This is a genomic window from Frankia sp. R43 (assembly GCF_001306465.1).
In the GTDB taxonomy this organism is placed as follows: domain Bacteria; phylum Actinomycetota; class Actinomycetes; order Frankiales; family Frankiaceae; genus Parafrankia; species Parafrankia irregularis.
In genome coordinates this window covers 634387-692057 of the sequence record NZ_LFCW01000006.1, presented here as the reverse complement: position 1 = coordinate 692057, position 57671 = coordinate 634387, and the positions used below count along the sequence as shown (strand labels likewise).

49 protein-coding genes and 1 tRNA gene are annotated in these 57671 nt (G+C 71.0%); 23 read left to right on the top strand and 27 right to left on the bottom strand.

The genetic code is table 11. The annotated features are described in order from the left end of the window. Nucleotides 1-1120: 1120 nt before the first annotated feature. The 5 genes from ACG83_RS27290 to ACG83_RS27270 all read left to right on the top strand — a co-directional run bounded on the left by ACG83_RS27290 (nucleotide 1121) and on the right by ACG83_RS27270 (nucleotide 6909). Entirely contained in the window at nucleotides 1121-1402 is a 282-nt protein-coding gene (locus ACG83_RS27290; RefSeq protein WP_054569067.1) for a hypothetical protein, read from the top strand. After that, entirely contained in the window at nucleotides 1399-2721 is a 1323-nt protein-coding gene (locus tag ACG83_RS27285) for a glycosyltransferase family 2 protein (protein WP_054569066.1), read from the top strand. Before ACG83_RS27290 ends, ACG83_RS27285 begins: the two co-directional genes overlap by 4 nt. After that, entirely contained in the window at nucleotides 2718-3485 is a 768-nt protein-coding gene (locus tag ACG83_RS27280; RefSeq protein ID WP_235498204.1) for a family 16 glycoside hydrolase, read from the top strand. The genes ACG83_RS27285 and ACG83_RS27280 overlap by 4 nt, the downstream gene beginning before the upstream one ends. A gap of 122 nt (nucleotides 3486-3607) precedes the next feature. Then, nucleotides 3608-4933 (top strand): non-hydrolyzing UDP-N-acetylglucosamine 2-epimerase, encoded by a 1326-nt coding sequence (gene wecB, locus ACG83_RS27275; protein WP_054569065.1) that lies wholly within the window; start codon nucleotides 3608-3610, stop codon nucleotides 4931-4933. Then, on the top strand, nucleotides 4930-6909 hold the full coding sequence (locus ACG83_RS27270) for a DUF2334 domain-containing protein (protein ID WP_054569064.1): 1980 nt from the start codon (nucleotides 4930-4932) through the stop codon (nucleotides 6907-6909). Before wecB ends, ACG83_RS27270 begins: the two co-directional genes overlap by 4 nt. Before the next feature lie 127 nt (nucleotides 6910-7036). Here ACG83_RS27270 and ACG83_RS27265 read toward each other — a convergent pair whose 3' ends face one another. The 3 genes from ACG83_RS27265 to rlmB all read right to left on the bottom strand — a co-directional run bounded on the left by ACG83_RS27265 (nucleotide 7037) and on the right by rlmB (nucleotide 10663). Beyond that, on the bottom strand, nucleotides 7037-7786 hold the full coding sequence (locus tag ACG83_RS27265) for a hypothetical protein (protein WP_235498203.1): 750 nt from the start codon (nucleotides 7784-7786) through the stop codon (nucleotides 7037-7039). Between the two features lie 149 nt (nucleotides 7787-7935). After that, nucleotides 7936-9240 carry an EAL domain-containing protein gene (locus ACG83_RS27260; protein WP_255354780.1) on the bottom strand — a complete coding sequence of 435 codons (1305 nt, stop codon included), beginning with the start codon at nucleotides 9238-9240 and terminating at the stop codon, nucleotides 7936-7938. A gap of 346 nt (nucleotides 9241-9586) precedes the next feature. Then, nucleotides 9587-10663, bottom strand: a complete 1077-nt coding sequence (gene rlmB, locus ACG83_RS27255) for a 23S rRNA (guanosine(2251)-2'-O)-methyltransferase RlmB (RefSeq protein WP_054569062.1) — start codon at nucleotides 10661-10663, stop codon at nucleotides 9587-9589. A gap of 416 nt (nucleotides 10664-11079) precedes the next feature. On the opposite strand from rlmB, the gene ACG83_RS27250 reads away from it, so the two are divergent. The 4 genes from ACG83_RS27250 to ACG83_RS27235 all read left to right on the top strand — a co-directional run bounded on the left by ACG83_RS27250 (nucleotide 11080) and on the right by ACG83_RS27235 (nucleotide 15997). Continuing rightward, on the top strand, nucleotides 11080-12342 hold the full coding sequence (locus tag ACG83_RS27250) for a serine/threonine protein kinase (protein WP_235498202.1): 1263 nt from the start codon (nucleotides 11080-11082) through the stop codon (nucleotides 12340-12342). Nucleotides 12343-12562: 220 nt separating this feature from the next. Continuing rightward, the gene (locus tag ACG83_RS27245; protein ID WP_054569060.1) at nucleotides 12563-14128 is read left to right on the top strand and encodes a PP2C family serine/threonine-protein phosphatase; all 1566 of its coding nucleotides are present in this window, start codon (nucleotides 12563-12565) and stop codon (nucleotides 14126-14128) included. A 2-nt stretch (nucleotides 14129-14130) separates the two neighbouring features. Then, entirely contained in the window at nucleotides 14131-14379 is a 249-nt protein-coding gene (locus ACG83_RS27240) for a hypothetical protein (protein ID WP_158230793.1), read from the top strand. 4 nt (nucleotides 14380-14383) lie between these two features. Beyond that, the gene (locus tag ACG83_RS27235) at nucleotides 14384-15997 is read left to right on the top strand and encodes an FHA domain-containing protein (RefSeq protein WP_054569058.1); all 1614 of its coding nucleotides are present in this window, start codon (nucleotides 14384-14386) and stop codon (nucleotides 15995-15997) included. A gap of 201 nt (nucleotides 15998-16198) precedes the next feature. Here the strand turns inward: ACG83_RS27235 and cysS are convergent, their stop codons facing one another. The 5 genes from cysS to ACG83_RS27210 form a co-directional block, all read right to left on the bottom strand. Further along, a complete protein-coding gene (gene cysS, locus ACG83_RS27230; RefSeq protein WP_054569057.1) occupies nucleotides 16199-17680 on the bottom strand; it encodes a cysteine--tRNA ligase in 1482 nt (493 codons plus the stop codon). A 103-nt stretch (nucleotides 17681-17783) separates the two neighbouring features. Next, the gene (locus tag ACG83_RS27225) at nucleotides 17784-18176 is read right to left on the bottom strand and encodes a PPOX class F420-dependent oxidoreductase (RefSeq protein ID WP_006545250.1); all 393 of its coding nucleotides are present in this window, start codon (nucleotides 18174-18176) and stop codon (nucleotides 17784-17786) included. Between the two features lie 192 nt (nucleotides 18177-18368). Beyond that, nucleotides 18369-18851, bottom strand: a complete 483-nt coding sequence (ispF, locus tag ACG83_RS27220) for a 2-C-methyl-D-erythritol 2,4-cyclodiphosphate synthase (protein WP_054569056.1) — start codon at nucleotides 18849-18851, stop codon at nucleotides 18369-18371. Continuing rightward, nucleotides 18848-19537, bottom strand: a complete 690-nt coding sequence (ispD, locus tag ACG83_RS27215) for a 2-C-methyl-D-erythritol 4-phosphate cytidylyltransferase (protein WP_054569055.1) — start codon at nucleotides 19535-19537, stop codon at nucleotides 18848-18850. The genes ispF and ispD overlap by 4 nt, the downstream gene beginning before the upstream one ends. Nucleotides 19538-19744: 207 nt before the next feature. After that, complete coding sequence (locus ACG83_RS27210) at nucleotides 19745-20227, bottom strand: CarD family transcriptional regulator (protein WP_006545253.1); 483 nt, start codon at nucleotides 20225-20227, stop codon at nucleotides 19745-19747. Nucleotides 20228-21516: 1289 nt separating this feature from the next. Between ACG83_RS27210 and ACG83_RS27205 the strand changes: the two genes are divergently transcribed. The 3 genes from ACG83_RS27205 to disA all read left to right on the top strand — a co-directional run bounded on the left by ACG83_RS27205 (nucleotide 21517) and on the right by disA (nucleotide 25323). Then, nucleotides 21517-22275 carry a hypothetical protein gene (locus ACG83_RS27205; protein WP_054569054.1) on the top strand — a complete coding sequence of 253 codons (759 nt, stop codon included), beginning with the start codon at nucleotides 21517-21519 and terminating at the stop codon, nucleotides 22273-22275. Between the two features lie 349 nt (nucleotides 22276-22624). Then, the gene (gene radA / locus ACG83_RS27200) at nucleotides 22625-24097 is read left to right on the top strand and encodes a DNA repair protein RadA (RefSeq protein WP_054569184.1); all 1473 of its coding nucleotides are present in this window, start codon (nucleotides 22625-22627) and stop codon (nucleotides 24095-24097) included. 146 nt (nucleotides 24098-24243) lie between these two features. Continuing rightward, nucleotides 24244-25323 carry a DNA integrity scanning diadenylate cyclase DisA gene (gene disA, locus ACG83_RS27195; RefSeq protein ID WP_006540211.1) on the top strand — a complete coding sequence of 360 codons (1080 nt, stop codon included), beginning with the start codon at nucleotides 24244-24246 and terminating at the stop codon, nucleotides 25321-25323. On the opposite strand, the gene ACG83_RS45840 is transcribed toward disA, so the two are convergent. Both ACG83_RS45840 and ACG83_RS48085 read right to left on the bottom strand, forming a co-directional pair. Beyond that, a complete protein-coding gene (locus ACG83_RS45840; RefSeq protein ID WP_162604159.1) occupies nucleotides 25314-25586 on the bottom strand; it encodes a hypothetical protein in 273 nt (90 codons plus the stop codon). The genes disA and ACG83_RS45840 overlap by 10 nt on opposite strands. Beyond that, nucleotides 25499-25705: a helix-turn-helix domain-containing protein gene (locus ACG83_RS48085; RefSeq protein ID WP_369812917.1), complete on the bottom strand. Its 207-nt coding sequence runs from the start codon at nucleotides 25703-25705 to the stop codon at nucleotides 25499-25501. The genes ACG83_RS45840 and ACG83_RS48085 overlap by 88 nt, the downstream gene beginning before the upstream one ends. 29 nt (nucleotides 25706-25734) lie before the next feature. Between ACG83_RS48085 and ACG83_RS48080 the strand changes: the two genes are divergently transcribed. After that, the gene (locus ACG83_RS48080; RefSeq protein WP_083473586.1) at nucleotides 25735-26046 is read left to right on the top strand and encodes a transposase; all 312 of its coding nucleotides are present in this window, start codon (nucleotides 25735-25737) and stop codon (nucleotides 26044-26046) included. On the opposite strand, the gene ACG83_RS27190 is transcribed toward ACG83_RS48080, so the two are convergent. Both ACG83_RS27190 and ACG83_RS27185 read right to left on the bottom strand, forming a co-directional pair. After that, complete coding sequence (locus ACG83_RS27190; RefSeq protein WP_083473585.1) at nucleotides 25977-29018, bottom strand: FAD-binding and (Fe-S)-binding domain-containing protein; 3042 nt, start codon at nucleotides 29016-29018, stop codon at nucleotides 25977-25979. The two genes, ACG83_RS48080 and ACG83_RS27190, sit on opposite strands and share 70 nt — an antisense overlap. Nucleotides 29019-29104: 86 nt before the next feature. Next, nucleotides 29105-29821: an IclR family transcriptional regulator gene (locus ACG83_RS27185; RefSeq protein WP_054569053.1), complete on the bottom strand. Its 717-nt coding sequence runs from the start codon at nucleotides 29819-29821 to the stop codon at nucleotides 29105-29107. 100 nt (nucleotides 29822-29921) lie between these two features. Here ACG83_RS27185 and ACG83_RS27180 point away from each other — a divergent pair, with 100 nt between their 5' ends. The 4 genes from ACG83_RS27180 (at nucleotide 29922) to ACG83_RS27165 (ending at nucleotide 34002) form a co-directional block, all read left to right on the top strand. After that, nucleotides 29922-30806 (top strand): 2-keto-4-pentenoate hydratase, encoded by an 885-nt coding sequence (locus ACG83_RS27180; protein WP_235498200.1) that lies wholly within the window; start codon nucleotides 29922-29924, stop codon nucleotides 30804-30806. A gap of 140 nt (nucleotides 30807-30946) precedes the next feature. Beyond that, nucleotides 30947-31924: an acetaldehyde dehydrogenase (acetylating) gene (locus ACG83_RS27175; protein WP_054569052.1), complete on the top strand. Its 978-nt coding sequence runs from the start codon at nucleotides 30947-30949 to the stop codon at nucleotides 31922-31924. Further along, nucleotides 31921-33015, top strand: coding sequence for a 4-hydroxy-2-oxovalerate aldolase (gene dmpG, locus ACG83_RS27170; RefSeq protein WP_054569051.1), 1095 nt, complete (start codon nucleotides 31921-31923; stop codon nucleotides 33013-33015). Before ACG83_RS27175 ends, dmpG begins: the two co-directional genes overlap by 4 nt. Before the next feature lie 45 nt (nucleotides 33016-33060). Then, on the top strand, nucleotides 33061-34002 hold the full coding sequence (locus tag ACG83_RS27165; protein ID WP_054569050.1) for an A/G-specific adenine glycosylase: 942 nt from the start codon (nucleotides 33061-33063) through the stop codon (nucleotides 34000-34002). 73 nt (nucleotides 34003-34075) lie between these two features. Here ACG83_RS27165 and ACG83_RS27160 read toward each other — a convergent pair whose 3' ends face one another. The 5 genes from ACG83_RS27160 to pstS all read right to left on the bottom strand — a co-directional run bounded on the left by ACG83_RS27160 (nucleotide 34076) and on the right by pstS (nucleotide 39549). After that, complete coding sequence (locus ACG83_RS27160) at nucleotides 34076-34912, bottom strand: response regulator transcription factor (RefSeq protein WP_369812924.1); 837 nt, start codon at nucleotides 34910-34912, stop codon at nucleotides 34076-34078. Nucleotides 34913-35022: 110 nt separating this feature from the next. Then, nucleotides 35023-35799 carry a phosphate ABC transporter ATP-binding protein PstB gene (pstB, locus tag ACG83_RS27155; RefSeq protein ID WP_054569048.1) on the bottom strand — a complete coding sequence of 259 codons (777 nt, stop codon included), beginning with the start codon at nucleotides 35797-35799 and terminating at the stop codon, nucleotides 35023-35025. A 113-nt stretch (nucleotides 35800-35912) separates the two neighbouring features. Further along, on the bottom strand, nucleotides 35913-36974 hold the full coding sequence (pstA, locus tag ACG83_RS27150) for a phosphate ABC transporter permease PstA (protein ID WP_054569047.1): 1062 nt from the start codon (nucleotides 36972-36974) through the stop codon (nucleotides 35913-35915). Then, entirely contained in the window at nucleotides 36971-38242 is a 1272-nt protein-coding gene (gene pstC / locus ACG83_RS27145) for a phosphate ABC transporter permease subunit PstC (RefSeq protein ID WP_054569046.1), read from the bottom strand. Before pstC ends, pstA begins: the two co-directional genes overlap by 4 nt. A 191-nt stretch (nucleotides 38243-38433) precedes the next feature. Then, entirely contained in the window at nucleotides 38434-39549 is a 1116-nt protein-coding gene (gene pstS / locus ACG83_RS27140) for a phosphate ABC transporter substrate-binding protein PstS (protein ID WP_054569045.1), read from the bottom strand. A gap of 921 nt (nucleotides 39550-40470) precedes the next feature. On the opposite strand from pstS, the gene ACG83_RS27135 reads away from it, so the two are divergent. From ACG83_RS27135 to ACG83_RS27125, 3 genes are all read left to right on the top strand, one after another. Further along, entirely contained in the window at nucleotides 40471-40749 is a 279-nt protein-coding gene (locus ACG83_RS27135; protein ID WP_006540221.1) for a hypothetical protein, read from the top strand. Nucleotides 40750-40889: 140 nt separating this feature from the next. Then, a complete protein-coding gene (proS, locus tag ACG83_RS27130) occupies nucleotides 40890-42296 on the top strand; it encodes a proline--tRNA ligase (protein WP_054569181.1) in 1407 nt (468 codons plus the stop codon). 904 nt (nucleotides 42297-43200) lie between these two features. Then, nucleotides 43201-44634: an aldehyde dehydrogenase family protein gene (locus tag ACG83_RS27125; protein WP_054569044.1), complete on the top strand. Its 1434-nt coding sequence runs from the start codon at nucleotides 43201-43203 to the stop codon at nucleotides 44632-44634. Nucleotides 44635-44733: 99 nt separating this feature from the next. On the opposite strand, the gene ACG83_RS27120 is transcribed toward ACG83_RS27125, so the two are convergent. The 3 genes from ACG83_RS27120 to ACG83_RS27110 are packed head-to-tail and all read right to left on the bottom strand — an operon-like array spanning nucleotide 44734 to nucleotide 47356. After that, nucleotides 44734-45558 (bottom strand): enoyl-CoA hydratase, encoded by an 825-nt coding sequence (locus ACG83_RS27120; RefSeq protein ID WP_054569043.1) that lies wholly within the window; start codon nucleotides 45556-45558, stop codon nucleotides 44734-44736. A 20-nt stretch (nucleotides 45559-45578) separates the two neighbouring features. After that, complete coding sequence (locus tag ACG83_RS27115; RefSeq protein ID WP_054569042.1) at nucleotides 45579-46424, bottom strand: SDR family oxidoreductase; 846 nt, start codon at nucleotides 46422-46424, stop codon at nucleotides 45579-45581. Further along, on the bottom strand, nucleotides 46421-47356 hold the full coding sequence (locus ACG83_RS27110) for a zinc-binding dehydrogenase (protein ID WP_054569041.1): 936 nt from the start codon (nucleotides 47354-47356) through the stop codon (nucleotides 46421-46423). Before ACG83_RS27110 ends, ACG83_RS27115 begins: the two co-directional genes overlap by 4 nt. A gap of 230 nt (nucleotides 47357-47586) precedes the next feature. On the opposite strand from ACG83_RS27110, the gene ACG83_RS27105 reads away from it, so the two are divergent. Continuing rightward, complete coding sequence (locus ACG83_RS27105) at nucleotides 47587-48147, top strand: class IV adenylate cyclase (RefSeq protein ID WP_054569040.1); 561 nt, start codon at nucleotides 47587-47589, stop codon at nucleotides 48145-48147. Between the two features lie 93 nt (nucleotides 48148-48240). On the opposite strand, the gene ACG83_RS27100 is transcribed toward ACG83_RS27105, so the two are convergent. From ACG83_RS27100 to ACG83_RS27085, 4 genes are all read right to left on the bottom strand, one after another. After that, nucleotides 48241-48693 carry a DUF5615 family PIN-like protein gene (locus tag ACG83_RS27100; RefSeq protein ID WP_054569039.1) on the bottom strand — a complete coding sequence of 151 codons (453 nt, stop codon included), beginning with the start codon at nucleotides 48691-48693 and terminating at the stop codon, nucleotides 48241-48243. Next, nucleotides 48690-49352 carry a DUF433 domain-containing protein gene (locus ACG83_RS27095; RefSeq protein WP_054569038.1) on the bottom strand — a complete coding sequence of 221 codons (663 nt, stop codon included), beginning with the start codon at nucleotides 49350-49352 and terminating at the stop codon, nucleotides 48690-48692. The genes ACG83_RS27100 and ACG83_RS27095 overlap by 4 nt, the downstream gene beginning before the upstream one ends. Before the next feature lie 192 nt (nucleotides 49353-49544). Continuing rightward, nucleotides 49545-49621: transfer RNA gene (locus tag ACG83_RS27090), tRNA-Pro, on the bottom strand. Nucleotides 49622-49707: 86 nt separating this feature from the next. Then, nucleotides 49708-50685: a metallophosphoesterase gene (locus ACG83_RS27085; RefSeq protein WP_369812916.1), complete on the bottom strand. Its 978-nt coding sequence runs from the start codon at nucleotides 50683-50685 to the stop codon at nucleotides 49708-49710. A 114-nt stretch (nucleotides 50686-50799) separates the two neighbouring features. Here ACG83_RS27085 and ACG83_RS27080 point away from each other — a divergent pair, with 114 nt between their 5' ends. Further along, entirely contained in the window at nucleotides 50800-51258 is a 459-nt protein-coding gene (locus tag ACG83_RS27080; protein ID WP_054569036.1) for a GatB/YqeY domain-containing protein, read from the top strand. Between the two features lie 146 nt (nucleotides 51259-51404). Here ACG83_RS27080 and ACG83_RS27075 read toward each other — a convergent pair whose 3' ends face one another. Beyond that, on the bottom strand, nucleotides 51405-53831 hold the full coding sequence (locus ACG83_RS27075; protein WP_235498199.1) for a penicillin-binding protein: 2427 nt from the start codon (nucleotides 53829-53831) through the stop codon (nucleotides 51405-51407). Between the two features lie 609 nt (nucleotides 53832-54440). On the opposite strand from ACG83_RS27075, the gene ACG83_RS27070 reads away from it, so the two are divergent. Further along, entirely contained in the window at nucleotides 54441-54797 is a 357-nt protein-coding gene (locus tag ACG83_RS27070) for a WhiB family transcriptional regulator (protein WP_054569035.1), read from the top strand. A gap of 309 nt (nucleotides 54798-55106) precedes the next feature. On the opposite strand, the gene ACG83_RS27065 is transcribed toward ACG83_RS27070, so the two are convergent. Further along, nucleotides 55107-56252: an ArsA-related P-loop ATPase gene (locus ACG83_RS27065; protein WP_241840172.1), complete on the bottom strand. Its 1146-nt coding sequence runs from the start codon at nucleotides 56250-56252 to the stop codon at nucleotides 55107-55109. 353 nt (nucleotides 56253-56605) lie between these two features. Further along, complete coding sequence (locus tag ACG83_RS27060) at nucleotides 56606-57625, bottom strand: ArsA-related P-loop ATPase (RefSeq protein WP_116437464.1); 1020 nt, start codon at nucleotides 57623-57625, stop codon at nucleotides 56606-56608. Nucleotides 57626-57671 lie beyond the last annotated feature (46 nt).

The following is a 57671-nucleotide window of genomic DNA, read 5'->3' as shown; positions in this document are numbered from 1 at the left end:
AGGACCGACCGGGCCGACACCAGGAATACCCAGCAGAAGCACCCATCTAAAATTATCTATATTCATCAGATTTGAATCTCACGAGACCACATCGTGTCATGCGAGTGGTGCCGACAAGAAAAGTCGAGTACCTCCACCACTGCGGTCGCACAACGTGCAAGAATGAAGTCGAACACGCAAGGCACGGGGCGCCCTCCCGCCCTGATCCACTAAGGATTCAGCGAGACCGCAGGCCGTCGTCCACAGTCGACCGCCCTGCAGTCCCGGGGAGGCACGGCTCCATGGGGGGGAAGATCTGAGCAAGCAAAAGCCGACGGGCGGCAAAAATATCCCGGCGACGTCACGCCGGTCACGCCCGCAGGACCCGTCTGCGCCGCGGCGGCGCAGGTCAGAAGGGTCGCATCGCGTGGTGCGCAGGCCGCAGCCGCTCCATCGAGCCGGCCGCCTGGCGCCGCATCAGCCATCCTCGCCGCCCACACAGCCCGGCGATAACCGCCCGCCCCGGCGTTGCCTCCTGGCACGGCGATACCTCCTGCCAGAGAGCTCCGCGGGCGGGAGCCGATGTCAGGCACGGCAATCGTCATACCACGGACGAGATTATCGCGCCGAGCCACTGAATGCTGAGAGCCACCACCAGTCCAGGTCATCGGGCCGCGCATCCCTGGCGGCCACCCACACATCTTTCCGAGAACCGGGAACTGTGAGTCCTTTCCATCGTCGACTCGGGCCTGCGGCACACCTGATCATGCATCGTGAGACGGAAAAGGATCAGTGAGAACCTGATCGCACGCACGGCCACCTCAGCCCAGGTCTCCGTACCGGGCTAATCCTGCCGGCAACGCACGCTGGCCGCCGTCATCCGCGGCCCTGGGCCCGGCAGGTCCTTTTGCCGCGAAACCCAGGTCCGCCGGTTCCAGCCTGCTCCGCGGCAGTTGCTTCCGAGGTCTGTTCCAAGGCGCCCCGTCACGGCCTGCCGAGGAACAGCTCCGCCACGCCCATGCCATGGCTCGCCGAGCCACGGCATGGGACGCCGCTGGTCCGCGACCAACGGCCACCTCACCGCCGTGCCGCGGCCTGCCCAAACCCCGGCGCGGTGGGCCTGAACTCGCTCGGAGGATCCATGTACGTCACCCTGCCCCCAGGCGCGGCACTGGCCCGCCCGGGGCTTGGTCCCGTTCACCCGTTCCAGGCCGGAGCGGGTGACGCGGCTGTCCCGATCACCCACCAGGCGTCGACCGACCATGCGACCGCCGTGCTCGATCTGCTCTCGGGCCTGCTGACGGGCGTGGTGGGGCTGGGCTTCCTGCTGTACGCGTGCACAGGCCTGCTCGGAGTCCTGGTCGCCCTCCTGCTGCGGGTGGGTAGGCGGCCGTCCCGGCCTGGCCCCGACGCTGCCGCGTGAACCTGCTGGACCCCGACGGCGGCGGCGCCCGGCTGCTCGCCGCCGTCATGATCATCCTGGGCATGCTCTACCTCTGCGTGATGCTGGTGCTCGCCCGGGTCCATCGCGCCTGGACCGGAACGCCACCCGACGGCCTCTTCTTCGTCTTCGTGATGCCGTGCCTCAACGAGGAGGCCGTGATCGGGCCGAGCCTGGCACGGCTCCTGCAGTCCCCCGCCGCCAACCGGCGGGTCCTCGTCGTAGACGACGGCTCCGACGACCGGACGTCCCAGCTGGTGCTCGATGTGCCCGACGACAGGGTGTGGCTGCTGCGCCGCACGCCACCACATGCCCGCAAGGGAAAGGGCGCCGCGCTCAACGCGGCGATGGGGGATCTGGCGACCCGTGCGGAGATCCTCGCCCGCGACCCCAGCGATGTGATCATCGCCGTGGTCGACGCGGACGGGCGCCTCGACCCACACACGGTGGAGGCCGTCGCCCCGTACTTCGCCGACCCCCGAACCGCCGGGGTGCAGACCGGCGTCCGCATCAACAACCGGGGCACCAGCCTGCTGGCCCGGCTGCAGGACATGGAGTTCGTCATCTACACGGATGTCTTCCAGCGCGGCCGGGGCCAGCTCGACAACGTGGGCCTCGGTGGCAACGGCCAGTTCGTCCGGCTGTCGGCCCTGCGGTCGCTGGGAGGATCCCCGTGGTCGCACAGCCTCACCGAGGATCTCGATCTCGGCGTGCGCCTGCTGCTCGCCGGCTGGCGCAACCAGTTCTGCCCGCAGGCCGACGTCCATCAGCAGGGCGTCATCCGGCTGGGCCGGCTGCTTCGGCAACGTTCCCGCTGGTTCCAGGGCCATCTGCAGTCCTGGACGCTGATGCCCAGGGTGCTGCGCCAGGCGCGGGCGCGGGCCCTGCCGGACATGCTCTTCCATCTGTCCAGCCCGCTGCTGATCCTGCTGGCGTCGCTGCTGACCGCCGCCTTCGTGCTGAGCACGGTGGCGGTGCTCACGAGCTGGTTCGCCAGCGGCCCCGCGCCGGACGCGCGCTACTTCCTCGGTGCGTACCTGATGGCCGCGGGCCCGGCGTTGGTCTGCGGGCTGATCTACCGGTCACGTGAGCCGCTGACCGGTGTCGGCATGCTGCGGCTGGCCGGTTATGTGCACCTTTACATGCTGTATGCGCTGGTGTGGTTCGTGGCCGGCTGGTGGGCACTCGCCCGGGTCGTCGGTCGCCGCACCAGCTGGCACAAGACCGCCCGAACACCCGAGCCGCCCCGTGCCGACACCCGCACGCCGATGCCCGCAGCCTCGGACGGACACCGAGGGTGAGCAGTGGGCATCACCCCTACCAGCGGAATGATCGCGTTCTGGTCGGCCGGGCGGAGCGGCCAGCCAGGCACCGGCATCCTTTCCAGATCCTGCTCCTGCTGCTGCTGGGAGCCATCGCCGCGATGTCCGGGGTGTGGGCGATCATCCAGCTCAGCTCGGACGGACGCCCCACCCGCTGGCGGGACGGATCGGCGCACGGCCCCTGGCTGGCGATCTTCGACGGCTACGGGCACACGACCGCGCACGCGGCGGACGACGGCCTGGTCATCACGCTCTCCCCGCGGGCGGCGGAGGGTCCCGACCACACCCATGCCGGCCTCGTCGCCAGTGCCGAGACGTACCGCAACGTGCGCTTCTCCACGCAGGTCCGCACCATCCAGCAGCTGCGCCAGGACTCGCCGGCCCCCTGGGAGGTCGGCTGGGTGCTGTGGAACTACACCGACCCGCAGCACTTCTACGCCTTCGTGTTGAAACCGAACGGCTGGGAGCTCAGCAAGCAGGACCCCGCCTATCCCGGCGGTCAGCGGTTCCTGGCGAGCGGACCATCACCGCGCGGCACGCTGGGCAGCTGGCACACCGTCGACGTGGTCCACGCCGGGGACTCGATGGCGGTGTCGGTGGACGGCGTCCCGACCGTGCGGATGCAGGACACCGAGCGCCCGTATCTCGCCGGCTCGATCGGCCTGTACTGCGAGGACGCCGTCGTCGAGTTCCGCCGAACCGCCGCGCGCGAGCTACGGCCGCCCGACGGGCAGCCGTCCTGATTCGACCGGGTCGTCCGGCGGCCTCGAGCTGCCCGGCGCTCCGGTGCGACACCGCACCACCAGCCAGTCCCAGCAACCAACAGTCGACCCACCGATAGAAGATCAAGTATGGGAGGTTCATCGTGGCCGACCGCTCCACCGGTCACACGGTGCTGCTCGTATACGGCACGAGACCCGAGGCGATCAAGATGGCGCCAGTGGTCCACGAGCTTCGCCGAACCAGGTCGCTGCGTCCCGTGCTCGCCGTCACCGGGCAGCACCGGACGATGCTCGACCAGGTCAACAACCTGTTCGGGCTGGTCCCCGACTACGACCTGGAGATCCTTCAGCACCGGCAGTCCCTGTCCGGGGTGACCACCCGTGCGCTCGGCGGCCTTGAGGCCGTGATGGCCGAGGTGCGGCCGGATGCCGTCGTGGTCCAGGGCGACACGACCACGGCGTTCACCGGCGCACTCGCCGCCTTCTACCAGAGCGTGCCCGTCGTGCACCTCGAAGCCGGGCTGCGCACGGACGACCCGATGTCACCGTTCCCGGAGGAGATCAACCGGCGGCTGACCGCCCAGCTGGCGGAGCTTCACCTGGCACCGACCCCGTCGGCCCGGGCCAACCTGCTGGCGGAAGGTATCCGTCCCGAGTCGGTTCTCGTCACCGGCAACACGGTGATCGACGCCCTGCTGCACGTGGCGGCGGCGCCGCCGCCCGACGACCCTCTGCTCGCCGAGGTCCGCCACCTGGCCAGGCTCGACGAGCCCGCGGGGGTCGGCAGACGTCAGATGGTGCTCGTCACCGCGCACCGCCGCGAGTCCTGGGGCGAGCCGCTCGCCCAGGTGGGCGCGGCGCTGGCCCGGCTGGCCACCGAACGGCCCGAGCTGCTGGTCGTTCTGCCGGTCCACCGCAACCCGGCCGTCCGGGAAGCCGTGCTGCCGCCGATCGCGGGACTGCCCAACGTGCTGGTCGCGGACCCGGTCGACTACTCGGCGTTCACGCACCTCATGGCGGCGGCGACCGTGATCGTCACCGACAGCGGAGGGGTGCAGGAGGAGGCCCCCAGCCTCGGCAAGCCGGTGCTGGTCCTGCGGGAGAACACCGAGCGGCCGGAAGGTGTGCGCGCGGGCACCACCCGCCTCGTCGGCACCGACACGGAGCGGATCGTCGCCGCCGTCGGCCAGCTCCTGGACGATCCCGTCGCCTACGCGGCCATGGCGGAGGCGGTCAACCCGTACGGCGACGGGCAGGCCGCGAGCCGTGCCGTCGCGGCGATCGAGCACCGCCTGTGCGGAACACCGGCGCCCGACCCCTTCGTCCCCGGTGCCCGCGCCATCGACATTCCGCTGCGGATTCCCCGCCAACCGACGCATTCGGGGGTGATCACGCTGGGAACCAGCGCGGTACTGGCCGAGCAGACCGCCGCCGGCGCTTCGGCACGACTCGAGGAGGCCGGCGCGTGAGCCGCCTGACACAGCTTTTCGCCGGCAGCCGCGGCGCACGGAGCTCGGCCCGCACCAGCGCCCGCACCAGCACCCGCGCCCACACCGGCGCCCGCACTCACACCGGCACCCGCACCTGCGGGGAGCGAAGCTCGGCCGGGCGCCGGCGGCGTACCCGTGGGGCCGCGACCGCCGCCGCGGCGGGCCTGCTCGCGCTCACCGTGGGAGCCGGCACGGCCATCGCGGCACCCGCCGGCGGCAAGGGCGGATCACCGCATCCACCCCGCCACGCCCGGGCCGCGACCCCACAGGTACATCCGGGCGGCAAGGGGCTCAGCACGCTGCCCGCCCCGCCGGCGCCACCACGAACACCACCACCGCGCCGGGCCCCGCGCCCGGTGCCCCCCGGCCGCGGCGACGCCGCCATCGCCGGCACGGCGACCGGATCGTCAGGCACGCCGGCAACCGGGTCATCGGCCGCGGCGGCAACGGCGGCAGCAACGACAGCGGCAACGCCCCTGGCCGCGGCGGCGACGACCGGTCAGGGCACGCTGATCCTCTACGACACGACCGGCACCTGGGGATGGCTGGGCGAGCAGTACGCCATGCAGGCCGCGAACCTGGCATCGCGTTTCGGCACCTGGCAGGCCCGGCCCGTCAGGTCGTACACGGCCGGCCAGATGGCGCAGTACGCGGCTGTGATCTACATCGGATCGACCTACGACGAGCAGGTGCCCACGGCCTTCCTGACGGACGTCCTGGCCGGGACCAGGCCGGTGCTGTGGATGTACGACAACATCTGGCAGCTCACCGCACAGGCGCCGAACTTCGCGACGACCTACGGCTGGAACTGGTCCGGCTTCGACACCACGTCGATCGGAGCGGTCCGGTACAAGGGAACCGATCTGACCAGGCTCGCGACCAACGCCGCGGGAATCATGAACTACGGCACCGTCGACCCGGCCAAGGCGACGGTGGTGGCCGAGGCGGTGCGCGCGAACGGTACCCGCTTCCCCTGGGCACTTCGTTCGAACAACCTGACCTACATCGGTGAGATCCCGTTCGCCTACGCCGACATGACCGACCGCTATCTCGCCTTCGCCGACATCCTGTTCGACGCGCTGGCCCCGCAGACAGCCACCCGGCACCGGGCACTGGTACGCATCGAGGACGTCGGGCCCGACGCCGACCCGGCCGAGCTGCGCGCGATCGCCGACTATCTCTCCTCGGTGAACGTTCCGTTCTCGGTCGCCGTCTACCCGCGCTACGTCGACGCGAACGGCACCTACAACAACGGGGTGGCGCAGGACTACACCCTCGCGTCACGCCCGGACGTCGTCACCGCACTGCGCTACATGACCCAGCGCGGCGGAACTCTGATCATGCACGGCTGGACGCACCAGTTCTCGAACGTCGCCAATCCCTACTCCGGTGCGAGCGCCGACGACTTCGAGTTCTTCCGTGCCCACGTCGATGCCCAGGACAACGTGGTCTACGACGGCCCCGTACCCGGTGACAGCCAGAGCTGGGCCGCCGGCCGGATGGACGGGTCCGCGGCCGCGTTCACGGCCGCCGGGCTGTCGGTGCCGACGGTCTTCGAGTTCCCGCACTACGCGGCCTCCGCACCTGACTACGCCGCGGCGAAGGCGAAGTTCCCTCGCCGCTACGACCGCGGCCTGTACTTCCGCAACCAGCTGGCCGGCGGCACCATCGACCACACGAAGTTCGGCGGCCAGTTCTTCCCCTACCCGGTCACCGACGTCCACGGTTCGTTCATCATTCCGGAGAACATCGGCAACGTGGAGCCGGAGGCGTTCAACAACCACCCGGCCCGGCTTCCCGCCGACCTCATCGACGCGGCGCGCCGCAACCTGATCGTCCGGGACGGCTTCGCGAGCATGTTCTACCACCCGTATCTGGGGGTCGACTATCTGCGGCAGACGGTCGAGGGCGTGAAGGCCCTCGGGTACACCTTCATCGCCGCCTCCGCGGTCTGACCCCGGCCGGTCAGTCGGTCCGCTGATCGGCTCTGATCCGCTGGACCGTCGGCGGGCACGGGAGCTCCCCTGGGCTCCCGTGCCCGCCCGGCCAGCCACCGCCATCGCTATGGCGCCTCCTGCTGTTCTACTGTGATTGCCGCGGCCCCGTGACACGGATTCTCGCGCCGATTCCGGTCAGATAGAGCGGGCTGTTCTCGGTGAAGTCCGGGATGTTCTCCTCGCCGATGTACAGGTCCAGATGCCGTTCACCACCGAGCCCGGGTGTGAACTCGTCACGGATCTCCCAGGAAGCCCGCCGCAACGCCTCGCACGCACTCGGGTCGATCTCGGATCCGTCCTCTTCGACACCACATTCCTCGATCACGAACGTGGTGCCGGCCGGCAGCACGGAGGAATCGGCGGCGGCACTTCGGAACGGCACCAGTGCCCGGCCCGCGGTATCGCTTGGAATGTCGTCCAGCCAGAATCCGGTGTCGTAGGACCAGTTGAGCATGGATCCGGCGAGTGGCGCACTGGTGATCCGGCCGGTCCCCTCGTCGTGCACCGCCTGGACGAAACCGGCGGGAAAGGTGCCGAGCAGATCGGTACCGAAGGAGCATTCCCGCTGGCGGCAGCCGCGGACCACGGTCGGCGGCGTCCCCTCGTGAAAGCTCTCCACCGCCGTGTAGTAGACCGTGATCTCCCATCCCTCGTCCTGACCGTCCGGCGCCCGACCGCCCGCCGACTCCAGACAGGCGGCGAGGCAGGCACACCCGCTGATCAGCGCCGGAACCAGCATGATCCGGCGGCGGCGCCGACTGGTCCGGCCGGGCCGAGGCGGTGCCACGCGGGCCGCACGGGCCGCACGGGCCGCCCGGGAAATCCGTCCACTCATTCGCGAGATATTCACGCCCACACTGTGCAGGGGCGCCTCCTCCGCTGGCAATGACAAAAGCCGGCAGAGCCATCACAATTCCTGAAGACCACACCGGGACAATTATCCCGACCCATCAGAAACCAGAGCTACCACGTCTTCCTGCACCCTCAGGTCATCGCCGTGGCGGCCAGTCGGCTGCGTTTCACGGCCACGCAGCGGCCATGGGCGGGAAGTGGCAGCGGTCCGGGTGGGCTGAGGAACTCGCCCTGCCCCTGGTCCACACCGGCGGCGGACAGCACCCGCAGCTCGTCCGCGGTCTCGATACCCTCGGCGACCAGCGTCGCACCGATCTGCCGGCTGAAGTGGACAAGCGCCTCGACCAGCGCCCGCCGGGCCGCGTCGGAACCGACATTCATCGAAAGCCAGCGGTCCATCTTCACGACGTCCGGCAGGAACTGCACCATTCTCCGCAGGCTCGCATAGGCGACGCCCACGTTGTCCACCGCGATCCGGGTCCCAAGGTCACGCAGCTCCAGCAGGCGGTCGAGCGTCGTCGGCAGCTCGTGGTTGCCCTCGCGCTCGGCGATCTCGACGACCACCTGGTCGGCGCTGGGGCCGTCGATCAGCTCGGTGAGCCGCCCGGACGCGATGGTCGCGGGCGACGCGTTCACCGAAAGCGCCAGCCCGCGTGGGAAGCGCGGCAGCTCCGCCAGGGCCGCACGGATCGCCGCCAGCTCCAGATCGATGCCCAGGCCGACCGACGTCGCCTGCTCGAACCACTGGGCCGGCGACAGGACGCCGTCGGCGCGCCGCCCACCGGGATCGCCGCTGGACCCACTTCCCGGCGCGGTCCGCAGGCCGTCCGGCGATGGGAACCGCGGGAAGCGCGCCAGCGCCTCCGCACCGACGATCCCATGCGTCGGCAGGTCGAACATCGCCTGGAAGACCATTGTCGGCCCACCGGAATCGATGATCTCCCCGATCACGGACCGGACATGATCGTCATCGGCGTGGCCGCGATGGATCGCGGACACCGTGTCGGTGAGGACGTCGGCCAGCAGGCTCAGGAAACGGACGTCCCGCTCACCCAGGTTCGGGTCCGGCTCGGTGCCCAGCGCGCACAGCATGCCGTAGAGCTCGCCGTTGTCCAGATGGACAGGTGTGCCGACATAGGACCCGATGCCCAGATCACGCGTGACCGGCAGGTTGGCCGTACGGCGGTCCGCTCGCGCGTCGGGCACCACCGCGGGAAGACGGCCGTCCAGCACCCGGGCGCAGTAGGTCTGCTCCTTGTCGACCCGGTACCCGACCAGGCTCTCGACCAGGTCACCGTCGCCCGCGACGAGATCGATGACCTGGTGGTCGCCGCTGAACCTGGCCAGCCAGGCGACATCGGTCCGCAGATGACGACGCGCCAGGTCGAGGACGCGCCTCATCTCGTCGTTGTGATCCCTCGTCTCCGGGCCCTCCACAGCCGGGTGCCCACCGGATGCGCGGTCGTCAGCCTTCCCGGGCGGCCCGGAGCCTGCTGGCTTCCCGGGCGGTCCGGAGCCTGCTGGCGCCTCCCACCCCCCGCCGGTCACAACATCGTTCACGGCGTACACCTCCCGGCCGGCAGCGCTCGCGCATCGGCGTTCCCTTCCGATGGTGCGCCGCCAGCCCGCAGCCCGCAGCCCATGACGGCATGGCGGGGCCCCGCGGCAGCATGGCGCACGGCGGAAGCCGACCGTCGCGGGCTGCGGCGGGCAGCCGGCGTACCGCTGACAGGACGGCTACCGCTGGCTGGCCTACAGCCAGGCCGGTCAGAAGGCGGGCCGGTCAGGAGGCGGGCGCCGCCAGGCGACGACGGCGCGCGATCTCAGCGAGCGCGATGCCCGTGGCGACCCCGGCGTTCAACGACTCCATGGCTCCGGCCATCGGGATCCGGACCTTCAGGTCGCAGCACTCGCCGACGAGCCGCGAGAGGCCGCGCCCCTCCGAACCGACCACAAGCACCAGCGGATCCGCGGCAACCTGGAGATCGTCGATGTCGACCTCCCCGTCTGCCGCCAGGCCGACGATGAACAGGCCGGCCTCGGCGAACGAGCGCAGGGTACGGGTCAGGTTCACTGCTCGGGCGACGGGCAGCCTCGCCGCCGCGCCCGCGGACGTCTTCCATGCCGCCGCGGTCATACCCGCCGCGCGCCGCTCAGGAACGACGACACCGTTCGCGCCGAACGCCGCCGCCGAACGGACGACGGCACCGAGGTTGCGCGGGTCGGTGACGCCGTCGAGCGCGACGACCAGACCGGGCGCCGCGGCCTGGGTGGCGGCGAGCACATCGTCCGGATGGGCGTACTCGAACGGCGGGACGGAGAGCGCGAGCCCCTGGTGTGGTGCGTTCGGGCAGAGCCGGTCGAGCTCGACCCGCCCGACGTCGACCACGGTGAGCCCGGCACGGCCGGCGAGGCGGCGGGCGTCGGCGACCCGCTCGTCGAACTCGAGGCCGCCGGCGATCAGCAGGGAGCTCGCCGGCACCCCTGCCCGCAGCGCCTCGACCACCGCGTTGCGGCCGACCACGAACTCGTCGGTCTCGCCGCGCCGCGCGCTGTGTGCGCCGGTACCGCCGCTCCCGCCGGCGGCGGCGCCGGAGCCGGCCGACGACCCCGCCTGGCCCTGCGCACTCGGACGCCTTGCTCCGCCCCGGGCGGCCGCAGCGGCGGCGGCACGGCGCTGCGCCGGATGACCGGTCCGCTGCTCGGCCGGTGGTGTCGCCCCCTTGCCCTGCAGCCCTTTGCGGCGCTGCCCGCCGCTACCGATCGCCGCACCCTTGCGGTGGGAACCTGACTTCGCGGCCCGGCCTCCCTGCCCGCCACGGGCGACTCCGCCGCCACCCCGGCTCTGGCCACCGGCCATCACAGACCACCTCGTAACTCGCGTGTTCGGGCCGTCGACCCGCCCCGCGAGCCAACTGATCATCTGGCCGTGCCGGGCGCTGCCTGGTGCCAGCCGCGACACAGCCGTACCCCAACGGTATCCGGCCGTGTCACGCCACGCGGCGGACACCATCACCAATGCCCACATCGACCAGCACTGCCCACGGCGACACCCGCGTCGAAATCGACATGGGCGTCGGGAAAGACTTCGACTGTCTGACAGCTGTCGGACGGCTGTCGGACGACTGTCGGACGTCGGCGAAACCGGTTGCGCGGTACGTCCGGCCCGATCGAGTGGTCCCAGACCACTCGATGCACAGGTGGACCCCACGAGTTCACCGAGAGGCTCCGCGAATCCGCGACTTGCTACCTATCCTCAGTGGGATGGGCGGGCACGTGTCTGGAGGGCAGGTGGGCGGCTTCTCCTGGGCGGGCCCCGGCCCAGCCCCGGTGCGCGGCGCGGCTGGCGCCCGCTGCCCGGTGTGCGCCGGCCCCGTCGGTCGCGTCGCCGGTCGGGCGAGCTTCGGCCCGCGGTCGCGGGCCAGCGGGTTCTGCCCACGATGCCGGACGCCTTATTCCTTCTCACCGCCGCTGCAGGCCGGGGACGTCGTCGGCGGCTACCGCGTCGTCGACTGCCTCGCCGCGGGCGGCCCCGGGCCGGCTGGCTGGGTGTTTCTGGCCGTCGACCTGGGTGAGGCCGGCGAACGCGCCGGTGACGCCGCCGCACCGGGAACCAGCCACACCAGCCACACCGGCGTCACCGACGGCACCCGCCGTGCGGGGCGGCAGGTGGTGCTGAAGAGCCTTCGGCGTGCGAGGTCACGCCCGGATGGCCGGCACGGAGCCTGTCGTGTGCCGCGGCGCCTGCCGCCCGACCCACCGCTGCGGCATCCGGCGATCGTCCCGATGCTGGGCGAGGTCTGCCACGGCGGCACGGATTTCGCGGTGATGGGGTTCGTGGCCGGCCCGTCGCTGTCGCAGCTGCTCCGCTCCCGGCGGGAGGCCGGAGCCGTCGCGAGTGCGCCGCTGCCCGTGCCGGCTGCGATCGCCGGGGCGATGCGCCTGCTGTCCGCGCTGCGGTACGTCCACGAGCGTGGCTATCTCTTCTGCGACCTGGCGCCCGGCAACGTGGTCTGGAACGACGAGGAGGTCACGCTGGTCGATCTCCAGTCGCTGCGCCCGGCCGGCCGCCACCTCGGCGCGTTCCACGTGACGGCGGGATTCGACGCCCCCGAGCTTGCCATGAGCCCCCCGTCGGTGGGCTCAGACCTCTACGCTCTCGGCAGGCTGTTGGCCGCCGCGGCACTCGATTTTCCGCACCGAACGTCAACATATCGATACACCCTTCCGACGCAGGAGGTCGACCAGGTGCTGGCTCGGCACGCACCGCTGCACCGGTTCCTCCTTCGTGCCACCGCCGCCGACCCGGGGAGCCGGTTCACCGGTGCCGCGCACATGGCCTCGGCGCTCGGCGAGGTCGCGGCAGGTGCCGGCGCCAGCTGGGCGCCGGCGCGCCCCGCGGGCCTGGCCGAGGGCCCCGAAGAGCCCTCCCACCAGCCAAAAGGCCCAGGAGGTGGCGGCGCTTGCGGAGCGCACACGGATGGCGGGCGTACTGCGGACAGGACTCCCCACAATCCACGCAGGACGGCCGGACGTTGACACCCAGGCGGGCACCGCGATCACCGGCGTCGACGCATCTGACGGATCATGCCACTATTCATCTCGGCGTCCTTGGATTTGAGCAGGTCGACGTGATATATCCGGTCCCCACAGGACGGGCAGGAGGCACTAACCACATGGCTCCGCGCCACACGGCTCCGCGCACACCGCCCAGACTCGCTGTCACTGGCGGGCCGCTGCAGCGGCCGGTGGCCTGACCATGGACCTCAACTCCCGCAGCGGGCACAGCTACCCCGGGCACGGCTACCCTCCGGCTCGTCCGGGCGGCCACCATCCTGGCGACGGGTATCCGGAAGAGGCCGGCCACGCCGGCGGTTATCACGGCGACGAGGCACCCACCGCGGGTTACGCCGAGGGCTATGGCTCGGCGGAGTACCACCCGGACGATCCGGCTGCGGAAGGCTACTCAGCCGGCCGTTTCAGGGCCGCACACTATTCCGAGAACTCCTACGGGGAGGGCGGCGGCTACCCGGAGAACTCGTACCCGGGCCCGGAGAACAACTACCCGGGCGATGCGTATCCAGGCGCTGGCTACACCCCGGAACCCGGCACCTATCGTGACAGCGAGTATCACGGAGAATACTCCGAGCGCGCGTATGAGTCGTCGTCGTATCCGGCCGGGGCCTATCCCGGCCCCGGGTACTCCGGCGGCGGATTCACCGAGGACGGCTACCCGGCGGACTCCGACGCCGCGACGATGCTGCTGGCGCAGCACGGCACCCCGAGCGACGAGTCCGGCGACGACGAGATCATGCGTTGCCCGGTGTGTGCCGCGCCCAACTACACCGACGCACGGTACTGCGAGGCGTGCGGCTTCGCGTTCACCGGAGCGCCGGTCAGCGGCGGCGACGAGGACCACCGCGAGATCGACCTGGGGCCGCTGGCCGGCGTCTGCGACCGGGGGGTCCGGCACACGACGAACGAGGACGCGATGGGCGTCGCCATCGTCCACGGCACTCTGATCGCCGTCGTGTGCGACGGCGTCTCGACGACTCCCGGCTCCGGCGAGGCCTCGGCGGCCGCGGCGGCCACCGCCACAGCCATCCTCGCGGACGCTGTGCGCGCCCACGGGCCCGGCGAGGCGGTCCCCTACAAGGAACCGTCGAAAAGCGCCGCGAGCGAGGTTCTCGACGTGCTGGAGGAGTACTCCGAGTTCGACGAGCCGCGAACCGCGCCACGGCGGATCTCCGGCGGCTTCGGCCCGGACGAGGCCGACGCCGCCCTGCACACCGCGGTGGAGGCCGCCCAGGCCACCATCGCCCAGCTCAGTGCGGCCGAGGGCCGGATGGCCCCGTCCTGCACCTTCGCCGCCGCGATCATCACCCAGCCCTCGGCGGACGGCCCGGGGATGGTCACCGTCGGGTGGGTCGGCGACAGCCGCGTCTACCTCCTGGGTCCCCGCTGGTGTGAGCGGCTCACCGCGGACGACACCTGGGCGGCCGAGGCCGCGCGGGCCGGGCTGATCCCCGCCTCGGAGGCGGAGACCCACCGGCGCGCGCACACCCTGACGCGCTGGCTGGGTGGCGATGCCGAGGACGTGACCCCGCACACCGCCGCCTTCCCGATCGAGACGCCGGCCACTGTGGTCGTCTGCAGCGACGGCCTGTGGAACTACTCGTCCCGCCCGGACGTCCTCGCCTCACTGGTGAACCATCTCGATCCCGACGCCGCCGCGCTGGACGTCGCGCGCCACCTCGTCGACTTCGCGATCGACCAGGGCGGCCACGACAACATCACCGTGGTCGCGGCCAGGGTGACGGGTTGACAATGCTGCCCGCGTCGGGGCCGCCGGTCACCGACCGGAGCGACATCGCTGCCAGACCAGCAGGTGGGCGTGTGTTTCGGCGCGCGCTCGCCCGGGGCAACGACGCAACCCGCTGCCTCCTACGGGAGGTGGTTCACATCGACATTCCAACAACAGGTACGGTTCGTCTGAAGAAATACGTCGAGAAGATGGACGAGATGATGGTCCGCGACTCGTCGATGTCGGCCAGGACTGTCCGGGTGAACAGGTGATCAGGTGAGCGCACGCTGCCCGGAGGGGCACCTGTCCCACGATCCCGACTACTGCGATCAGTGCGGGCTTCGGATCGTGGGTGGTCAGGATCGTTATGGTTTCCGTCAGGAGGAGGGCGGCCGCGGGGCCGCCTATCCGGCCGGCGCGCCTGCCGGGCGTTCCGCGGATCCGTATGCACGGCGGGCACCGGAACGGGACCCCTCAGGCCCCCAGGCCAATGGCGGAGCCCAGGCGGGCTACGACCCGCTCGGAATCCGTCGTACCCCGAGCGACGCGGCCGGTGTCGCGGATCCGCCGCGCGGCCAGGGCCGCGGCGGCGACCCGTACGGCGGTTACGGCCGCGAGGGCTACGCCGAGGAGCCACGGTCCGCACGGGGCTATCCGGTGGACCCGTACGCCCGTGACGGGTACGGGAACGCGCCCGACGACCGCGCTCGGCCCGACGGCCGCGGCGAGCGGCCACGCGAGGAACGGCACGATCCGTACCAGCGCGACGATCGCGGCGCCGGCTTCGGCGGCCGTGACGACCAGGGCGGTTTCGCTGGCCGTGACGACCAGGGCGGTTTCGGCGGCCGTGACGACCGCACGCCGCCCGGCTACGGGCGCGAGGAGCGCGGCTACGCGGCTGGCCGTGGTGAGCAGCCCGAGCCCGCGTTCGCCCGTGGGCGCGACGACCGCGGCTACGGCGCGCAGGAGAGCCGCGGCGGCTACGGCGGCCCCGAGGCCCGGGGCGGATACGGCGCGGGTGACCCGGGTCGGCCGGCACCGGACACCGACGGCCGACGGGGCTACCGCGACGGCTCGTTCGGCGGGCCCGGAGGCGGCTACGACTCGGATCCGCTGGGCGGGCCGGGCGGTGGCGCCACACCGGTTCCGGGTGGCCCGGGTGGCCCGGGTGGCCGGAACCGGGCCGCGGACCGCTACGCGCCCTGCCCGAACTGCCGTTCGCTCAATGACCCGGCCGCGCGCTTCTGCGAGACCTGCGGGCTCGACTTCAGCACCGGTCAGCTGCCTGGGCAGGCCGGCCCGTCAGCGCTCGACGACGCGGGTGCCACGTCCCGGCAGACCGGGTCGCGGCGCGGCGCGGAGGGCCGCCACGGCACCGACCCGCGGATGCCCGACCCACGGTTCGGCGAGCAGCACCGCGACGACAGGATGGGCGACCCACGCCTGGCGGACGACCGGCGTCCCGGCAGCCGCGGGCATGACTGGGACGACGCCCCGCCGAGCGGAGCGTGGGAAGCCGTCATCGAGGCGGAGCGCGAGTACTACGACAGCGGCGACGACCATCGCGTGCCGTTCCCCCAGTTCTACCCGCGGAGGGTCTTCCCACTGACCGAGCAGCAGATGCTGATCGGCCGGCGCAGCGAGTCGCGGGGGATCAACCCGGAGATCGACCTCTCGGGCGCGCCCGAGGACCCGGGCATCTCCCGCGCGCACGCGACCCTGGAGCGGATGCCCGACGGCACCTACGCGGTGCGGGACCCCGGCTCGACGAACGGGACGCGTCTCAACGACGAGCCTGACCCGATCGAGCCCGGTCGCGCGATTCCGCTGCGCGACGGCGACCGTGTCTACGTGGGCGCGTGGACGAGGATCACCGTTCGGGCACAGTGAGAGCGGTGGATGTTCGGGCACAGTGATCTGTGCCCGGTATGATCGAGCCGGCACCCGGATCCATCCGGGTGCCGGCTCGTCGTTTCAGTGCACTTCATCGCTTCAGTGCACTTCGTCGTTTTCAGTGAGCCGCGTTGTTTCCAGTGAGCTGCGTTGTCCCAGTGAGCTGCGTTGTTTCCAGTGAGGTCAGTGCCGGCCGCCTCAGGAGAGGTGCCAGCGCTGGCCTTCCGGGGTGTCCTCGATGACGACGCCGGACGCGGCGAGGCGGGAGCGGATGGAGTCCGCCTCCGTGTAGTCCCGCCGAGCCCTGGCCGACGAGCGCAGATCGAGCAGGATGCCCATGACGCTGTCGAGCGCCGGGCGCAGCTCGGCGCCGGCCGTGGGCCACTGCTCCACCGGGTCCAGGCCCAGCACGGTGAGCATCCGACGGGTCACGTCGACCCAGCCGGCCAGCTCCCGGCTGTGGGCCTTGGAGAGCACCTGGTTGCCTCGGCTGACCGCCCCGAACAGTGCGGCCAACGCCCGGCCGACGGCGAGATCGTCGTCCATCGCCGCGGCGAACTCCGACCAGACCAGCTCCGGCGTGAGGTCGCCCTCTGCCGCGGTACCGGCCACGGTGCCCGGGCCCGCCGACCCCGCCTGGCCCGCCTCGGTGCCTGCCAGCGCCGCGGCCTCCGCCGGCCCGCCCAGGATGTCCAGAGCGTTGCGTACGAAGGTCTCGACCCGGTCGTGCGCCGCGCCGGACTCGTCGAGCGTCTGCGGGCTGTACTCCAGCGACGAGCGGTAGTGCGCGGAGAGCAGGTGATAGCGCAGCACCTGCGGGCGAACCGTGGCGAGCGCGTCCGTCACGAAGAAGGAGTTACCCAACGACTTGGACATCTTCGTCCCGCCGGTGGTGAGCAGGCCGATGTGCATCCAGTAGTTGGCCATCTCGCCGCCGGCCGGCCCGCCGGCCGCGCACACCGTCTGGGCCCGCTCGTTCTCGTGATGCGGGAAGACCAGGTCCAGCCCGCCACCGTGGATGTCGAAGACCCCACCGAGGTACTTGCCCGCCATCGCCGAGCACTCCAGGTGCCAGCCAGGGCGCCCCGGGCCCCACGGCGAGGACCAGGACGGCTCCCCGGGCTTGACGGCCTTCCACAGCGCGAAGTCGCGCGGGTCGGCCTTGCCCGGTTCGGCCTCCGGGGATGGATGCATCGAGGCGGGGCGCTGGTGCGAGAGCGCGCCGTAGTCCGCGAACGCGCCGACCCGGAACCACACCGATCCGGCGCCGGGGTAGGCGAACCCGCGCTCCACCAGCACGGAGATCATCTCCAGCATCTCCGGGATGTGCCCGGTCGCGAGCGGAGAGATCGTCGGTGGCAGCACGCCCACCGCCCGGTACGCCTCGTCGAAGGCTCTGGTCTGACGGGTAGCGAGCTCCCAGACCGTCGTCCCCGCCCGATCGGCGTTGATGATGATCTTGTCGTCGATGTCGGTGACGTTCTGGACGAAGGTCACCGACAGCCCGCTCTGCGTCAGCCAGCGGCGCAGCAGGTCGAAGGCCAGCCCGGTGCGGATGTGGCCCACATGCGGCGGTGACTGGACAGTGGGCCCACACACGTACACACCCACATGACCGGGGCGCAGCGGCACGAACGGCCGCACGCGCCGGGTGCGCGTGTCATAGAGGCGAAGACCCATCTGTCAAGGGTAACGGCCTCGGCCATCGCCACGCCGAAGGGAGGCCCTCGAAACGGCTGCGGCCCCACCCATCCGGCGCCGCCATCCCGCGACCCGCCCGGGCTCAGCCGGTGGTGAGAACGCGCTCCGCGGCGACGCGGATCACCAGCCTGACCTCGTCCGGCCCGTCCCAGCCGTACGGAGAGCCGTTGTACTTGACCGACAGGAGATCGATGAGCTCCTTGCCGCCCTGCTCGGAGAGCGTCGCGACACCGCGGATCTCCACATAGCTGTACGGGTCCTGCTGGTCGAGGAACATCAGCCCGACCCGTGGGTCCCGGGCGATGTCGCGTTCCTTCGCCCGGCCGCGCACCGTCGAGAGCAGCAGGTCGTCGCCATCGCGAGCGATCCAGAGCACGGTCAGACGAGGCGACCCGTCCGGCCGGATGGTCGCCAACGTCACGTACGTCGGAGCATCCGCGAGAGCCCTGACCGCCTCGGGAAGACGCGCCGCCATCACACTCCTCCGGGACTCGCTCACCGGGCACACCCTCTCATCCCGCTGGCACCAACCTACGTCTGATGCGGGTCAGGCATGCCCGAGTATGCGACAAAACGGGTGCCCACGGTGAGGCGCCCCCGGGAAAGGGCCGGAACCGGACCCGCCGGCGGAATCAGCCACCCCGGGAGCGTCGGCCACCCGGGACCGTCAGAGCCGGGCCACCAGCGCCGTGGCGACCGCGGCCAGCCCTTCACCCCGACCGGTCAGGCCCAGGCCGTCTGTCGTCGTCGCAGAGAGGTTCACCGGTGCGCCCAGGGCCGCCGCCATCGCCTCCTGCGCCTCGAGACGCCGCGCAGCCATCCGGGGCCGGTTGCCGACCACCTGGACGGCAACGTTGCCGATCTGCCAGCCGCCCTCGGCGAGCAGGCGCGCCGTCTCGCCGAGCAGTGCCGCGCCGGACGCGCCGGACCACTCGGGACGTCCGGTCCCGAAGACCGCGCCGAGATCCCCGATGCCCGACGCGCTGAGCAGCGCGTCACACGCCGCGTGCGCGGCCACGTCGCCGTCGGAGTGCCCGGCGAGACCCGTCTCACCGGGCCAGAGCAGACAGGCGACCCAGCAGTCGCGGCCCTGCTCGAAGGGGTGGACGTCCACGCCCGTGCCCACCCGGGGCAGTGCCGGCGCGGTCACCGGTGCCCGTCACGGGGCAGGGAGTGCGCCAGCAGCGCCTCCGCCAGGACCAGATCAGCCGGCCGGGTCACCTTGAACGCCTCCTCGGCGCCGGGAATCGTCGTCACCGGCACACCCAGAGCTTCGACCAGGCCCGCGTCGTCCGTGACGGGGAGGTCCCGGTTCGCGTAGGCGGCCCGCAGGATGTCGCGCCGGAAGCCCTGTGGGGTCTGCACCGCACGCAGGCCGTCCCGGCGCGGGGTGCGCACGACTCGGCCGTCCGCGTCGATCTCCTTGATCGTGTCCGTCACCGGCAACACGGGGATCACAGCGGGATGACCATCGAGGACCGTCGTCGCGACCGCGTCCACCAGCTTGGCCGGGGTCAGCGGGCGCGCCGCGTCGTGCACGAGCACGACGCCGATGTCGTCGTCCAGCGCGTCCAGCGCGACCCGGACGGAGTCCACTCGCTCCGCGCCGCCTGGCACGACCCGCACCCCGGAACCGAGGAGCTGCCCCACCACGTCAACGAGGGTGGGCGGCGCCGCGACGACGACCTGGGAGACGAGCGTGGACGACAGCAGTGTCTCCACTGCCCGCAGCAGCATCGGGCGACCAGCAAGCGGCCGCAACGCCTTGGGCGTGCCGCCACCGAGGCGCTCGCCCCGGCCCGCTGCCGGCACGACCGCCCCTACCCGAGAGTTCACCAACTAAGGCCTCCGCGGCGTCCATGGATATATCGCCGCCCGGCGGTCCCGGGCGGGTGAGAGGCCCCCTTTCGGGGGCACTCCCACAGGTATGGATATCCGCCGCATCCAGGATTCGGTCGGAAACATCAAGCCTTGTGCTCACACCGAACGGTGCGCAATACCCACCCGGGTGTTACCGACCGCACATGCCGGAGGTGGCCGGTATCAACCGGCGAGAACCTCGTCGAGCATGGCTTCGGCCTTGTCCTCATTGGTGCCCTCGGCGAGCGCCAGTTCGCTGACAAGAATCTGCCGAGCCTTGCTCAACATGCGCTTCTCACCCGCGGAAAGACCACGCTCGCGATCACGCCGCCAGAGGTCACGGACAACCTCAGCGACCTTGTTGACGTCACCCGAGGCAAGCTTCTCCAGGTTCGCCTTGTAGCGCCGCGACCAGTTGGTCGGCTCCTCGGTGTGCGGGGCGCGCAGCACCTCGAACACACGCTCCAAGCCGTCCTGACCGACGACATCACGCACGCCGACCATGCCGACATTGTCGGCTGGAACACGGACAGTGAGGTCGCCCTGGGCAACCTTCAGGACGAGATAAAGTTTCTCTTCACCCTTGATGACGCGCGTTTCAATCGCATCAATCAGAGCAGCACCATGATGCGGGTAAACAACGGTCTCGCCGACTTGGAACGCCATGTGTCACGTGCCCCTTCCGCCTCTACCAGCGTAACACGCACGCATCGCCGCAGGTCAGACGCGCGCTGCAGGCGAGGGCGGGGAACAGCGCGATCGTCGTGTTCCGGCCACCCTCCGAGACGGACAGGTACTGCACGCGACCGGGCCGGCGCGCAGGCCGACCGGATCCGCGCAGGTCGGGGCCTATCAAGCGGGCGAGGTGTCCAGCCGAGCGAAACAGATGGTGATGCGGCGGAAGTTGTCCGGTTGTTGGTATCAAGGGCGTCGTGACACTACCGCCGGCTGCCGAACGGTCGCGCTCGACCCGCCGTCGGCCCCGCGCGAGCCGCCCACGCCGCCGGGCGTGTCGACCATGGATCGCCCGGCCCGCCCGCTCCGCGGGCTCCGTCCACCGCGTACCTCCGGGAAGCGTCATGGACCGCCCGGCCGGCGTCGCACCGGCCCAGCAGGGCACGAAGGTCCGGCCCCGCAGCCGCGGCCTCCCAGCACTCTCCGGCACCGGCCAGCGGGGTACACGACGGACCACAGAAGGCGCGACGACAGCGTTGATCGCGGACGCCGGCGGCCCTCGCCGTGGGGTGACCAAGGGCCTGCAATCCCTGGGCATTGCTGCCTTTTCCAACCGGACCGGCGGGGGCCGGCCGGCCTCCCCCTCGAGTGCCAGGCCCGCCTGAGCACCCCCGTCCGACGTCCCACCTTGGCCCGGCGAAGCGAGCCAGATCATGCGGCCGCCGGACCACGACATCCGCATCGGCTTGCACCGGACGGGCCGGAAACGAAATGCTCTCGATCGCCCACCCCCCACGGCCGGCAGCCCTTCCGCCAGTTCCACCCGCCGGCCAGGTCAGCCCGCGGGCTGGTCAGCTCCACCCGCGGGCCGGGCGGACAGCAGCTGGACAGCAGTCATCCGGGCCACAGCCGCGGGTTCCCGACGGCTCACACCGCTCGGCGTCGGCCGGTCCGGGCCTACGCCGGTCCGGCACGGGCCGTTCGGGCCCGCCGTAAGCCGTCCGATAGGTCCGTGAAGTCGCGCCCAACACGCTGGGGCCGCACATAGCGGGCCGAGGTGGCTAGTGTTAGCCCCGCACCCGCGGCCCGGCCTGGGTCTCGCGGGTGGCACGGGTGCGCTTCCGGTGTGCCATGGACTTTCCGCTGGTCGGATGTGTCCGCGGCCACACCGGCGCGCACCGGCCGCTGCGAATCCCCGCAACGGCCACCTGACCGGTCACGACCGTTCGGCACCGACGCGCAAGGCGCGCCGGTCCCTGCGCAGGAGGAGCCACCGAGCCGTGAGCCGCCGTCTGGGTGCTCGTTCCGCGATGTCCACCTTCGAGGGGACGTCGCCCGCCGAAGCCACCGACACCAGTGGTCCGCTGCACACCACGGCCGGGGCCGACGTAACCGTTGGTCTCCGCAGCCGTGCGCGTCGACGGGCCATCGTCACGTCATCTCTCGCCGCGGCAGCCATCGCCGCGTCCGCCCTCAGTGGGTGCGCCTCCGGGACGGACGCACTCACCAACGCCGCCCGCACCACGACCAACTCGGTGAGCGGGGCCGTCGGCTCCGTCACCCTGCGGAACGTGTACGTGGCAGGCCCCGCGGACAAGGGCGACAGCGCGCAGATCATCTCCGCGGTGTTCAACGGAGGCGCCGAGGACGACAGCCTCATCAATGTGTCCTCTCCGTCCGCGAGTGGCGGTACCGCACCGTCCCCGTCGATCATTCGACCCGGCGGCGGCAACATCTACATCGCCAACGGGTCCGCGCCGACGCTGACCGGCCTCACCGAGGATCTGGTGGTCGGCGACGAGATCCCGGTGACGTTCACGTTCGCCAAGTCGGGCAGCGTCACGCTCGATGTTCCGGTCGAGAAGCCGGCCCCCGGCGCCTCGGCCGCGGCGACCGCGCCTGCCACGCAGGCCACCGCCGGGCAGACCACCGCGGCGACGGCGTCCGCCGGGGCGACCTCGACCGAGCTGCCCGCCACCGGGGCCACGTCCGCCGCGGCCTCCGCACCGGCGAGCACCGAGGCGACTCCGACCCCCTGATCTACTGATCCGTCCAACCCGGCCCGGGGTCAGTTCGAACCGGGCTGTCGGAACGGTGCCCTGCGTTGCTTCCGCGCGAGAGTGGAGGATTTCGGTCGCTGGTACGACCAGAATCCTCCACTCTTCGGACCACGGCTTCGAGTTGGCGCCGTCGCCGGCGTTGCTGATGGGCAAGACCTGAGGATTGTGGTCGCCGGAACGACGGAGATCCTCCGATCTTCGCCCTTGGCCCTTCAGGTGCTGAGGTAGGGCGGTAGGGCGGCGGGGCGGCGGAGCGAAAGGGCAGCGCAGGGGCTGTCCGACGGCCGTCCGACTCGGGCTGTCGGACCTGGCGGCTACCGTGACCGTCATGTCCTCTGTTGGTCCCACGGGGCGCCCGGCTGGTGGTCTCGGGCGGGCATCGTCCCGGAACGGCACGAGCTCCCGCAATCCCGCCGGGGGCTTCCGCTGTTCCGCGTGCGAGGCCGAGGCGGTCCGATGGGCCGGCCGCTGCCCGCGTTGCCAGGCCTGGGGCACGCTGGAGGCACAGGCGCCCGCCCCGCGAAAGCCCGGTGCGCCGATGGGCGGGCTGGGCGGTTCGACCCGGCTGGGCGCGGCCGCGCCGGTGACAGCCCCGGCCACGCCCGTCACGGCCGTCGACGTGACGGCTGCCCGCAGGCGCCCCACCGGCATCGGCGAGCTCGACCGGGTGCTGGGTGGCGGGCTCGTCCCCGGCGCGGTGATCCTGCTCGCCGGCGAGCCTGGCGTGGGCAAGTCCACCCTGCTGCTGGAGGTCGCCGCGCGCAGTGCCGCGGCGGGGTCCCGTGCACTGGTCATCACCGGTGAGGAGTCCGCCGCCCAGGTCCGGCTGCGGGCCGGCCGCACCGGCGCGCTGCATTCGGATCTTTGGCTGGCCGCGGAGACCGATCTCGGTGCGGTGCTGACGCACGTCGAGGAGGTCCAGCCCGCCCTGCTCGTCGTCGACTCGGTCCAGACGATCTCGTCGGCGAGCTTCGACGGCTCCGCCGGCGGGGTGACCCAGGTGCGTGAGGTCACCGGGGCCCTGATCCGCACCGCGAAGGCCCTGGGGCTGGCGACCGTGCTCGTCGGCCATGTCACCAAGGAGGGCGCGGTCGCCGGTCCGCGGCTGCTGGAGCACCTGGTGGATGTCGTCCTGCACTTCGAGGGCGAGCGGCACTCCACCCTCCGTCTCGTGCGCGCGGGCAAGAACCGGTACGGCCCCGCGGACGAGGTCGGCTGCTTCGAGATGCATGACTCCGGCATCCGTGAGGTCGCCGATCCCAGCGGACTGTTCCTGTCCCGCTCGGGCGGTGCGGGGCCGACCTCCGTGCCCGGCACCTGCGTCACCGTGACCGTGGAGGGCCGCCGGCCGCTGGTCGCCGAGGTGCAGGCGCTGGTCGCCGAGGCGTCGGCACAGGTCCCGCGGCGCGCGGTCTCCGGGCTGGACGCGGCGCGGGTGGCGATGATCCTCGCCGTGGTGGAGCGGCGGGCGCGGGTCCGGTTCGGGCGTGCGGACGTCTACACCGCGACTGTCGGAGGTGTCCGGCTCGCGGAGCCCGCCGCGGACCTGGCGGTCGCGCTGGCCACCGTGAGCGCGGCGCGGGACCGTCCGTTGCCGGGCGATCTGGTCGCGATCGGCGAGGTGGGGCTGGCGGGCGAGGTCCGGGCGGTGGGCGCGGTCCGTCAGCGCCTGGCCGCGGCGGCCAGGCTGGGCTTCCGGCGCGCGCTCGTCCCGGCCGGTTGCGGTGATCCGCCGGACGGGTTGTCCGTGCAGGAAGTGCCGGACCTTATCGCGGCCATTGCTCACATGTACGACGAATGAACATGATTTGCAATTGCCGGATATGGTGAGATGGCGCCGTGGCTGCGCTCATCCACACGAGGCCTACCGATACCATCGCTGGTGACGAGCACGACACGACGGGGGCGTTCGACGGTCAGGACGTCGAAGAACAACGAGGGAGCCTGATGGCAGGAGCACCCGGGGATGACATCTTCCGGGCGACACTCGCTGCGGTCGCGCCCGGAACTCCGTTCCGTGATGGTCTTGAGCGCATCCTGCGTGGTCATACCGGAGCACTGATCGTGCTCGGCCACGACAAGGTCGTGGAGGGCCTGTGCACCGGCGGGTTCGAGTTGGACGTGGTGTTCTCCGCCACCCGCCTGCGCGAGCTGGCGAAGATGGACGGCGCGATCGTGCTCTCGTCCGATCTCACCCGCATCGTGCGGGCCGCGGTGCACCTGGTTCCCGATCCGACGGTCCCCACCGAGGAGTCCGGCACCCGGCACCGCACCGCGGAGCGGGTCGCCAAGCAGACCGGCCTCCCGGTGATCTCCGTCAGCCAGTCGATGCACATCATCGCCCTCTATGTGGTGGGCCGCCGCTATGTGCTCGACGGGGCGGCGGCGATCCTCTCCCGCGCCAACCAGGCGCTGGCCACACTTGAGCGTTACAAACTGCGACTCGATGAGGTGGCAGGCACCCTCTCGGCACTGGAGATCGAGGATCTCGTCACCGTCCGCGACGCCATCTCGGTGAGCCAGCGGCTGGAGATGGTGCGCCGGATCGCCGACGAGATCGAAAGCTACGTCGTCGAGCTCGGTACCGACGGCCGGCTGCTGTCGTTGCAGCTCGAGGAGCTGATGGCCGGCGTCGAGACGGAACGTGAGCTGACCGTCCGCGACTACCTGCCGGTCGGCTCACGTGCGGGCACGGCGGCGCAGGTCCTGGCGGAGCTGTCGGCCATGTCCCCGACCGACCTGCTGGACCTCACCGTCATCGCCCGGGTGATCGGCTTCTCCGGCGGAGCGGACATCCTCGACCGCCAGATCAGCCCCCGTGGCTACCGGATGCTGGCCAAGGTGCCGCGGCTGCCCCGGATGGTGGTCGACCGGCTCGTCGACCACTTCGGAACCCTGCAGAAGCTGCTGGCCGCCGGGGTGGACGACCTGCAGGCGGTGGAGGGCGTCGGCGAGGCGAGGGCCCGGGCCGTCCGCGAGGGCCTGTCCAGGCTTGCCGAGTCGAGCATCCTCGAACGCTACGTGTAGCCCGGCCGGCCGGCTTCTTCTCCGGCCGGCCGGGCCACACAGCAGCCCGCAGGCCGGATAATTGTCGTCGCAATGTTTCCGGAATCATTCTTCTCCGGAAACATTGTTCTCGCGACGCGGGAATCCATTGCCCTGAATTTCGATGTGATCCGCTGTGTGGTCGGCAGCGCGATCGTCACGGCAAAGCCAGCGATGATGAACCGGCCTTGATCGGGCGGTATCGACATCCTCTCCGCTCTGAAGGGCACGGCACCCGCGCGCACCCGAGCACCTTCGCCAACGCGGCCCACTGACCGGCACTCGGGTACAGACGGAAGCTGTACCCGAGCCGCACGAGCACGACCCACCCGTGATCCCCAGCCTCTGATCCTGATATTCGCACTGGCACACCGCGTCTAGCGCCACACCCACCTGGCCTTCGTCACCAGGTACCGGCAACGGGTGCTCGACGACCAGCGCCTGACCTGCCTGAAAGAAATCATGCGGGCGCTCCGTGTCGACTTCGATGTGGAGCTGGTTGGGTTCAACGGCGAACGTGACCACGTCCGCCTGCCGGTGGTGCCCCGCCCGCCGAAGGTCGCCTGTCGAAGGTCGCCTGTCGAAGCTGGTCAACAGCATCAAGGGCGTCTCGTGCCGGCGGATACATCAGGAGGTCAGGCCGGCCCGGTCCCGTCGTCGGCCCGCAGCGCAGCGACCAGCAGCTCGGCCAGGTGCACACCATGACGCCCGGTCAGCGAATCCAGCTGGGTCCGGCAGGAGAAGCCGTCCGCCAGGACCGTGGCCTCGGGTTTCGCGCGGACAGCCGGCAGCAGCTGCTGCTCGGCCACCTGCACCGAGATGTCGTGGTGCCCACGCTCGACCCCGAAGTTGCCCGCCAGGCCGCAGCAGCCGCCCAGCTGCTGGACGTCGGCCCCGGCGTCGGCCAGCAGCCGTGCGTCGGGCGACCAGCCCAGGACCGCGTGGTGGTGGCAGTGTGGCTGCGCGATCAGCGGTCCCATCGACGCGAGCGACGGTGGCCGGTAGTCCGGCGTCGACTCCAGCAGCTCGGCCAGGGTGCGGACGGCGTCCGCCACCTCCCGTGCCTCGGGCGTGGCCAGCAGCTCGACGGCGTCCGTCCGCAGCGCCGCCGTGCAGCTCGGCTCGACGCCGACGACCAGCCGGCCGGCGCGGACATGCGGCAGCAGCTCGGCGACGGTGCGCGCCATCTGCCGGCGCGCACCGGGCAGCTGCCCGGTCGAGAACCAGGTGAGACCGCAGCAGACCTGCCGCTCCGGCAGCCGCACCGCCCAGCCGGCGCGTTCCAGCACCTCGACGGCGGCGTGCGCGGCTGGTGGGCTGAAGTGGTTGGAGAACGTGTCCGCGAAGAGCACGACCTCGCCCAGCCGGCCGGCTTCGCCGGCATCCGTTCGGGCTGGCGGAGCCGGCGGGGTTCGCCGGACGGACGACCGGACGGACGACCGGAAGGTGCGTGTCGCCAGCCGCGGCAGCTCGCGGCGCCGGTCGACGCCGACCAGCCAGGCAACCAGCGGGCGTGCCCAGCCCCAGCCCGCCACCGTGTTCAGCACGCCTGCCGCGCCCGGCACCGCAGCCGCCAGCCGCAGCCAGCGCGGCAGCCAGCCGAGCAGGTAGTGCGCGCGGGGCCGCAGCCGGTGGCGGTACTTCTGGTACAGCGCCTCCGCCTTGTAGGAGGCCATGTCGACGCCGGTCGGGCAGTCGGAGGCGCAGCCCTTGCAGGACAGGCAGAGGTCGAGTGCCTCGTGCACCTCCGGCGCGGCCAGCCCCGCCGGCCCGAGGTTCCCGGCCACCGCGTCCTGCAGCACACGGGCGCGCCCCCGGGTGGAGTCCTTCTCCTCCCGGGTGGCGAGGTAGGACGGGCACATGACGTTGCCGGCTCCGGCGGGCCCGGCGATGCAGCGGCCCACCCCGGTGCAGCGGTGCACGGCCATGGACAGGTCGCCGCGGTCGTCGTGGTAGGTGAGCGCGAGCCCGTGACGGCGCGGTTTGGCGGCGGCGACGCGGATGTCGGCGTCGACCGGTGCCGGATCGACGATGACCCCGGGGTTGAGCAGGTTGTCCGGGTCGAACAGCGCCTTGACCCGGCCGAACAGCTCGATCGCCGCCGGCGAGTACATGAGCGGCAGCAGCTCGCCGCGGGCCCGGCCGTCGCCGTGCTCGCCGGACATCGAGCCGCCGTGCGCCGCGGCCAGCCGGGCCGCGGCGAAGAGGAACTCGCGGAACCGGGCCCGGCCGTCGGACCGGTCGAACGGGAAGTCGATGCGGATGTGCACGCAGCCGTCACCGAAGTGGCCGTAGGGCACCCCGGTCAGCCCGTGGTCGGTGAGCAGCGCGCGGAACTCGCGCAGGTAGCCGCCGAGGCGCTCCGGCGGGACCGCGGCGTCCTCCCACCCGGCGTGCGCGGGCGTTCCGTCGGCGGTCCGGGCCACCAGGCCGGACCCGTCCTCCCGGATACGCCAGAGCCGGGCCATCTGCGCGGCGTCGGTGATCATCCGATGTTCCAGCGCGCCGGCCTCGGCGGCCAGCGCACGAGCCGTCTCCCCCAGCGCGCCGGGATCGTCGCCCGCCAGCTCGACGAACAGCCAGCCGTCACCGCGCGGCAGCGGCGGGACGCTCGACGCCCCGCGGCCGCGGCGGACCACGTCGACGATGCTGACGTCCAGCCCCTCGCAGGCCACCGGCCCGAACGGGAGGATGGCCGGCACGGCGTCGGCGGCGGTCGGCATGTCCGGGTAGCCCAGCGCCACCAGGATGCGGTGCGCCGGGTCGCGGACCAGCCGCAGCTGCGCCGCGAGCACGATCCCGAGCGTGCCCTCGCTGCCCACCAGGGCACGGGCGAGGTCGAAGTGCCGTTCCGGCAGCAGGTGCTCCAGCGAGTAGCCGGACACCTGCCGGCCGAACCGGCCCAGCTCGGTGCGCACCACGGCGAGCGACTCGCCGATGAGCTCGCGCAGTTCGCCGACGAGCCGCGGCTCGCCCGACACACCGGATGAACCAGGCGCACCCGGCAAGGCCGACGCACCCGGCGCACCCGGCGCACCCAAGGTCGCGGTCATGCCCGGGGTCGCGAGGCCGCCGCAGGTGAAGCGCTCCCCAGCACCGGTGAGGAAGTCGAGGCCCAGCACGTTGTCCGCGGTCCGGCCGTAGCCCAGCGCCCGGGAGCCGCAGGCGTTGTTGCCGATCATCCCGCCGATCGTGCACCGGTTGTGCGTCGACGGGTCCGGGCCGAACCGCCAACCGGCCGGGATCACCGCCCGCTGCAGCGCCGCCTGCACGATGCCCGGCTCGACGGTCGCGATGCCAGCCTCCGGGTCGACGTCGAGCAGCTGGTTCATATGCCGGTAGAAGTCGAGGATGATGCCGCTGCCCACGGCGTTGCCGGCCAGCGACGTGCCCGCCCCGCGGGAGGTCACCGGGACGGACAGGCCGCGGGCGACGTCGAGAACGGCCAGTACCTCGCCGGCGTCGCGCGGGTGGACGACGACCCGCGGCTCGACCCGGTAGAGGGACGCGTCGGACGAGTACAGCGACCTGGTCAGCGAGCTGTCGTCGAGATCGCCGACGCCGGCGCGGCGCAGCGCGGCCCGCAGCTCCGGCCCACCGGCCCCGGTCGTTCCGGCCAGCCGATTCGGCCCGTCGGGCCGGCCACCGGTCGCCGCCTCAACGGTCACCGTGCGCATCAACGCATCCTCCTCCCACTCTCATGACCTCGGGTACAGGCCGATCAGGCAGGCATGCGGCCAGGCCGAGCAGCGTGTCGATGATTTCAGGACGCCAGTGCCCGGGCGACGCCGAAGCTGGCGGCGCGCAGCGCGGGCGCCAGCCGGGACGGGCGGAACCTCGCGACGGGAACCGAGACCGAGAGTGCCGCGACCGCCGCACCGTCGACCAGCACCGGGACGGCGACGCAGCTCAGGCCCGGCATGGACTCCTGCTGCTCGTAGGCGATCCCGGCGATCTGCACCTGCTCGATCTCGATCCGCAGCCGGTCCGGGTCGCGCAGGGAGCTGGGGGTCAGCACCCGCAGCGGCCGGGAGAGCACCTCGGCCAGCAGCTCCTCGCCGCCGAACGCCAGCAGGGCCTTGCCGACTCCGGTGCAGGTCAGCGGCAGCGCACCGCCGACCTGTGAGGGCATCTCACGGCGATCCCGGCCGTGGATCTTCTCCACGTAGACCGCGTCGAGGCCGTCCCGCGCCGCGAGGTGCACGGTCTCCCGGGTGGCTTCGAAGAGATCCTGCATGAAGGGGCGGGCGGCGTCCCGCAGATCCCGGCGCGGCGGGACGATCGCGCCGAGCTCGAAGAGCTTGGGGCCGAGCCGATAGCCCGCGGCGACCCGTTCGAGCAGACCGATCTCGACCAGCTCCGCACTGAGCCGGTGCACCGTTGTCTTCGTCAGCCCCGAGCGCTCAACGAGTTCCGCCAGACGGAACGGTCCTCCGCTCGGGCGGAAGGCCTCCAGGATCCACATGGCCTTCTGCAGCATGCCACCGTCAGCGCTGTTCCGTGTCACGGAATCCAGTGTTGCTGACGATCACAACGGACGTCTATACCGGAGGCACCGCACCGACGCGTGAGGAGAACCAATGACCGGCTCGAACGGCACCATCGCCGCCGCGGCTGCCACCGCCGCCACCTGGGGCGACACCGCCCCGAAGCGCGCCGACACCGCCGACACCGCGGACGCGGCCGACAGCGCGGTGACACGGGTCGCCGCGCTCCTCGCCGAGGCCGAGCGCAGCAGGCAGCCGTGTCCTCCGGTGCGCTCACTGCTGCCCGCCGGCGACATCGCCACCGCCTACGCCGTCGCGCAGCACAACGTCGACGCCGCGCTGGCCGCCGGCCGTCGCCTGGTCGGCCGCAAGATCGGCCTCACGTCGCCCGCGGTGCAGCGCCAGCTCGGCGTGAACCAGCCCGACTTCGGTGCGCTGCTGGCGGACATGGCGGTGCCCGACGGTGGCGAGGTGCCGGCCGGGCGGCTGCTGCAGCCGAAGGTCGAGGCCGAGGTCGCCCTCGTCCTGGGCCGGGATCTGCCCGCCGGGCCGCACACCGTCGCCGACCTCATCGGTGCCTGCGACTACGCGCTGCCCGCGCTGGAGATCGTCGACAGCAGGATCACCGGCTGGGACATCACCATCGTCGACACCGTCGCGGACAACGCGTCCAGCGCGCTGTACGTCCTGGGCGGCCGGCCGGTCCGGCTCGCCGACGTCGACCTGCGTGAGGTCACGATGACGCTGCGCGCAGGGGGCGAGGAGGTGTCCCGGGGCTGCGGGGCCGACTGCCTCGGCGGTCCGCTGAACGCCGCGGTCTGGCTCGCGGACGCCCTGCACACGATGGGCATCCCGCTGCGGGCCGGCGACATCGTGCTCACCGGCGCCCTCGGCCCGATGGTTCCCGTCACCCCCGGGTCCGCCTTCGAGACCACGATCAGCGGCCTCGGCTCGGTCCGGGTCGCCTTCGCGGCCTGACCGCGGCATCCGGAGCCTGATGCCCGCTGCCGGAGCCTGATGCCCGGTGCCCGGTGCCCGGTGCCCGCGCCATCTCACCGATCAACCCGGGTGTGGGCCGCGTCCGCGCTCCCGCGCCTCTTCCCACCGGAAGGACTGCCTTGGCCACCGCCACCAGCGGAACCGGAAAGACGAAGGTCGCCGTCATCGGCTCGGGGAACATCGGCACCGACCTGATGATCAAGATCCTCCGCACCTCCGAGGTTCTGGAGATCGCCGCGATGGTCGGCATCGACGCCGAATCCGACGGGCTGGCCCGCGCCCGCCGGCTCAGGGTCGCGACCACCCACGAGGGCATCGACGGGCTGCTGCGGATGCCGGAGTTCGACGACATCGAGATCGTCTTCGACGCCACGTCCGCCGGCGCGCACGCCCGCAACGACGAGCTGCTGCGTGCCCGCGGCCGCCGGGTCATCGACCTGACCCCGGCCGCGATCGGGCCGTACGTGGTGCCCCCGGTCAACCTGGACGCCCACCTGGACGCCCCCAACATCAACATGGTGACCTGCGGCGGGCAGGCGACGATCCCGATCGTCGCGGCCGTGGGCGCCGTCACCCCGGTGGCCTACGCCGAGATCGTCGCGTCCATCGCGTCGAAGTCGGCCGGGCCGGGCACCCGGGCGAACATCGACGAGTTCACCGAGACCACGGCCAGCGCCATCGAGAAGGTCGGCGGTGCCGCCCGCGGCAAGGCCATCATCGTGCTGAACCCGGCCGAGCCGCCGCTGGTCATGCGCGACACCGTGTACTGCCTGATCGGCACCGGTGACCAGGCCACCCAGGACGCCGTCGTCGCCTCGGTGACCCGGATGGTCGACCGGGTGCGGGAGTACGTCCCGGGCTACCGGCTCAAGCAGCAGGTGCAGATCGAGCAGGTGTCGGCGGACGACCCGCTGCGCCAGCTCGCGCCGGACGGGTCCGAACCCGCCAAGGTCACGGTGTTCCTGGAGGTCACCGGGGCCGCGCACTACCTGCCCGCCTATGCCGGCAACCTCGACATCATGACCTCGGCCGCGCTGCGCGCCGGGGAGCGCCTGGCGCGGACCCTCGCCCGGCGGGAAGGAGCGACCGCCCGATGACCACCCTTTCCGCGGGGACGTCCGCGGGGACGTCCACCGTCCCGGACACGTCGCCGGAACACCCCGCCGCGCCGTTCGTCCCCGAACTGTACATTCAGGACGTCACCCTACGTGATGGCATGCACGCCGTTCGCCATCGCTACAGCGTTCAGACCGCGCGGACGATCGCCGCCGCGCTGGACGCCTCCGGTGTCCGCGCGATCGAGGTGGCGCACGGCGACGGGCTCGCCGGATCGAGCATCAACTACGGCATCGGCGCGCACACCGACTGGGAGTGGATCGAGGCGGTCGCGGCCAGCGTCACCGACGCGATCCCGACCACCCTGCTGCTGCCCGGGATCGGCACCGTGCGCGACCTGCGCCAGGCGCACGCACTGGGCATCCGGTCGGTGCGGGTGGCCACCCACTGCACCGAGGCCGACATCTCCGCCCAGCACATCAGCGCCGCCCGTGACCTGGGCATGGACGTCGCCGGCTTCCTGATGATGAGCCATCTGGCCGCCCCCGCCGAACTGGCGCGGCAGGCGAAGCTGATGGAGTCCTACGGGGCGCACTGCGTCTACGTCACCGACTCCGGCGGCCGGCTCACCATGGACGACGTGCGGGACCGCTTCCGCGCCTACGCCGACGTGCTCGACCCGGCGACCGAGACCGGCATCCACGCCCACCACAACCTGGGGCTGGGCGTGGCGAACACCGTCGTCGCCGTCGAGAACGGCGCCACCCGGGTGGACGCCTCGCTCGCCGGCCAGGGCGCCGGTGCCGGCAACTGCCCGCTGGAGGCGTTCATCGCGGTCGCCGACCTGATGGGCTGGAAGCACGGCTGCGAGCTGTTCGGTCTGATGGACGCCGCGGACGACGTGGTCCGCCCGTTGCAGGACCGCCCGGTGCGGGTCGACCGGGAGACCCTCACCCTCGGCTACGCCGGGGTGTACTCCTCGTTCCTGCGCCACGCCGAGGCCGCAGCCACCCGCTACGGCCTGGACACCCGCACGATCCTCGCCGAGGTCGGCCGGCGCGGGATGGTCGGCGGCCAGGAGGACATGATCGTCGACGTGGCCCTCGACCTGGTGGCCCGCGCCGGCGCCTGATCAGGCCCCCGGCCGCGGCCAGGCCCCGGCGGCGGGAATGGCACGATGGCGTCGATGACGACAACGACGCCAATGACCGCGGGTGCGGCCCCACCGGGCACCGGCCAGTCGCCCGCGAACCCCGCGCTCGCGGACCTCGTCGTGGACTGGTTCGGCGCCCACGCCCGGGACCTGCCGTGGCGCCACCCGGAGGCGGGTCCGTGGGGGGTGCTCGTCAGCGAGATCATGCTGCAGCAGACCCCTGTGCACCGGGTCCTGCCGGTCTGGGAGACCTGGCTGCGGCGGTGGCCCACCCCCGCCGGGCTCGCCGCCGAACCATCCGGCGAGGCCGTGCGGGAATGGGGGCGCCTCGGCTACCCGCGCCGCGCGCTGCGGCTGCATCAGGCGGCGGGTGCCATCGTCGAGCGGCACGGCGGTGCGGTTCCCGACCAGCTGGATGACCTGCTGGCCCTGCCCGGCGTCGGCACCTACACCGCGCGGGCCGTCGCCGCGTTCGCCTTCCGGCAGCGCCACGCGGTGATCGACGTCAACGTCCGGCGGTTCGTCGCCCGGGCGGTGGAGGGCACCGCCGCCGGCCCGACGGCGGTGTCCCGGCGGGACCTGGAGCTGGTCGCCGACCTGCTGCCGGCGGATCCGGAGACCGCGGCCCGGGCCAGCGCGGCGTTCATGGAGCTGGGTGCGCTGGTCTGCGTCGCGCGGGCGCCCCGCTGCCCGGCGTGCCCCGTGCAGGAGCGCTGCGGGTGGCTGGCCGCCGGCAGCCCGCCCTCCGACGCCCCGGCACGGCGTCCGCAGGGGTACGCCGGCACAGATCGGCAGGTCCGCGGACGGCTGCTGGCAGTGCTCCGCGACGCCACCGGACCCGTCGAGCAGGAGCTGCTCGACCAGGTGTGGGACGAGCCCGTCCAGCGTGGCCGGGCCCTCGCCGGCCTGCTCGCCGACGGTCTCGTCGTGCGGTGCGGGCCAGGCGTCTACGCACTTCCGACCTGAGCCGGCGCTGCGCGCCCCGAAATTCTCCGGCTCCGAAAATCCACCGCTCCGGAATTCTCCGGCTCCGGAGCTCTCAGCTGGGGTGGGCGCGGAAGCGGTAGCCGATGCCGCGGATGCTCTCGATCAACGGCGGCCGGGTCTCGCCGAGCACTCGTCCGGTCGACCGGCCGGCGGACGGCCCTGCCGGCGGCTCGGGGGCGCTCTGATCTCCCAGCCTGCGGCGCAGTCTGCGGACATGCACGGCCAGCGTGTTGGGGTCGGTGTCGGGCGATCCCCAGACCTCGGTGAGCAGCATCTCCCGGGTGACCACCCGGCCGGCGTGCCCGAGCAGCAGCCGCAGCAGCCGGAACTCCCGCGGCGGCATGTGCACGGTGCGGCCGTCGACGGTCACCTCGTGTGCGTCGACGTCCAGCACGACCGGGCCGGAGCGCAGCACCTCGGAACGCTCGACGGCGGACGGGACGGGTCCGGTTACGGGCCCGGTCTGGGCCGGTACGGCCGCCCCCGCCCCAGTCCCAGCCCCGCCGCCGGTGCCGGCGGCCATGGTCGTTGCCGCGCCCAGGCCGGCCGGCCCGCCCACGGCGCCGACCATGGCGAGAACCTCGTGGATCCGGAAGGGCTTGCCCAGGCAGACCGTCGCCCCGGCCTCGAGGGCGGCCGCCGCCTGCTCACGCTCATCCGGGCCGACCGCGAACAGGATCGGCGTGGTGGTGCGGGCCTGCGCGGAGCGGACCGTCCGGACCACGGTCACCCCATCGACAACCGGAAGGTTCGCGGTGAGAAGCACCGCGGACGGTGCGAGGCGCCCGATCTCCACCAGCGCCAGCGCCCCGTCCGCGACGACGGCGACCTCGATCCCCTGGTCCCGCAGCGCGGGCAGCAGTTCGTCGTCCGCCTCGTTGTCCGCGATGAGCAGCAGCGGACGGCGGCCGGGATCGGGCTCCGCCAGGATCGGCGCGCCGGCCCCCAGGGAGCCGGCCGCCGCCTGTGCTTCCGCAGATCCGGGAACCCCGGAGGGCCTCAGCCGAACCGCCCGGAGATGTAGTCCTCGGTCCGCTTCTCCTTCGGGTTGCTGAAGATCTGCGACGTGGTCGAGTACTCCACGAGCCGACCCGGGTCCCCCGTCTTCTCCAGGGAGAAGAACGCGGTCGTCTCGCTCACCCGGGATGCCTGCTGCATGTTGTGGGTGACGATGACGATGGTGTAGCTGGACCGGAGCTTCTGGATGAGGTCCTCGATCGCCAGCGTGGAGATCGGGTCAAGCGCCGAGCAGGGCTCGTCCATCAGCAGCACCTGCGGTTCGACCGCGATGGCACGGGCGATGCACAGCCGCTGCTGCTGGCCGCCGGAGAGGCCCGCGCCGGGCCGGTTGAGGCGGTCCTTGACCTCGTCCCACAGGTTCGCGCCCTTCAGCGACTCCTCGACCCGCTCGTCGAGCAGCGACTTCTTGCGCACGCCGTTGAGCTTCAGGCCCGCGATGACGTTCTCGTAGATCGACATCGTCGGGAACGGGTTGGGACGCTGGAAGACCATTCCGACGTTGCGGCGCACGTTGACCGGGTCGACGCCGGGACCGTAGAGGTCCTCGCCGTCCAGGAGCACCTGGCCCTCCACCCGGGCACCGGGAAGGACCTCGTGCATACGGTTCAGCGTCCGCAGAACGGTCGACTTCCCGCACCCGGACGGCCCGATGAAGGCCGTGACGCTCTTCGGTTCGATCGTCAGGTTCACATCCGCTACGGCCTTGAACTTCCCGTAGTAGGCGGTCAGGCCCGAGATCTCGATACGGGTGGCCATTGCTACCTCGACTCAGCTGGTTGTGCGGTCGGTCGGTTCGTTGCTCTCGACGGGTTCTTCGGCAGTGCGGCGGGCACCGGGTTCCCCGGGCGGGTGACGACGGCCATCAGGGGCTACTTGACCTTCGCGCGGCTCGCCACGAACCGAGCGATCAGATTGAGCAGCATGATGATGATGATCAGAGTGAGTGCCGCGGCCCAGGCCCGGTCGATGGCGACCTGCTGGGGCTGCCCTGCCTGCGAGTAGATGTACAGCGGCAGAGCCGACTGCTCACCGTCGAACGGGTTCATGTTGATCGAGTTGTCACCGAACACCGTGAGGAGCAGCGGAGCCGTCTCACCGGCGACACGAGCGACCGCCAGCATCACACCGGTCACGATTCCGGGCAGCGCGGTCGGAACCACGATCTTGAGAATCGTCCGCCAGCGGGCCACACCGAGCGCGTAGCTGGCCTCCCGCAGTTCGTCCGGCACGAGTTTCAGCATTTCCTCGGCCGAGCGCACGACCACCGGAACCATCAGGATCGTGAGGGCGAGCGAGCCGGCGAAACCGGTGAACGGCTGGCCGAGCGCCAGAATCCAGAAACCGAGAACGAACAGACCGGCGATGATCGACGGGAGACCCGTCAGCACGTCGACGAAGAAGCTGATCGCCCGGCTGACCCGACCCGTTCCGTACTCGACGAGGTAGACGGCGACGAGCAGGCCGAAGGGCACCGCCATGAGGCTGGCCAGCGCGACCTGCTCCAGCGTCCCGATGATTGCGTGGTAGATACCGCCACCGGCGTCCCGCGCACCGATGCCGCGCATCGAGTGCGTCAGGAAATCCAGGTCGAGGCGCTTGGCACCGCGCTCGATGACCGACACCAGCACCGCGACCAGCGGGATGAGAGCGAGCAGGAAGGACCCGTAGACCAGCGTCGTGACCAGGCGGTCCCGGGCGTGTCGGCTGCCCTCCACCAGCACGGAGGCGACGGTCTGGCCGATCGAGAAAAGCAGCAGCACGATCAGGACGAACTGGATCCGGCTGTGGATGGATGTCACCAGATACAGCAGCGCCGTGAGGGCCACCGCGCCGACCGCGATGGCGCCCAGGACGGGCGTCCGCAGCGTCTGCCCACGCAGGTTCAGCGAGTGGTGCTCGGCCGGGGCGGCCGGCATGGTCGTGGCCGTCATGCCGCTCGGCCCGAGAACTCGCGACGCCGCGCGATGACGGCCCTAGCAATCATGTTGACCACCATTGTGACGACAAACAGCACGAGACCGGACGCGATGAGCGCGCCGCGGCCGATGTCGTTGGCCTCGCCGAAGCCGTTCGCGACGTTCGCCGCGATCGTGTTGCCCGCCGGCTTCAGGATGTTCCAGGAGATGTTGAAGGTGGAGGGAAGGACCAGGGCGACTGCGATCGTCTCACCCATCGCGCGGCCCAGGCCGAGCATGGAGGCGCTGATGACACCGGGCTTGCCGTAGGGGATGACCGCAGTCCGGATCATCTCCCAGCGGGTCGCGCCGAGTGCGAGCGCGGCCTCCCGGTGGGTGAGGGGAACCTGCAGGAAGACCTCACGGGAAAGCGCCGCGATGATGGGAAGAACCATGATCGCGAGAACCACGCTCGCCAGGAAGACCGACCGGCCGACCGAGCCCTCGCCGACATCGAACAGCGGGATCCAGCCGAAGTAGTCGTTCAGCCACATCTGCGTCCCGTTGAAGTGCGGGGCGAGCACGAGCAGGCCCCAGAGGCCGTAGATGACGCTGGGCACCGCCGCGAGCAGATCCACGACGTAGCCGAGTGCGGAGGCCATCCTGCGGGGCGCGTAGATGGTGATGAACAGAGCGATGCCGACCGCCACCGGAATCGCGATGGCGAGCGCGATGACCGCGGAGAGCAACGTGCCGAACAGAAGCGCCGCCACACCGAACACGGGCGGCGTGTCGTTCGCCGACCATTCCTCGGTGGTGAAGAAGTTGCCCTCGTTGGCGCTCAGCGCGTCCCAGGCCTTCAGCACCAGGAACAGCGCGATCAGCCCGATGAGGACCAGCAGGCCGATGCCCGCCGTCCTGGTCAGGTTCTTGAAAAGGGTGTCGGCAAGGCCGATCTTCGGCTTGGCGCCCGACTCCGGCGAGATCTCGCGGGGGGTGAGGTCCCCCTTTGTCTCGCCGACCGGCGCGCTCTCGCTGACCGGCGCGCTCGCGCTGATCGCCGCGCTCACGCTGGCTGCCGTACTGTCGCTGGCCGCGGCGGTCTCGCTGACCGCCTCGCTCTCACTGACCGCCTCGCTGGGCGTCTCGCTGACCGCCTCGCCGGGTGTCACGTCGGTGGACACCTCGTCGGGCTTCTCAGCGGTCGGCTGCGCGGGAACACTCGGCTCCGTCGCGGCCGGGGTGGTCTGAGAACCGGTCCCCCGCGTCCCGGCGTCTGCCGGGCTGTCCGGCTCCGTCGTCATCCCTACCTACCTCGACTCTTCCTCCCTCAGGGGTCGACGCACGAATCACGGCCTGGAAACGGTGATCGACAACCGATGACCAGCGACCGTGGACCCACGACGGCCCGGAGAACCACGGCTTCCGCGGCCGGGGCGTCAGGGCCCCGGCCGCGGAAGTGATGTGCTGTTAGAGCGTCACGCCGGGATGTTGATCAGGCGATCTTCTCGATGACGGCGCGCACCTTCGTGGCGATGCTGTCCGGCAGCGGCGCGTAGCCGAGGTCGGCGATGGCGGCCTGACCGTCCTCGGAGGCGGTGTAGGTCAGGAAGCTCTTCAGCAGCGGCGCGGCGGCGGCGTCGTTGCCAGTGGTGCACACGATCTCGTAGCTGGCGAGGTAGATCGGGTAGGCACCCTTGGTGGCGGTGGCGTAGTCGAAGGTGAGCTTGAGGTCGTCACCGTCGGCAACCTTGGCGGTGCTGATGCCCAGCGAGGCACCGTCGGTGCTCACCGCGACGAACTCGTCGGCGGCGTTACCGATCTTGGCGGTGGACAGACCCGCGTTCTCCGCGTAGGAGAGCTCCACGTAGCCGATCGCGTTGGCGGTGGACTTGACCGTGGAGGTCACGCCGTCGCTGCCCTTGGCACCCTGGCCGCCGGGGGCCTTCCAGTCGGAGCCACCCTCGAAGGTCCAGTCGGCGGACGCAGCGCCCTTCAGGAACTTCGTGAAGTTGTCCGTGGTGCCCGAGCTGTCGGAACGGTGCACCGACTGGATCGGGGCGTCCGGCAGGCTCGCGCCGCTGTTGTCGGCGGCGATCGCCGGGTCGTTCCACTTGGTGATCGCGCCCGAGAAGATCTTGGCGACCGTGGCCGGCTTCAGCTGCAGGTCCTTGACACCGTCAAGGTTGTAGATGACGGCGATGGGGCCGACGACCATCGGGATGTCAACCGCGGCACCGCCGGTGCAGCGCGCGTCCGCCTTGGTCTTCTGGTCGTCCTTCAGCGCGGAGTCCGAGCCGGCGAAGGCAACCTGCTTGTCGATGAACTGCTGACGCCCCGTCCCCGAGCTGGAGGACTGGTAGTTGATGGTGGCGCCGCTGCACTCGTCCTGGTACGCCTTGACCCACTCGTCCATCGCGTTCTTCTGCGCGGACGAGCCGCCGCCCGTGATCGACCCGGTGGCGCAGTCGATCGGGCTGGTGGTGGCCGCCGAGGACGGAGCAGCGCCCGTCGTATCCGGCTCGCTGTTGTCGTCCGAGCCACACGCGGCGAGTGAGAGCAGTGCCGCGGCGGCAAGGCCCGCGACTACCTGACGCTTGCCTAGGTTCACGAGCAATCCTTCGTCTTCGCGCCTCGCGGCGCCGATCTGGTCCCGCCCCCCGTTCGGGGTGCCGGCGAGAATCGAAGCGAGGCCGGATGAACGAACGGTGAACGTCGGCGAACATGAACCGCACTCCAACCGGAACACATTCGGTGTACCGAACTGCCCGTCCCGCCAGGTGTGCCGCCACCCACACCGCGGACACCAAAGGTAGTTGGGTGATGACTCGGTGCCACGATCGTCGGCCCCTCAGTGTTTTGGCGACCCGTCCGGCCGGACTTCCCGACACTCACATCGCGCACCAGCAACACCGTGCAACAGCGCCAACCCGACACCGGAACTCGCCGCCAGCACACACCGGACACCCCATCCTGTGATGTAAATCACTTTCGATGCGACCCCGTGGACGAGGGCAGGTCATCCAGGCGGACACCGAATTCACTACGGGGGACGCCGAGCTCGTGGGCCGCGGCCACCTCCCGTTCACGAGACCACGGCCAGACACGATCTGCTGCACACCGCCCACAACCCGTAGTGAACGGATCAATCGGACGTCTGATCACACAGCCGAACGGGACTTTCGTCCTGCGTCACCGGACGTCCAGCTCTGACCACAGATAGACCCTTGCCTTCCTCGTCGAGCGATCGTTTGCTACAAAGCAAGAGATCGGTAGCTGACAGCATTGGGTCGCGCCCGAAGAGTCATCGGGTCGCGTCCACTGAGTCGGGGAGGTGTTTTCAGGTACGCCCGGAAACACGCCAAGTGGTCAACGACCCAGCGCGACCCGACGCTGCACGGCGCAGCACAGCAGCGCAGCACGGCCGCGACACAGGGCATCCCCCGCGGAACCCCCAGCCCCGCTGGTGAGCCCCACGCGTGCCGCCCCGCCGAAATCGGTGACCGCCAGCCACAGGAAGGCAGCCCGCACGATGAACACCGTCGACACCGGCGAGCTCATGCCGGAACCCAGACCCGTATCCGGTGGCCCGCCGCCGTCGCTGGCGGAGGTCGTCACGGTGCGGTCCGGATTAAACGTCGAGCACGAACTGATCCTCGCCCCCGGCGCGACGGCGGCCGACCTGACCAGCGCGATGATCCTGGTCCCGCCGACCGCGTCACTCGTCAGCCACCACGGCGACGTGGATCTCTCGCTCGTCTTCCGGGAGCCGCGGCACCCGGGCCACGGGGAGACCGCCGCCGCACGCTGACCGTCGATCCACTGATCCCTCGGCCTGCCGAGCCCCTGATCCACTGATCTGCTGATCCGCTGATCCGCCCGGACCGGCCCGTCCACGGGGGGCGGGCCGCGTCCGTCGTTCCGCCGGGACGACGCAATATCGTGGACGACGTGGCTGTTATCACCCCCCGTTCCACCGACTTCCCACGCTGGTACCAGGACGTGCTCGACAAGGCCGAGCTCGCCGACAACGGTCCGGTCCGCGGCACCATGGTCATCCGGCCGTACGGCTACGCGCTGTGGGAACGGATGCAGGCCGACATCGACGCCCGGATCAAGGCCGCCGGCGCGGTGAACGCCTACTTCCCCCTGTTCATCCCGGAGAGCTACCTGCGCCGGGAGGCCGAGCACGTCGAGGGGTTCAGCCCGGAGCTTGCCGTCGTCACCCACGGCGGAGGCAAGGAACTGGCAGAGCCGGTCGTCGTCCGCCCGACGAGCGAGACGGTCATCGGCGAGTACATGGCCAAGTGGACGCAGAGCTACCGCGATCTCCCGCTGCTGCTGAACCAGTGGGCGAACGTCGTCCGGTGGGAGCTGCGCCCGCGGCTGTTCCTGCGCACCAGCGAGTTCCTCTGGCAGGAGGGCCACACCGCGCACGTGGACGAGGCCGACGCGGCCGCCTACGCCCGCCGGATCGCCCTCGAGGTGTACCGCGACTTCATGGTCTCGAAGCTCGCGCTGCCGGTGTTCGTCGGCGCCAAGACCCGCAAGGAGCGCTTCGCGGGCGCCACGAACACGATGACCTGCGAAGGGATGATGGGCGACGGCAAGGCGCTGCAGATGGCCACAAGCCACGAGCTCGGCCAGAACTTCGCCCGCGCCTTCGACATCGACTTCCTCGGCGCCGACGGCGGCCGCCACCTGGCCTGGACGACGTCCTGGGGCAGCTCGACCCGGATGATCGGTGGGCTGATCATGGCTCACGGCGACGACAACGGGCTGCGGATCCCGCCCGCACTGGCGCCGACCCAGGTCATCGTGCTGCCGGTTCGTGACGACGAGGCCGTGGTCGCGAAGGCCCGTGAGATCACCGAAGCGCTCACCGCGGCCGGCGTGCGGGTCAGCCTGGATGCCCGGCCGGGGCTGTCGTTCGGCCGCCGGGTCACCGACGCCGAGCTCAAGGGCATCCCCGTCCGGGTCGAGATCGGCCCGCGCGACCTCGCCGCCGGCAACGTGACGCTGGCCCGCCGCGACACCGGGGAGAAGCACCCCGTGCCGCTCACCGAGGTCGCCAGCCGGGTGCCGGCACTGCTCGACGACGTGCAGGCAACCATCTACGCGCAGGCGCTGGAGCTTCGGGAGGCCCGCACCGCGGACGTCACCTCGCTCGCCGAGGCGGTCGAGGCGGCCGGGACCGGCTTCGCGCGGCTGCCCTGGCGGCTGGTCGGTGAGGACGGTGAGGCACGGCTTGCCGAGGAGTCCGTGACCGTCCGGTGTCTGCAGACCCCCGATGGCGAGCTGCCGTCCGCGGACACGGACGACGCCGATCTCGTCTGCATCGTCGCCCGCGCCTACTGACCGGCGCCGGCGACCGCGCCGGCCGGGACCGCTCACGTGGCGGTCCCGGCCGGACCCCGTCCGCCGCCGCTCGAAGCCGCCGCTCGAAGCCGCCGCTCGAAGCCGCCGCTCGAAGTGTTGAGGAGTTTGGTCGTTCCGGCGACCAAAATCCGCAAGCCTTGCCAGAAGCAACTCCGGCCGCGGCAGCCGCGGCGATGTGCGCCGGTCATGACAATCGGCGCGATATCTTCCGCGCGGCCTGATCGCTTGCGGCACGCCCCCACATGCGATACGGGAATATTTTCGCGAAAAGTTGACGCACGGCTCAGCCGCCCGGGTGCCGCCGGCGTATTCCACCGGATCCGCCTAACACCGGGACCCGCCAGCGAGATTCCCGCGGACATCAGGGTGATTTCCCAGCGGCGGTCCCCCGGCGCCGCCGCGCTCACCGCCGGGCCAGCGGGCCTGGCGGTGACCGCCGGGCCACCGGACCTGGCGGAACGCTCATGGAGCGCAGGCTGTGGAGCGCAGCTCACCGCTCTCCAGGCGCTCTCCAGGCGGGACCTGACGACGCCCCGCAGAAGATCCGCCGACTGATCAATTCCGGCCCGGCAGCCCGTCCCGGCCCCGCCGGGCCAATCAGTTGACTCCGAATTCGGCGCAAGTAGGATTAAGACACGAATGCGACGAGAGCGGTCAGGACGCAAACGGGTCGAGTGCGGTTTTCCCGTGCCCGTGATCCCGATCAGTCGACCCTGGGCCCGCGTTCGCGAAAAGAGGTCGGGGTGCGGATCTTCAGGCGCGATGCGGCGAACACCGCGGGTGTTCGCCGAGGTCGCCACGCGCACCTCGCGGAACATCACGAACCTCACCCTGGCTCCGGGCGAGCCAGTAGTGATCACTGACATCAACGAGGAGCGCGGCTGTGAAGCGGTTACTGATCGACGGGCAGCTGGTCGAGACCGAGCGGACGGTCGACTCGATCAACCCGGCCACCGGTGCGGTCGTCGGCACGGCCGCGGACGCGACACCTGAGCAGGTCACGGCGGCGGTCAAGGCCGCCCGGCGCGCGTTCGACGAGACGGACTGGTCGACCAACGTGGAGTTCCGCGTCCGTTGTCTGAACCAGCTCCACGAGGCCCTCGTCAAGCACATGGAAGAGTTCCGTGAGCTGACGATCGCCGAGGTGGGCCACCCGCGGCAGATCACCGACGGCCCGGCGCTGGGCTCGCCGATCGGCCTGGTCAAGTACTACGCGGATCTCCTCGGGGAATACTCCTTCACCCAGGACCTGGGCGTCGCCGAGGCGTTCGGCCGGCCGAACAAGCGCTGGATCGAGCGGGAGCCGGCCGGCGTCGTCTCCGCGATCGTCGCCTACAACTACCCCACCCAGCTCGCCCTCGCGAAGCTGGCCCCGGCGCTGGCCGCGGGCTGCACCGTGATCCTCAAGGGCGCGCCGGACACTCCCCTGCTCGCGCTCGCGCTCGGTGAGCTGATCCTCAACGAGACCGACATCCCGGCCGGCGTCGTGAACGTCATCACCGCCGTGGACGTCGAGGCCTCCGAGGTGCTGACCACGCACCCGGACGTCGACATGATCACCTTCACCGGCTCGACCGCGGTCGGCCGGCGGATCATGGAAGTCGCGAGCCGCACGCTGAAGAAGACCTTCCTGGAGCTGGGCGGCAAGTCCGCGCTGGTCGTCCTGGACGACGCGGACCTCGACCTGGCCGCGATGATGGCCGCCTTCACGATCTGCTCCCACGCCGGTCAGGGCTGCGCGATCACCTCTCGCCTCGTCGTCCCGCGCGAGCTGCACGACGCCGTCGTCGAGAAGGTCACCGGCATGCTGGCCGCCGTGAAGGTCGGCGACCCGTCCGACCCGGAGACCTACATGGGTCCGCTGATCAGCGAGAAGCAGCGCGACAAGGTGGACGCGATCGTCCAGCGCGCGATCGCGGACGGCGCCACGCTGGTCGCCGGCGGCAAGAAGGTCGACCCGGGCTTCTACTACGAGCCCACCCTGCTCGCGAACGTCGACCAGGACAGCGAGATCGCGCAGGAGGAGATCTTCGGCCCGGTGCTCGTCGTGATCCCCCACGACGGCGACGACGACGCGGTGAAGATCGCCAACAACTCGATCTTCGGCCTCTCGGGTGCGGTCATCAGCGCGAGCGACGACCGGGCGCTGGCCGTCGCGCGCAGGATCCGCACCGGCACGCTGAGCGTGAACGGCGGCATGTACTTCGCTCCGGACGCGCCGTTCGGCGGCTACAAGCAGTCCGGCATCGGCCGTGAGAGCGGCATCGCCGGGCTCGAGGAGTTCCTGGAGATCAAGACGATCGCCCTTCCCGCCTGAGTCGGGCCTGGTGGCGGCTGGCGGTGCTCCGCGGAGCACCGCCAGCCGCCACAGCCTTTCGGCCGCCACGGCACTTCCCGCGATGGCCGGGAGGCGCTGTCAGGCCGGTGATGTTCCGGGCTGGGTCTGGCTGCGGCCGCGTTCGGTGACAGCCGCGCGGCGGGCGGCGACGTCGCTGGTGTCCGGGCGCCAGGTCTCCGCCAGCAGCCCCTCCGCGCGGTGCGCGTCGTCGAGCGTCGCCGCGTTCGCCACCTGCCGGTAGTGCGCCACCAGGCGGCGCACACCCCGCGCGTCGTTGCTGACGATGTCGCCGGCGAGCCGCTGCGCGAACGGCAGCAGCTCCTCGTGCGGCACGACGTGGTTCACCAGGCCGAGGCGCAGCGCCTCCGGTGCCGCCACGTAGTTGCCGGTCAGCGACATCTCGATGGCTCGCCGAAGCCCGATCGACTGCGCGAGCAGAACGGTGATGCCGCCCCCGGGCATGATGCCGACGCGGGCGTGGGTGTCGGCGAACCGGGCCCGCTCGGAGGCGACCAGGAAGGTGCACTGCAGGGCCAGCTCCAGGCCGCCGGTCGCGGCGACCCCGTTGATCGCCCCGATGATCGGCTTGTCGATGACGGGCAGGAACCGGTAGAGCCCGTTGTCGTAGCGCCCCTGCCCCTGGCCGGGTTCCCTGGGCGGCGTGGTGGACGGAGCCTCGCCCGACAGCTCCTTGAGGTCGACCCCCGCCGAGAAGGCCGGGTCCGCTCCGGTGAGGACCACCGCGTCCACCTCGGGATCCGCCCCGGCCGCGAGGACGGCGTCCCACAGCAGGTGTAACAGCTCCCGGCTCAGCGCGTTGCGCGCCGCCGGCCGGTTGAGCGTCACCGTCGTGACCCGGTTCCGGGTCTCGACCCGCACGACGGGCTCGTTTGCAGCTGGCATCTGAACTCTCCCCGATCAGATCAGGTTGGTGACCCGGCCTGTGCCACGGCCGGCCCGCGAACCGCCGCGACGACGCCGCCGTCGACCAGTACGTCGATACCACTGACGAACCGGGCCTGCGAGGAGAGAAGGAAGGCGACCACGTCGGCGACGTCCTCGGACTGCCCGCGCCGGCCCAGCGGCGTCCGGTCGACCAGCAGCTGCATGCTGCCGTGCTGCTCGGCTTCCTGGCGGCCCTGCGGGGTGTCGATGACGCCCGGGGAGACCGAGCAGACTCGGCCGCCGAGCGGGCCGACCCGCACCGCCTCCTGCTGGGCGAAACGATGCACGCCCCGCTTCGCCCAGGAGTAGGCCCAGCCCGGGTCCTCGACCTGCTCGCCGAGCACGGCGTGGATCCGGTCGAGGAAGTCCTCGGCCAGCGGGTCGTCCAGGACGTCGTCGGCAGCATGGTGCCCGGCTGCGATCCCCAGCAGCGGCGCCATCGAGGCGAAGTAGACCGAGGCCGTGCCGGCGGTGGTGAGCGGGCGCAGAGCACGCGCCAGCGCCGCGGTGGCAACCAGGTCCACGGTGAAGATCCGGCGCCAGTCGGCCATCGTCGGGGAGATCCCGGCGGCGTGCGCGACCGCGCGCAACGTGCCCAGCTCACCGACCCGCGCGGCCAGCCGGGCCAGTCCCGCGGTGTCGGTGACGTCCAGGACGAATCCCTCCACGGCGGCGGGGCTCGTCGCGGCCAGTTCCGCCGCCACCGCGGCGATCGACGGGTCCCGATCCACGAGCAGCAGGATGTCGACCGCCGAGGCGAGCCGCCGGGCGCAGGCGAGGCCCATGCCACGCCCCGCCCCCGTCGCGATGCCGACCGTCGTCACGGCTGCACCACCACCCGCAGTGCCCCGGCCTCGCGGTCGGCCGCGACGCGGAACGCCTCCGCGGCGTCTTCGAGCGGGAAGCGATGGGTGATGAGGGTCCGGGCGATCTCGGGGTCGGCGGCGAGCATCGCGGCGGCGTCGGCCATCTCCCGGCCGGTCTCATGCGCGCAGTAGCCCATCGAGGGCAGGAGCCTCGCCTCCCGGTGGAACAGAGTTCCCCAGTCGACCTCGACCTTGCCCAGCTGGACGCCGATGCACACCACGATGCCACCCGGCGCCACCAGCTCGATCGCGCGTGCCAGGCCGCTCGGTGTCCCGGCCGCCTCCACGACCACCTCGTACAGCCCGACGGGGCCGAGGGTCGCGCCGAGACGCTCGGCGGCCTCCGCCTGGTGCGGGTGCCGGGCCTCCACTGCCACCTCCGGCGCACCCTGCGCCCGTGCTCCCGCGACAGCCATCAGGCCCAGCGCGCCCGCGCCGACGACGGCGACCCTGGTGGCCGGCCCGGTTCCGGCGAGCCGCACCGCGTGCCAGGCGACCGAGGCCGGCTCGACCAGGGAGGCGTCGCGCAGGTCGAGCCCGGCCGGGATCGGTACGAGCCGCTCGGCCGGTGCCCGGAACTGCTCGGCCATCCCGCCGTCGGCGGTGGCTCCGAGTGCCCGCTGGCGGTGCGTGTCACAGAGGTTGTACCGCCCGGTCCGGCACAGCTCGCACTCCATGCAGCTCATGATCGCCTCTACGATCACGCCGGTGCCATCCTCGCGCACACCGGCCAGCTCATGACCGATCACCTGCTGTAATCCAAAGCGGATGTACATGAGATCCGAACTGCAGATGCTCGCGGATGCGATGGTCAACAACTCACCCGACCCCGGCGGCTCATCCAGGTCGACGACCGCCACGGCACCGTCCCGGGCCCGGACAGCTTTCATGAGGACTCCCTCGCGATTGACGCGCTATCTCACGCACGAGGGCGCGAACCCTCGCCCCGCACCTTCGGGAACCTGATTCTGCCACCCCAGAAGCATCTTCTCCAGACAGGGACCGCGCGCTCTGCCGCTCCGCGGGGCGGGCCGTCATCGATGTCAACGCGGTCCCCGGCCGACCACCACCACACCTGCCGAGGGCCCTCGCGCTCGGGCCACGGCCGAGAATGGGAATCATGAAACACGAGTACGAAGCCAAGTTCCTGGACGTCGACGTCGCGGACCTCCAGGCGAAGCTGGCAGGCCTGGGCGCCGTCCAGGCGTTCGGGCGCACCCTCCTGACCCGGAAGATCTTCGAGGGCGGCACCCTCGACGACAGCGCGTGGATCCGCCTGCGCGACGAGGGCAGCCGCATCACCCTGACCCTCAAGCAGGTCACCGACGCCACGACGATCGACGGCACCACCGAGATCGAGACCGAGGTGACCGACCTGGCGGCCACCGCCGAGATCCTCCGCCGCCTCGGCGTGCGAGAGGTCGGCTACCAGGAGAACTACCGCGAGGAGTGGCGCCTCGGCGAGGTCGTCTTCGACTTCGACACCTGGCCCGGCCTCCCGACCTTCCTCGAGATCGAGGGCCCCGACGAGGCGTCGGTCCGCCAGGCCGCCAAGCTCCTCACCCTCGACTACGCCGAAGCCCGGTTCGGCAGCGTCAACGGGATCTACCAGAGCGAGACCGGCCGCGACATCCGCACCGAGCCGACGCTCCTCTTCTCCGACGCCGAGAAGCAGCGCTAGACCAGACGACCACGAAGATCATCAGCGTTCGAGTCGCGGCTCCGGGTGCGGGTGCGGGTGCTCGAAGGTCACCTTGAGCCTCCCCGCCGCTGTTCAGCCCGAAGGCCAGAATTTGGGCTTGTCCACCCGGGGATCGACGGTGCGGACACGGGTGGCGCGGGTCGGGTCGACAGATACGAGTGAGATCAGTCGCTGACCGTCTGCAACCAACAACTCGGCCAGAGCGTGAGGGAGGCCCGCGCAGACTGTGGCGATCGCTGCCCCCAGACCGATCAGGCCACCGTGCTTGTTGTTCTGGCGGTACTCGATCCGATGAAGGCCCGAGGCCGCGATTGCGGCCACCTCCAGGCCCCGGCTCATCTGTTTGGTGTCGTTGGTGAGTACTGCCTCAAAGCCTTCGACACGCGCTTTCTCGTACAGCTCGATGTCTTTGGTGCCAGCCCATCCGGGCAGGTCGTGGACATGTATGACCTGGTGAGTCCGGAGCAGGATGCGGACGATGTCAGCCATGGGGCGCGGCACGTTCTCGTCGAGCAGCAGCTTCAAGCGGCGCCTCGGCCCGCACCGGCTGGCGTTCCGATGTAGCTGTCGACGTAGTCGGTGAAATCGGTTGCCTCGAGGGCAGCTTCGGCGCTCACCCCTGGGAAGAAGTCGGCGATCTGCGCTGGTGCGACTCCATCACGGATCAGGGCTGCGACCTCGGAGGCGGGGACGCGGGTGCCACGGATCACCGGCTCACCGCCACGTACGGCTGGATCCACCGCGACGTCGGGGCGGGGGGAGAGCAGATCGGGAATGTGCCGGCCGTCCCGATAGAACGGGGCCAGGACATCGACGAGTTGATGGATGACGAGGTTGCCCTTGCCACCCCTGCGGCCGATCAGATCGACGGCATGGTCTGGATCGGCCAGATATACGGTGCCACCGTCGGTGACGAGCTGGTAGGTCGAGAGGTGCTCTCGCTCACCGAGATCGTCCCTGAGGGAGTCCACTGCGCGGCGGATCCGTTGCAGTGAGGTCTCCTGACGCAGGCGCACGCAGGTGCGGAGCGCGACGACATCCCTGAATGAATACAGGATGGGGCGGGTGGCGGAGATTTCCGGCACGAGGACGGCGCCTCCCGCGCCGGAGGCGTGACGCCAGCGAGAGAGCTGGGCCATCGTCGCGCCGGACAGCGCTGCTGCGAGCTTCGGCTCGTACGACATGAACCCTCCTCACCTCTACTTGCCCGTGTGGGCGCGAACGTACTGCATTCTCCGTCGGGGCTCGGCCCATACGACCACTTCGAGGCACGGGTATCTGAGGTCTGGCTGCACCTGGGCTGGGAACCATCTCGCCGATTTGGCTCCCAAACGCACATCAGGCCCGGTACTGATCTCTCAGTACCGGGCCTGACCTGGTCGGGGTGGCGGGATTCGAACCCACGACCTCTTCGTCCCGAACGAAGCGCGCTACCAAGCTGCGCCACACCCCGTGACCGTGGCTCAGTGTACTAGACCTGGCGAAGTAGGTGTGGCGGCGGGGGGGCGCAATCTTCTGTCGTCCAGCAGGTGCGGAGAGTCAGCGCCGGCCGGTGAGGGTCAGCAGCGTCGCCTCCGGCCGGCAGTTGAACCGCAACGGGGCGAACGGGGACGTCCCGAGCCCGGCGGAGACGTGCAGCCAGGAGCTCCGTCCCCCCGTCTCGTGCCGGGACAGGCCCCAGGCGCGGGCCCGGTCGATGCCGCAGTTCGTGACGATCGCGCCGTAGTACGGCAGCCGGATCTGCCCGCCGTGCGTGTGCCCGGAGAGGATCAGGCCCACCCCGTCGGCGGTGAAGGCGTCCAGCACATGTGGCTCCGGGGTGTGGGTGAGCCCGAGGGCCACCTCGGCACCGGGTTCCGGCGGGCCCGCGACCAGGGCGGTCCGGTCGCGGCGCAGCCTGGCGTCGTCGACCCCGCGCAGGTCCAGCACCCGGCCCGCGATCTTCATCGAGGCCCGGCGGTTCGTCAGCTCCTGCCAGCCGCTGGCCGTGGTGAGAGCAAGCGCGAAACCGTCCCAGTCGAGCGACACGCCCCGGCGCGTCGGCGCGCTGTCGCGCCTGAGGTAATGGTGCGGGCTCCTGAGCGTCGGCGTGTAGTAGTCGTTGTTCCCCGGGACGAACAGCCCGGGGAAGGCGAACAGCGGTTCGAGCGCGGCGATCAGCGGCGCCTGCGCCTGCGGGTACGAGAGCACGTCACCGGTCAGCACCACCAGATCCGGTACCAGCCGGGCCAGATCCGACAACCAGGCGAACTTGCCCCGCTGGTTCGGGGTCACATGCAGATCCGACAGGTGCAGCACACGCAGGTCCGGGCGCCCCGGTGCCAGCACGGGCACCTCCCGTCGGCGCAGCGTGTACGCGGTGCGCTCGTATACCCCGGCGTACAGCGCGGCTCCGGCGCCGACGGCCACAGCCCGCCGCAGTGCCCGGCCCGGCCCGCGTGCCGCGCGGGCTCGCCCTGGCACCTGACGCCCCGCGGACGCCTGGCGCACCGCGCTCCCCTCACGTCTCGCTCGCATCGCTCCAGTCTCGCCCAGTGACGGGACGTCCCGGCGCACTGCCTCGCGACGTCCACGACCCGCGCCGGAAAACCGCGTGGCTGCCGACCCGGGCGGGCCATAGGCTTCATGACCATGAGCACACTCAAGGAGCGGCTGCGCGACGATCTCACCGGCGCGATGCGCGCTCGGGACGAGCTGCGGCTTTCGACGCTGCGCCTTGCCCTTGCCGCGGTGAAGGACGCGGAGGTGGCCGGGGACGCCGCCCGCGAGCTCGGGGACGCCGAGGTCGAGAAGATCCTGGCCCGGGAGGTTCGCAAGCGCCGGGAGGCCGCCGAGGCGTTCGCCGCGGCGGGGCGGGCCGAGCAGTCCAGCCGCGAGCAGGCCGAGGGTGAGGTGCTCGCCGCCTACCTGCCAAGCCAGCTGGGTGACGAGGAGCTGCGCGACATCGTCGACAGTGTGCTGGCGGAACTCGGGGTCACCGACCTGAAGGCCATGGGCCAGGTGATGAAGGCCACACAGGCCCGAGTGGCTGGTCGAGCCGACGGAAAGCGGGTTTCCGAGCTCGTCCGAGCCCGACTGAGCGCTTCCTGACCCACCCGGGCCAGGCGCCGACTAGTCAGTAGACGCAGAATCCAGGCAACTGAATCACCGGCCGCGCGATCGGTCCGTGACCGGCCGCGTGGCCGGTCGGGTGGCCGGCCGGGCTTGCGGCCGGTCACCCGACCACCGGGGGACGGTCAGCCGGTCAGCCGGTCGCGCATGTCCGGAAGGGTCACCGTCGGCGGCCTGACCTCGCCGGGGCGTGGGTTTATCCCGTTCGGCAGCTGCGTCGCCCCGGTGAGACCACCTGACACCTCAAGCACGATCTCGGTGTCAATCGAGACCTCTCCGCCGGGCGCCGGCGACATACCGACGACGATTCCGGGAGCGGCCAGGTTCGGCACGGTCTGGGACCGGACCCGGAATCCCTGCGCGCGCAACGCGGCCTCGGCGACCTGCTGGGCCTGCCCGCGCACGTCCGGCAGGGGCTTCTTCGGTACCGCCGGCTGGGTGTTGTCCGGCGGCGGAAGCGCGACGACGGGCAGGCCCAGACCGTCGATCGTCCGGTTCATCGTGCGTGCCCAGATCTGGGCGGGAAAGCCGCCGCCGAAAACGTGCCGGCTGCCCAGCACGTCTACCAGCGGATTGTTTGTGGGGCTTCGCGGGTCGGCCAGGTTGACAGCGACGGCGAGCTGCGGGATGAAGCCCGCGAACGACGCGGTGCTGAAGCCTTCCGCGGTACCGGTCTTGCCGGCAGCCGGGCGACCGAGCCTCGCATTGCCCGAAGCCGTTCCATGATTGATGACGCCTTGCAGAACCGAGGCCACGGTGTCCGCGACACCGGGGTCGAGCACCTGCTCGCACGGCCTTCCGGTGTCGAACGCCAACGGCCGGTCCGCGCTGCCGACCCGCTGCGAGACCGACAGCACCACATGGGGATCGCAGCGGTTTCCGCGAGCGGCCAGCGTCGCATAGGCGGTGGCCAGGTCAAGTGTGCTGATCTCGTTGGAGCCGAGAATCGACGACCCGTCCGCGGAGCTGATGCCGTTCACGTTCTTGCATTCGGGGGCGTTCTCGGTCACCGGCCGGATGCGGCACGAGGAGACCCCCAGCCGGCGTGCCATCTCGGCCGTTTTCAGCACGCCGAGCTGCTCCGCCAGCTGGATGTAGTAGGTGTTGACCGAGTTCCAGGTCGCCGTGCTGAGCGAGTAGTAACCGTCCTCACTCGGGTCGGCGTTGCTGTAGCAGTTCTTCCCCTCCGGGTCCGGGTTCGGCAGCTTGTCCGACCGGTAGCACACGGGTGAGTGGAAGGTCGTCGACAGCGGGAAGTGGTTCTCCAGCGCGGCGGCCAGCGTGAACACCTTGAAGGTCGAGCCGGGCGAGAAGAGGTCCTCGTCGACCGGGTAGATCTCCTTGGTGTGCACGAAGTCGCTGGTGCGCGCCGGCGGGAGGTTGTCGGCCGGCTCCCCGTACTGCCGGTTCACGGCGAACGCGAGCACGTTCCCGGTGCCGGGCTGCATCATGACGACGCTGGCGGCGACCCTGTTCCCGGCCGGGATCACCTCTGCCGCAGACGTCTGCGCGGCGCCCTGCGCGACCGGGTCGAGGGTGGTCCGGATGGTGAGCCCACCCTCGAACAGCAGGCGCCTGGCGTCCTCGGGGGTCGCGGCGAACTTCCGGTCGGCAAGCAGTACCTCGCGCACGTAGGCGCAGAAGAACGGCGCGGACGAGTCCTGGCAGGCGTCGACCGAGCGGGCGGGCCGGTTCAGCACGACATCCTCCCCACGGGCCGACTGCCAGACCGCGGTGTCGATGTGGCCGAGCTCGTGCATTCGGGCGAGGACCGTGTTCCGGCGCTCCTTCGCCGCCTGCGGATGCAGCACCGGATTGTAGGCCGTGGGGTTCTTGACCAGCCCCGCGAGCATCGCCGACTGGGTGAGCGTGAGCTTGCTGACGTCGACGTTGAAGTAATGGTGTGCGGCCGCCTGGACTCCGTACGCGCCATCACCGAAGTAGGCGATGTTGAGATACCGCTCGAGGATCTCGTCCTTGGTCAGGTGGTCTTCCAGGTAGAGCGCGTAGCGGGCCTCGCGGAGCTTCCGGTCCACCGTCTGCTCGGTGGCCTGCTCCTTTTCCTCCGCGGTGGTGGCGGACGCCAGCAGGACGTTCTTGACGTACTGCTGGGTCAAGGTCGAGCCGCCCTGGGTGACCTCACCCGACTCCTGGTTCTTCAGATAGGCGCGGATCATTCCTCGGTAGTCGACGCCCGAGTGCTCGTAGAAGCGCGCGTCCTCGATGTCGATGATCGACTGGCGCATGAACTGCGGCACCTGGTCGAGATTGACCAGCTCACGGTCCTGTTCTCCTCGGAGCACCGCGATCTCGTTTCCGGCGGCGTCCAGGATCCGCGACGGCTGGGCCAGCGGGGGCACCGTGAGATTCGCCGGCAGCGAGAGGAAATGGTCGGCTCCGCTCTTGGCGGTCACCCCGGCCAGGCCGACGACAGGCAATGCCAACAGGCCGACCACAACACCGGCGCAGGCACTGGCGGCGACCAGCCCGAGAAGCCGGGTCGGCGTCACCCGGCGCCGACTCGCCGAAGGTGGCCCGATACGCCCGGGCATAGGGGCGATTCCCTGGCTCCGGCCGCCCGCGACGCGCCTTCGCAGCGTGCTCGCCGCACCCGGGCGCTTCACGGGCAGGCCCCGTGAACGGCGCGGGTCGCCCGATCGACCCGAGTGGGACGTGACGGCGCAGCCCACTCCGACATCAGCGCGGGCTCGACTGTTGCCAAAACACCCGGCAACTGCCCCTCACGGGCTGTTCGGCCTGGTATGAACACTGAGCCGGAATCCTCCGCTCGAGTCCCGCCGCTGCCGTTGACGATGCCTGCTTTCGGCAGGTTTTCGCGCCGGCCGCGACCGAGGCGCTGATCCAGTACTGCGCTGCGCCAGCACTGCGTTGATCCAATACCTGAGCCGGCTCAAGCGCCACCTCATCGAACTAAGACTACGACGCCACAGCAGAGTCACGGCGGCGTCACAGAAGTGACACACAGCTGTCACAGACCGCACTACCGCGGCGATCGGGATCAATGGCCCGGACTAGTCATTTGGACAACCACCCGTGTGGGGTCTGTGCCGTGGCCACGCCACTCCGTACGGTTTCGGTTCAACGCCACGTCACCACCCGCACGGGCCCCTGACCCGGACTCGAGAAGAAAGGCAGGTGGCATGACCAGAAGCCTGACCCCGACCGTCAGCCTGTCACGCCTTACCAGTACGACCCGGCTCGTCGGCTCCACCGCCGACGGCGACTGGACGGCTCACGCCGCCTGTCGCGACCTCGATCCGGACGAGCTGTTCGTCCAGGGGGCAGCCCAGAACCGGGTGAAGACCAGGTGCTTCGGGTGCGTGGTTCGCACCGAGTGCCTCGCGGACGCTCTCGACAACCAGGTCGAGTTCGGCGTCTGGGGCGGGATGACCGAACGGGAGCGCCGCGCTCTGCTGCGCCGCCGCCCGGACGTCACCTCCTGGCGGAAGCTCCTCGCGGATGCCCAGGCGGACCACCGGTCCGCGTCCGCGGGCTAGTTCAGGGCCCCACCCGGGGGTGTCCGACGACAGCGGGGTCGAACGGACACCACCACACTGAGCAACGACGGTAACTCACAGTTGTTTCCATCCGAGTCGTGTATAGCCCGGATGGGCGGTGAAATCTCCACCAGTGGCGCTGGTCCCCTCCAGGATCTCGGACCTCACGCTTCCGTGAGTAGCCCGAATGGGCGGAGGGCCCTTTTGGACCCGGGTTCACATCGCACCGGCGCGATTCCCGGGGCCGTAATCAGATCCAATGATCTTTTCCTATCTCACGGTCCGCACTCAGGGATGCCGTGAGTCCGCTCAGGTGCCCGCGGCGTCGCGACCATCACCTGCCAGCGCACGACCTATCTCCCGCAGCCCGGCAAGATCGTGGATGTCCTCGGAGAGTGCCTCGACCTCGACGAGCGCGGTGTCGGGATGCACGTTGGTGAAGCGTTCGCGCAACCGGATCTCCCGCTCCGAGAGCCGGGCCCGATCGGCATGGATGCGCAGCACCGCCGCCGCCAACGGATGCTCGCCGTGGTCCGTCAACGTCTCGGCGCCGGCCAGCCCCCGCTCCACCGTCAGACCGGCCGTGTCACAGAAGTGCATCCGGTTGACGATGCAGCCGGCGAGTGGCATCCCGTCCGCGTCGAGCCGATCCACGAAGTAGGACGCCTCCCGCAGCGCCGCCGCCTCCGGTGCGGCCACCACCACGAACGAGGTCCCGGGCGCGGCCAGCAGGCGGAACGTCTCGTCCGCACGGGCGCGGAAGCCCCCGAACATCGTTTCCAGCGCGGCCACGAACTGGCTCACGTCCGCGAGGAGCTGGGCACCGATCACCTTGGTGATGACCTTGGTGAACATGCCCAGGCCAGCACCGATGACCTTCGCGTACGCCCGGCCACCCGCCTTCGCGGGCGCCAGCAGCACCCGCAGCAGCCGGCCGTCGAGGAAATCGCCCAGGTGCCCCGGTGCGTCGAGGAAATCCAGCGCGGAACGCGTCGGCGGGGTGTCGACGACGATCAGATCCCAGGTTCCGCTGGCGTCGAGCTGGCCCAGCTTCTCCATCGCCATGTATTCCTGGGTGCCGGCGAAGGAGGACGACAGCGACTGGTAGAAGGGGTTCGCCAACAGCGCCTCGGCGCGCTCGGGTGTGCTGTGGGCGAGGACGATCTCGTCGAACGTCCTCTTCATGTCGAGCATCATCGCGTCCAGCCGGCCGCCCGCCGTACCGTCCACTCCGGCGACCTCGCGCGGGGTGTTGTCCAGCGCCGTGAGGCCGAGCGACTGGGCCAGGCGCCGCGCCGGATCGATGGTCAGCACCACCACCTGCCGGCCACGCTCGGCGGCGCGCAGCGCGAGTGCCGCGGCTGTCGTCGTCTTGCCCACGCCACCTGACCCGCAGCACACGATGATCCGCTCGGAGTCGAGCATCGCGTCGACATCCAGGCGTGGCACACCCACGGGATGCGGCCGCGGGCGTGGCCGGCCCGCAGCCGCCCGGCGCGACCGCCGCGCGGCCGCCGACTTCGCGGTACCAGCCGACCTCGCCGCACCAGCGGGCTTCGCAGTGCCAGCCGACCTCGCCGCACCAGCGGGCTTCGCAGTGCCAGCCGACCTCGCCGCACCAGCAGGCTTCGCAGTGCCAGCAGCGGGCTTCGCCCTACCCGCCGGCTTCGCTGCACCGGCAGGCTCCGCTGCACCAGCCGATTTCGCGGTACCTGCTGGTTTCGCGGCACCTGACGGCTTCGCCGCTCCAGTGGGCTTCGCACCACCGGCTGGCTTGGCCGCGCCTGCGGGTTCGTCGTGGGTGGGGCTCACGGGCTCATCCGGTGCGCCCGCAGGATCTCGGCGATGCGGTGGACCGTGCCGACATCCACACCGTCCGCGACCAGCGGCACCTCGCACACCGGCCGACGCAGCTGCGCGATCTGGGCCCGCTGGGCCGACTCCAGAGCGACCCGCTCGGCATGCTGGGCGGCCTCCCAGGCCAGGTTCGCGAGCAGTTCCTCGGTCGGATCGATGCCGGCCTCCTTGACCCCGGTCGCGAGCGCCTCGTAGTCGAGCTGGCCACGCCTGGCCAGCTCCAGCTCGGCGGGCGCGAGCAGCGGGGTACGCACCATGTTCACCACGACGGCCCCGACCGGGAGACCCACCTCACCCAGCTCGTGGATCCCGTCGACCGTCTCCTGGACGGGCATCTCCTCCAGCAGCGTGACCAGGTGGACCGCCGCCCGCTCCGGTGCCAGCACCTTCATCACGGCCTCCGCCTGGGCCCGGATCGGACCCATCTTGGCAAGCCCGACGACCTCGGCGGACACGTTGAGGAACCGCGCGATCCGGCCGGTCGGGGGTGCGTCGAGCACGACCGCGTCGTAGGCGAGCCCGCTGGGGCGGGTTCCGTCCGGCCGGTTCACGGCCTCCTTCACCTTGCCCGTGAGCAGCACGTCGCGGACCCCGGGGGCGATCGTCGTGGCGAAGTCCACCGCGCCGACCCGGCCGAGCGCCCGGCCGGCCCTGCGCAGGTTGTAGAACATCTCCAGATATTCGAGGAGTGCCTCGTCCGCGTCGATGGCGAGGGCGAACACCTCGCCGCCGCCGGGCGCGCTCGCCACCTTCCGCTCCCGGTACGGCAGCGGCGGGGTATCGAACAGCTGCGCGATCTGCTGGCGGCCTTCGACCTCGGTGAGCAGCACCCGCCGGCCGCCGGTGGCCAGTGCCACCGCGAGCGCGCCCGCGATCGTGGTCTTGCCGGTGCCACCCTTGCCGGTGACTATGTGCAGCCGGCGGTCCCAGAGAGCAACGGCCGTCTCCCGCGGCTTGTCGTCACCGGTCACGTGCTCGACCGTACCCGGGGCCGACAGATCCTGACCGCCGCACCGG

Excerpts from the sequence above, each read along its gene's own strand:
- ACG83_RS27290 (WP_054569067.1), top strand. The coding sequence starts at position 1,121 with ATGTACGTCACCCTGCCCCCAGGCGCGGCACTGGCCCGCCCGGGGCTT.
- ACG83_RS27265 (WP_235498203.1), bottom strand. The coding sequence starts at position 7,786 with ATGAGTGGACGGATTTCCCGGGCGGCCCGTGCGGCCCGTGCGGCCCGC.
- rlmB (WP_054569062.1), bottom strand. The coding sequence starts at position 10,663 with ATGGCCGGTGGCCAGAGCCGGGGTGGCGGCGGAGTCGCCCGTGGCGGG.
- ACG83_RS27245 (WP_054569060.1), top strand. The coding sequence starts at position 12,563 with ATGGACCTCAACTCCCGCAGCGGGCACAGCTACCCCGGGCACGGCTAC.
- ACG83_RS27240 (WP_158230793.1), top strand. The coding sequence starts at position 14,131 with ATGCTGCCCGCGTCGGGGCCGCCGGTCACCGACCGGAGCGACATCGCT.
- cysS (WP_054569057.1), bottom strand. The coding sequence starts at position 17,680 with ATGGGTCTTCGCCTCTATGACACGCGCACCCGGCGCGTGCGGCCGTTC.
- ACG83_RS27225 (WP_006545250.1), bottom strand. The coding sequence starts at position 18,176 with ATGGCGGCGCGTCTTCCCGAGGCGGTCAGGGCTCTCGCGGATGCTCCG.
- ACG83_RS27210 (WP_006545253.1), bottom strand. The coding sequence starts at position 20,227 with ATGGCGTTCCAAGTCGGCGAGACCGTTGTTTACCCGCATCATGGTGCT.
- radA (WP_054569184.1), top strand. The coding sequence starts at position 22,625 with ATGTCCTCTGTTGGTCCCACGGGGCGCCCGGCTGGTGGTCTCGGGCGG.
- disA (WP_006540211.1), top strand. The coding sequence starts at position 24,244 with ATGGCAGGAGCACCCGGGGATGACATCTTCCGGGCGACACTCGCTGCG.
- ACG83_RS27190 (WP_083473585.1), bottom strand. The coding sequence starts at position 29,018 with ATGCGCACGGTGACCGTTGAGGCGGCGACCGGTGGCCGGCCCGACGGG.
- ACG83_RS27185 (WP_054569053.1), bottom strand. The coding sequence starts at position 29,821 with ATGCTGCAGAAGGCCATGTGGATCCTGGAGGCCTTCCGCCCGAGCGGA.
- ACG83_RS27180 (WP_235498200.1), top strand. The coding sequence starts at position 29,922 with ATGACCGGCTCGAACGGCACCATCGCCGCCGCGGCTGCCACCGCCGCC.
- dmpG (WP_054569051.1), top strand. The coding sequence starts at position 31,921 with ATGACCACCCTTTCCGCGGGGACGTCCGCGGGGACGTCCACCGTCCCG.
- ACG83_RS27165 (WP_054569050.1), top strand. The coding sequence starts at position 33,061 with ATGGCGTCGATGACGACAACGACGCCAATGACCGCGGGTGCGGCCCCA.
- pstB (WP_054569048.1), bottom strand. The coding sequence starts at position 35,799 with ATGGCCACCCGTATCGAGATCTCGGGCCTGACCGCCTACTACGGGAAG.
- pstA (WP_054569047.1), bottom strand. The coding sequence starts at position 36,974 with ATGACGGCCACGACCATGCCGGCCGCCCCGGCCGAGCACCACTCGCTG.
- pstC (WP_054569046.1), bottom strand. The coding sequence starts at position 38,242 with ATGACGACGGAGCCGGACAGCCCGGCAGACGCCGGGACGCGGGGGACC.
- ACG83_RS27135 (WP_006540221.1), top strand. The coding sequence starts at position 40,471 with ATGAACACCGTCGACACCGGCGAGCTCATGCCGGAACCCAGACCCGTA.
- ACG83_RS27120 (WP_054569043.1), bottom strand. The coding sequence starts at position 45,558 with ATGCCAGCTGCAAACGAGCCCGTCGTGCGGGTCGAGACCCGGAACCGG.
- ACG83_RS27110 (WP_054569041.1), bottom strand. The coding sequence starts at position 47,356 with ATGAAAGCTGTCCGGGCCCGGGACGGTGCCGTGGCGGTCGTCGACCTG.
- ACG83_RS27105 (WP_054569040.1), top strand. The coding sequence starts at position 47,587 with ATGAAACACGAGTACGAAGCCAAGTTCCTGGACGTCGACGTCGCGGAC.
- ACG83_RS27095 (WP_054569038.1), bottom strand. The coding sequence starts at position 49,352 with ATGTCGTACGAGCCGAAGCTCGCAGCAGCGCTGTCCGGCGCGACGATG.
- ACG83_RS27085 (WP_369812916.1), bottom strand. The coding sequence starts at position 50,685 with ATGCGAGCGAGACGTGAGGGGAGCGCGGTGCGCCAGGCGTCCGCGGGG.
- ACG83_RS27080 (WP_054569036.1), top strand. The coding sequence starts at position 50,800 with ATGAGCACACTCAAGGAGCGGCTGCGCGACGATCTCACCGGCGCGATG.
- ACG83_RS27075 (WP_235498199.1), bottom strand. The coding sequence starts at position 53,831 with ATGCCCGGGCGTATCGGGCCACCTTCGGCGAGTCGGCGCCGGGTGACG.
- ACG83_RS27070 (WP_054569035.1), top strand. The coding sequence starts at position 54,441 with ATGACCAGAAGCCTGACCCCGACCGTCAGCCTGTCACGCCTTACCAGT.